This window comes from Undibacterium hunanense, assembly GCF_014284335.1.
Classification (GTDB): domain Bacteria; phylum Pseudomonadota; class Gammaproteobacteria; order Burkholderiales; family Burkholderiaceae_D; genus Undibacterium; species Undibacterium hunanense.
In genome coordinates this window covers 288,358-345,472 of record NZ_JACOGF010000005.1, presented here as the reverse complement: position 1 = coordinate 345,472, position 57,115 = coordinate 288,358, and the positions used below count along the sequence as shown (strand labels likewise).

General features: G+C 51.6%; 55 protein-coding genes (2 of these 55 running past the window's edge). 19 read left to right on the top strand and 36 right to left on the bottom strand.

Features of this window, described 5'->3' with window-relative positions; genetic code table 11:
* From H8L32_RS12695 to H8L32_RS12635, 13 genes are all read right to left on the bottom strand, one after another.
* Positions 1-1,171, bottom strand: partial view of an RsmB/NOP family class I SAM-dependent RNA methyltransferase gene (locus tag H8L32_RS12695; RefSeq protein ID WP_186947585.1) — the 5' portion only. The gene continues 89 nt to the left of window position 1, outside the view; 1,171 of the gene's 1,260 nt are visible here — the first part of the coding sequence; the start codon lies at positions 1,169-1,171; its stop codon lies beyond the left edge, outside the window.
* A 197-nt stretch (positions 1,172-1,368) separates the two neighbouring features.
* Complete coding sequence (purN, locus tag H8L32_RS12690) at positions 1,369-1,974, bottom strand: phosphoribosylglycinamide formyltransferase (protein WP_186947584.1); 606 nt, start codon at positions 1,972-1,974, stop codon at positions 1,369-1,371.
* A gap of 109 nt (positions 1,975-2,083) precedes the next feature.
* On the bottom strand, positions 2,084-2,506 hold the full coding sequence (locus H8L32_RS12685; protein ID WP_186947583.1) for a barstar family protein: 423 nt from the start codon (positions 2,504-2,506) through the stop codon (positions 2,084-2,086).
* Between the two features lie 2 nt (positions 2,507-2,508).
* Positions 2,509-2,895, bottom strand: a complete 387-nt coding sequence (locus H8L32_RS12680; RefSeq protein ID WP_186947638.1) for a ribonuclease domain-containing protein — start codon at positions 2,893-2,895, stop codon at positions 2,509-2,511.
* Positions 2,896-3,225: 330 nt separating this feature from the next.
* Positions 3,226-4,431, bottom strand: a complete 1,206-nt coding sequence (locus tag H8L32_RS12675; RefSeq protein ID WP_186947582.1) for a patatin-like phospholipase family protein — start codon at positions 4,429-4,431, stop codon at positions 3,226-3,228.
* Between the two features lie 495 nt (positions 4,432-4,926).
* Entirely contained in the window at positions 4,927-5,685 is a 759-nt protein-coding gene (locus tag H8L32_RS12670) for a 3-hydroxyacyl-CoA dehydrogenase (protein ID WP_186947581.1), read from the bottom strand.
* Positions 5,686-5,908: 223 nt separating this feature from the next.
* Positions 5,909-8,131 carry a sodium-translocating pyrophosphatase gene (locus H8L32_RS12665; RefSeq protein ID WP_186947580.1) on the bottom strand — a complete coding sequence of 741 codons (2,223 nt, stop codon included), beginning with the start codon at positions 8,129-8,131 and terminating at the stop codon, positions 5,909-5,911.
* A 238-nt stretch (positions 8,132-8,369) separates the two neighbouring features.
* Positions 8,370-9,026 (bottom strand): adenylate kinase, encoded by a 657-nt coding sequence (adk, locus tag H8L32_RS12660; RefSeq protein WP_186947579.1) that lies wholly within the window; start codon positions 9,024-9,026, stop codon positions 8,370-8,372.
* A gap of 195 nt (positions 9,027-9,221) precedes the next feature.
* Positions 9,222-9,980, bottom strand: coding sequence for a 3-deoxy-manno-octulosonate cytidylyltransferase (kdsB, locus tag H8L32_RS12655; protein ID WP_186947578.1), 759 nt, complete (start codon positions 9,978-9,980; stop codon positions 9,222-9,224).
* Between the two features lie 76 nt (positions 9,981-10,056).
* Complete coding sequence (locus H8L32_RS12650; protein WP_186947577.1) at positions 10,057-10,245, bottom strand: Trm112 family protein; 189 nt, start codon at positions 10,243-10,245, stop codon at positions 10,057-10,059.
* Positions 10,226-11,263: a tetraacyldisaccharide 4'-kinase gene (gene lpxK / locus H8L32_RS12645; RefSeq protein ID WP_230412189.1), complete on the bottom strand. Its 1,038-nt coding sequence runs from the start codon at positions 11,261-11,263 to the stop codon at positions 10,226-10,228. Before lpxK ends, H8L32_RS12650 begins: the two co-directional genes overlap by 20 nt.
* 106 nt (positions 11,264-11,369) lie before the next feature.
* A complete protein-coding gene (locus H8L32_RS12640; protein WP_186947575.1) occupies positions 11,370-11,819 on the bottom strand; it encodes an ExbD/TolR family protein in 450 nt (149 codons plus the stop codon).
* Positions 11,820-11,821: 2 nt separating this feature from the next.
* A complete protein-coding gene (locus H8L32_RS12635) occupies positions 11,822-12,427 on the bottom strand; it encodes a MotA/TolQ/ExbB proton channel family protein (RefSeq protein WP_186947574.1) in 606 nt (201 codons plus the stop codon).
* 1,171 nt (positions 12,428-13,598) lie between these two features.
* On the opposite strand from H8L32_RS12635, the gene xseA reads away from it, so the two are divergent.
* The 3 genes from xseA to H8L32_RS12620 all read left to right on the top strand — a co-directional run bounded on the left by xseA (position 13,599) and on the right by H8L32_RS12620 (position 16,791).
* Positions 13,599-14,960, top strand: a complete 1,362-nt coding sequence (gene xseA, locus H8L32_RS12630; RefSeq protein WP_186947573.1) for an exodeoxyribonuclease VII large subunit — start codon at positions 13,599-13,601, stop codon at positions 14,958-14,960.
* 178 nt (positions 14,961-15,138) lie between these two features.
* Positions 15,139-15,717: a superoxide dismutase [Fe] gene (gene sodB, locus H8L32_RS12625; protein WP_186947572.1), complete on the top strand. Its 579-nt coding sequence runs from the start codon at positions 15,139-15,141 to the stop codon at positions 15,715-15,717.
* 201 nt (positions 15,718-15,918) lie between these two features.
* Complete coding sequence (locus H8L32_RS12620; RefSeq protein ID WP_186947571.1) at positions 15,919-16,791, top strand: DMT family transporter; 873 nt, start codon at positions 15,919-15,921, stop codon at positions 16,789-16,791.
* 61 nt (positions 16,792-16,852) lie between these two features.
* On the opposite strand, the gene H8L32_RS12615 is transcribed toward H8L32_RS12620, so the two are convergent.
* Genes H8L32_RS12615 through H8L32_RS12605 form a run of 3 tightly spaced genes read right to left on the bottom strand, consistent with a single transcriptional unit; the run spans position 16,853 to position 19,067 of the window.
* Positions 16,853-17,800, bottom strand: coding sequence for a hypothetical protein (locus H8L32_RS12615; protein ID WP_186947570.1), 948 nt, complete (start codon positions 17,798-17,800; stop codon positions 16,853-16,855).
* Positions 17,797-18,654: an ABC transporter ATP-binding protein gene (locus H8L32_RS12610; RefSeq protein WP_186947637.1), complete on the bottom strand. Its 858-nt coding sequence runs from the start codon at positions 18,652-18,654 to the stop codon at positions 17,797-17,799. The genes H8L32_RS12615 and H8L32_RS12610 overlap by 4 nt, the downstream gene beginning before the upstream one ends.
* Positions 18,655-18,698: 44 nt before the next feature.
* Positions 18,699-19,067, bottom strand: coding sequence for a GntR family transcriptional regulator (locus tag H8L32_RS12605; RefSeq protein ID WP_186947569.1), 369 nt, complete (start codon positions 19,065-19,067; stop codon positions 18,699-18,701).
* 304 nt (positions 19,068-19,371) lie between these two features.
* On the opposite strand from H8L32_RS12605, the gene H8L32_RS12600 reads away from it, so the two are divergent.
* Complete coding sequence (locus tag H8L32_RS12600; protein WP_186947568.1) at positions 19,372-20,265, top strand: DUF2785 domain-containing protein; 894 nt, start codon at positions 19,372-19,374, stop codon at positions 20,263-20,265.
* A 7-nt stretch (positions 20,266-20,272) separates the two neighbouring features.
* On the opposite strand, the gene H8L32_RS12595 is transcribed toward H8L32_RS12600, so the two are convergent.
* Positions 20,273-20,965 carry an aspartate/glutamate racemase family protein gene (locus H8L32_RS12595; RefSeq protein WP_186947567.1) on the bottom strand — a complete coding sequence of 231 codons (693 nt, stop codon included), beginning with the start codon at positions 20,963-20,965 and terminating at the stop codon, positions 20,273-20,275.
* Positions 20,966-21,069: 104 nt separating this feature from the next.
* Here H8L32_RS12595 and H8L32_RS12590 point away from each other — a divergent pair, with 104 nt between their 5' ends.
* The 4 genes from H8L32_RS12590 (at position 21,070) to H8L32_RS12575 (ending at position 25,801) form a co-directional block, all read left to right on the top strand.
* Entirely contained in the window at positions 21,070-21,873 is an 804-nt protein-coding gene (locus tag H8L32_RS12590; RefSeq protein WP_186947566.1) for an AraC family transcriptional regulator, read from the top strand.
* A 200-nt stretch (positions 21,874-22,073) separates the two neighbouring features.
* Positions 22,074-24,773, top strand: coding sequence for a S9 family peptidase (locus H8L32_RS12585; protein ID WP_186947565.1), 2,700 nt, complete (start codon positions 22,074-22,076; stop codon positions 24,771-24,773).
* A gap of 163 nt (positions 24,774-24,936) precedes the next feature.
* On the top strand, positions 24,937-25,344 hold the full coding sequence (locus H8L32_RS12580) for a hypothetical protein (RefSeq protein ID WP_186947564.1): 408 nt from the start codon (positions 24,937-24,939) through the stop codon (positions 25,342-25,344).
* Between the two features lie 145 nt (positions 25,345-25,489).
* Positions 25,490-25,801: a hypothetical protein gene (locus H8L32_RS12575; RefSeq protein WP_186947563.1), complete on the top strand. Its 312-nt coding sequence runs from the start codon at positions 25,490-25,492 to the stop codon at positions 25,799-25,801.
* Positions 25,802-25,819: 18 nt separating this feature from the next.
* Here H8L32_RS12575 and H8L32_RS12570 read toward each other — a convergent pair whose 3' ends face one another.
* Both H8L32_RS12570 and H8L32_RS12565 read right to left on the bottom strand, forming a co-directional pair.
* The gene (locus H8L32_RS12570; RefSeq protein WP_186947562.1) at positions 25,820-26,161 is read right to left on the bottom strand and encodes a metalloregulator ArsR/SmtB family transcription factor; all 342 of its coding nucleotides are present in this window, start codon (positions 26,159-26,161) and stop codon (positions 25,820-25,822) included.
* 82 nt (positions 26,162-26,243) lie between these two features.
* A complete protein-coding gene (locus H8L32_RS12565) occupies positions 26,244-26,636 on the bottom strand; it encodes a hypothetical protein (RefSeq protein ID WP_222619337.1) in 393 nt (130 codons plus the stop codon).
* 239 nt (positions 26,637-26,875) lie between these two features.
* Between H8L32_RS12565 and H8L32_RS12560 the strand changes: the two genes are divergently transcribed.
* Both H8L32_RS12560 and H8L32_RS12555 read left to right on the top strand, forming a co-directional pair.
* The gene (locus H8L32_RS12560) at positions 26,876-28,180 is read left to right on the top strand and encodes a hypothetical protein (protein ID WP_186947561.1); all 1,305 of its coding nucleotides are present in this window, start codon (positions 26,876-26,878) and stop codon (positions 28,178-28,180) included.
* A 670-nt stretch (positions 28,181-28,850) separates the two neighbouring features.
* Positions 28,851-29,687: an HDOD domain-containing protein gene (locus H8L32_RS12555; RefSeq protein WP_186947560.1), complete on the top strand. Its 837-nt coding sequence runs from the start codon at positions 28,851-28,853 to the stop codon at positions 29,685-29,687.
* A 126-nt stretch (positions 29,688-29,813) separates the two neighbouring features.
* Here the strand turns inward: H8L32_RS12555 and H8L32_RS12550 are convergent, their stop codons facing one another.
* The 3 genes from H8L32_RS12550 to H8L32_RS12540 form a co-directional block, all read right to left on the bottom strand.
* Entirely contained in the window at positions 29,814-31,154 is a 1,341-nt protein-coding gene (locus H8L32_RS12550) for an ATP-binding protein (RefSeq protein ID WP_230412188.1), read from the bottom strand.
* Between the two features lie 26 nt (positions 31,155-31,180).
* Positions 31,181-31,846, bottom strand: a complete 666-nt coding sequence (locus H8L32_RS12545; RefSeq protein WP_186947558.1) for a response regulator — start codon at positions 31,844-31,846, stop codon at positions 31,181-31,183.
* Positions 31,847-32,066: 220 nt separating this feature from the next.
* On the bottom strand, positions 32,067-32,546 hold the full coding sequence (locus H8L32_RS12540) for a PepSY domain-containing protein (RefSeq protein ID WP_186947557.1): 480 nt from the start codon (positions 32,544-32,546) through the stop codon (positions 32,067-32,069).
* A 580-nt stretch (positions 32,547-33,126) separates the two neighbouring features.
* Here H8L32_RS12540 and H8L32_RS12535 point away from each other — a divergent pair.
* Together H8L32_RS12535 and H8L32_RS12530 are read left to right on the top strand one after the other, a co-directional pair.
* Positions 33,127-34,443 carry an MFS transporter gene (locus tag H8L32_RS12535; RefSeq protein ID WP_186947556.1) on the top strand — a complete coding sequence of 439 codons (1,317 nt, stop codon included), beginning with the start codon at positions 33,127-33,129 and terminating at the stop codon, positions 34,441-34,443.
* 222 nt (positions 34,444-34,665) lie between these two features.
* Complete coding sequence (locus H8L32_RS12530) at positions 34,666-35,088, top strand: cupin domain-containing protein (protein ID WP_230412187.1); 423 nt, start codon at positions 34,666-34,668, stop codon at positions 35,086-35,088.
* 48 nt (positions 35,089-35,136) lie between these two features.
* Here the strand turns inward: H8L32_RS12530 and H8L32_RS12525 are convergent, their stop codons facing one another.
* Positions 35,137-35,868, bottom strand: coding sequence for a substrate-binding periplasmic protein (locus H8L32_RS12525; RefSeq protein ID WP_186947555.1), 732 nt, complete (start codon positions 35,866-35,868; stop codon positions 35,137-35,139).
* Between the two features lie 262 nt (positions 35,869-36,130).
* Here H8L32_RS12525 and H8L32_RS12520 point away from each other — a divergent pair, with 262 nt between their 5' ends.
* From H8L32_RS12520 to H8L32_RS12510, 3 genes are all read left to right on the top strand, one after another.
* Entirely contained in the window at positions 36,131-37,207 is a 1,077-nt protein-coding gene (locus H8L32_RS12520) for a sensor histidine kinase (protein WP_186947554.1), read from the top strand.
* The gene (locus H8L32_RS12515; protein WP_186947553.1) at positions 37,204-38,010 is read left to right on the top strand and encodes a LytR/AlgR family response regulator transcription factor; all 807 of its coding nucleotides are present in this window, start codon (positions 37,204-37,206) and stop codon (positions 38,008-38,010) included. The genes H8L32_RS12520 and H8L32_RS12515 overlap by 4 nt, the downstream gene beginning before the upstream one ends.
* A gap of 166 nt (positions 38,011-38,176) precedes the next feature.
* Positions 38,177-39,061: a DUF2306 domain-containing protein gene (locus H8L32_RS12510; protein WP_186947552.1), complete on the top strand. Its 885-nt coding sequence runs from the start codon at positions 38,177-38,179 to the stop codon at positions 39,059-39,061.
* Between the two features lie 40 nt (positions 39,062-39,101).
* Here the strand turns inward: H8L32_RS12510 and H8L32_RS12505 are convergent, their stop codons facing one another.
* Together H8L32_RS12505 and H8L32_RS12500 are read right to left on the bottom strand one after the other, a co-directional pair.
* On the bottom strand, positions 39,102-39,545 hold the full coding sequence (locus H8L32_RS12505) for a GlcG/HbpS family heme-binding protein (protein WP_186947551.1): 444 nt from the start codon (positions 39,543-39,545) through the stop codon (positions 39,102-39,104).
* A 149-nt stretch (positions 39,546-39,694) separates the two neighbouring features.
* Positions 39,695-40,408 carry a glutathione S-transferase N-terminal domain-containing protein gene (locus H8L32_RS12500; protein WP_186947550.1) on the bottom strand — a complete coding sequence of 238 codons (714 nt, stop codon included), beginning with the start codon at positions 40,406-40,408 and terminating at the stop codon, positions 39,695-39,697.
* A gap of 117 nt (positions 40,409-40,525) precedes the next feature.
* Here H8L32_RS12500 and H8L32_RS12495 point away from each other — a divergent pair, with 117 nt between their 5' ends.
* Positions 40,526-41,398 (top strand): LysR substrate-binding domain-containing protein, encoded by an 873-nt coding sequence (locus H8L32_RS12495; protein WP_186947549.1) that lies wholly within the window; start codon positions 40,526-40,528, stop codon positions 41,396-41,398.
* 6 nt (positions 41,399-41,404) lie between these two features.
* Here the strand turns inward: H8L32_RS12495 and H8L32_RS12490 are convergent, their stop codons facing one another.
* The 3 genes from H8L32_RS12490 to H8L32_RS12480 all read right to left on the bottom strand — a co-directional run bounded on the left by H8L32_RS12490 (position 41,405) and on the right by H8L32_RS12480 (position 43,529).
* On the bottom strand, positions 41,405-41,881 hold the full coding sequence (locus H8L32_RS12490; RefSeq protein ID WP_186947548.1) for a YybH family protein: 477 nt from the start codon (positions 41,879-41,881) through the stop codon (positions 41,405-41,407).
* A gap of 65 nt (positions 41,882-41,946) precedes the next feature.
* Positions 41,947-42,390 carry a heme-binding protein gene (locus H8L32_RS12485; protein WP_222619336.1) on the bottom strand — a complete coding sequence of 148 codons (444 nt, stop codon included), beginning with the start codon at positions 42,388-42,390 and terminating at the stop codon, positions 41,947-41,949.
* Positions 42,391-42,518: 128 nt separating this feature from the next.
* Positions 42,519-43,529, bottom strand: coding sequence for a zinc-binding alcohol dehydrogenase family protein (locus tag H8L32_RS12480; protein ID WP_186947547.1), 1,011 nt, complete (start codon positions 43,527-43,529; stop codon positions 42,519-42,521).
* Positions 43,530-43,651: 122 nt separating this feature from the next.
* On the opposite strand from H8L32_RS12480, the gene H8L32_RS12475 reads away from it, so the two are divergent.
* The 3 genes from H8L32_RS12475 to H8L32_RS12465 all read left to right on the top strand — a co-directional run bounded on the left by H8L32_RS12475 (position 43,652) and on the right by H8L32_RS12465 (position 48,873).
* A complete protein-coding gene (locus H8L32_RS12475) occupies positions 43,652-44,569 on the top strand; it encodes a LysR family transcriptional regulator (protein WP_186947546.1) in 918 nt (305 codons plus the stop codon).
* Between the two features lie 198 nt (positions 44,570-44,767).
* A complete protein-coding gene (locus tag H8L32_RS12470; RefSeq protein WP_186947545.1) occupies positions 44,768-48,439 on the top strand; it encodes an SIR2 family NAD-dependent protein deacylase in 3,672 nt (1,223 codons plus the stop codon).
* Positions 48,440-48,657: 218 nt separating this feature from the next.
* On the top strand, positions 48,658-48,873 hold the full coding sequence (locus H8L32_RS12465; RefSeq protein WP_186947544.1) for a DUF4287 domain-containing protein: 216 nt from the start codon (positions 48,658-48,660) through the stop codon (positions 48,871-48,873).
* A gap of 22 nt (positions 48,874-48,895) precedes the next feature.
* Here the strand turns inward: H8L32_RS12465 and H8L32_RS12460 are convergent, their stop codons facing one another.
* The 8 genes from H8L32_RS12460 to H8L32_RS12425 all read right to left on the bottom strand — a co-directional run.
* Positions 48,896-49,996, bottom strand: coding sequence for an ABC transporter ATP-binding protein (locus tag H8L32_RS12460; protein WP_186947543.1), 1,101 nt, complete (start codon positions 49,994-49,996; stop codon positions 48,896-48,898).
* A 16-nt stretch (positions 49,997-50,012) separates the two neighbouring features.
* Entirely contained in the window at positions 50,013-51,563 is a 1,551-nt protein-coding gene (gene nagZ, locus H8L32_RS12455) for a beta-N-acetylhexosaminidase (protein WP_230412186.1), read from the bottom strand.
* Positions 51,563-52,384 (bottom strand): carbohydrate ABC transporter permease, encoded by an 822-nt coding sequence (locus H8L32_RS12450; protein WP_186947542.1) that lies wholly within the window; start codon positions 52,382-52,384, stop codon positions 51,563-51,565. The genes nagZ and H8L32_RS12450 overlap by 1 nt, the downstream gene beginning before the upstream one ends.
* Before the next feature lie 2 nt (positions 52,385-52,386).
* Entirely contained in the window at positions 52,387-53,280 is an 894-nt protein-coding gene (locus tag H8L32_RS12445; RefSeq protein ID WP_230412185.1) for a carbohydrate ABC transporter permease, read from the bottom strand.
* Positions 53,277-54,533 carry an ABC transporter substrate-binding protein gene (locus H8L32_RS12440; RefSeq protein ID WP_186947541.1) on the bottom strand — a complete coding sequence of 419 codons (1,257 nt, stop codon included), beginning with the start codon at positions 54,531-54,533 and terminating at the stop codon, positions 53,277-53,279. Before H8L32_RS12440 ends, H8L32_RS12445 begins: the two co-directional genes overlap by 4 nt.
* Before the next feature lie 170 nt (positions 54,534-54,703).
* Positions 54,704-55,714, bottom strand: coding sequence for an SIS domain-containing protein (locus H8L32_RS12435; protein WP_186947631.1), 1,011 nt, complete (start codon positions 55,712-55,714; stop codon positions 54,704-54,706).
* Complete coding sequence (gene nagA, locus H8L32_RS12430) at positions 55,707-56,831, bottom strand: N-acetylglucosamine-6-phosphate deacetylase (protein ID WP_186947540.1); 1,125 nt, start codon at positions 56,829-56,831, stop codon at positions 55,707-55,709. Before nagA ends, H8L32_RS12435 begins: the two co-directional genes overlap by 8 nt.
* On the bottom strand, positions 56,828-57,115 hold the 3' end of the coding sequence (locus tag H8L32_RS12425; protein ID WP_186947539.1) for a GntR family transcriptional regulator. Its footprint extends 447 nt past the window's final position; the window shows 288 of its 735 coding nt (coding positions 448-735); the start codon falls outside the window, past its right edge; its stop codon occupies positions 56,828-56,830. Before H8L32_RS12425 ends, nagA begins: the two co-directional genes overlap by 4 nt.

Sequence of the window (57,115 nt, the reverse complement as noted above, 5' to 3'; positions counted from 1 at the left end):
GTTCGACTTTTTGTTCAGCCAGCACCTGGGACGCAGGCAGCAGCGTAAAGTCAGCGTGTTCAGCCAGGAAAGCCTGGACGATGCCTTCATTTTCTTCATCAAGAATACTGCAGGTAGCATAGACCAGACGGCCACCCGGCTTCACCATGCGTGAAGCACTGGCGAGGATGGATGCCTGCTTGACGTTGAGTTCAGCCACGCCTTCCGGTGTCTGACGCCATTTGACATCGGGATTGCGGCGCAAGGTACCCAGACCACTGCAAGGTGCATCCACCAGCACGCGATCAAGCTTGCCTGCCAGACGTTTGATCTTGGCATCTTTTTCATGCGCGATGACCACCGGATGTACATTCGACAAACCGCTGCGCGCCATGCGCGGTTTCAGCTTGGCCAGACGTTTTTCAGAAATATCAAAGGCATACAGGCGACCGGTGTTGCGCATCAATGCACCCAGTGCCAGGGTTTTGCCACCGGCACCGGCACAAAAATCTGCCACCATTTCACCGCGCTTGGCACCAACCAGTTGAGCCAGCAACTGGCTGCCTTCGTCCTGTACTTCTATCGTGCCATCCTTGAAAAGTGGCAAATTTTGAATAGACGGTTTTTTTATTACACGCAAACCCGTGCTGGAATACGGTGTAGGTTCAGCAATGATGGGCGCCTGCGCCAAAGAGGCGATAACAGTATCGCGGTCACCCTTGATGGTGTTGACCCGCAAGTCCAGCGGAGCCGGGGTATTGAGTGAAATGGCCAGCTTCAGCGCATCTTCTTCACCAAAGCGTTCCAGCAACTTGGTCCATATCCATTCGGGCAGGTTGGCCTTCATGGTCAGCGGCAGATGCGTGCGGTCAATTTCCATCACGCGTTGCAGCCAGGCGGTTTCATCTTCAGTCAGGCCACCCAGGGCATCGACACCGACGGCATCGGCCAGGCCCAGCAGGCTCAGGCGACGCATGGGTGAACCTATGCCAGATTCAGAAAAATTGGTGTACACCGATTTATTGCGCAACAAGCCATAAATAGCCTCCGCAATCACGCCGCGTTCACGTGAACCCAGGCGTGGGTGATCACGAAAATAACGCGACAAGGTGCCATCTGCCGGACCGGTAAAACGCAAAATCTCACGCAATACTTCTTCCGTGTTGACGAGAATGGCTGGAGGTAATCTCATGCTGCTTCCTTCTATATGCTGATATGACCCGGATGGGTCTTGTTACCATTTGGGACTGACACAAAGCAGCCACAGCGGCGTTACCGCCCCTGGTTGTGACAACTTTGCGTAGATCCCACTACTAATATTAACTGGCTAAGTTGACTGACTACGTCGACTGGCTATGTTGACTGACTACGCTGACTGACTGCGATACATCAATCAGTGATGCGGACACGATTGCCTTCTATACGCAATTTGCCTTCGACAAATTGTAGTACGGCACGTGGATAAATCTGATGTTCCTGTTCCAGCACGCGGTGTGACAGGCTGTCTTCGGTGTCATCGTACAGCACAGGCACAGCGGCCTGGGCAACGATGGGGCCATGATCCAGTTCGGCAGTCACAAAATGTACCGTCACACCATGCAGCTTAACCCCGGCATCAATGGCCTGCTGATGGGTTGCCAGACCGATAAAGCTGGGCAACAGGGACGGATGAATATTCAACATCCTGCCGGCATAGTGCTCAACAAAGCCTGCGGTCAGTATGCGCATAAAACCTGCCAGCACCACCAGATCCGGGGCAAATTCATCAATCTTTGCCTGCAAGGCGGCATCAAATGCTTCGCGCGATGGGAATTGCTTGCTGACGACCACGGCAGTTGGTATGCCACGGCTGGCAGCATAATCAAGACCACCGGCATCGGCACGGTTGCTGATGACGGCAGCAATTTGTGCTGGCCATTGCTGTTTTGCGGCTGCTTCAACGATGGCTTGCATATTGCTGCCACGACCAGAAATGAGGATAACAATCTTTTTCATGGCGGCATTGTACCGCTGACAGGGGTCCAGCCCCAAATAAAAATGCCGGATTCAGCCAACCGGCATGATGTCACTTAGCTGCAAAATCTGGCTTTTAGTGCCGATTTACTTACTCAAACGAGTAAAAAACCCGGAAAGCGACCTTTTTCTCCGCCCAAAAATCAGCGGCATCGCGGAAGACATCGAGCAGGGTTTCTCTTGCTTCCCTGTCAAATTTTTGCGTATTTGGCAACTGCTCAATGACAATCACAAAACCTGGTTGCGCACCTGCCTTATAGATCATGTCGGTCAGACAATCGGACAGGGCATCAAAATTCCGGCAAAGTGGTTTGGGAAAACCAAAAGACAAGGCAATCTTGCCCAATACCTGCTGCTTGGTGACGGCGTCCAGGCAATAAGCATACAGAAAGTGCTGGCCCAGATTGGCCGCCTCTGCCTGCAGGTCAGGCACGCGGAATGCCCGTATCGACTGCACGACATTTGGCGCTACCGTTGCCAACAAACTCTCTTCTCCCTCTGTTGCTGAGATCATATTTACTCTTTAATTCGTCGAAAACTTTCGTAGTGGTCTTCTGTGTAATAGTATTCACCCGAAGTCTGCGGGTCTGCACCGGCAATAATGCGGCGCGCACCCCGATTGCGGGCACGTGGCGTTTTTACCGTGTATTCGTGGTAATAACCACGTTTTTGCTTGGGAAGTCTGGTTTCATAATTACCAAATACGACGCCGTCTTTATCGTAGGCGAATGGTCCGCCCTGCTTGATCAGCTTTAATGTCGTCTGCGCTTCTTTTGGCAATTCAGCAACATTGACATAGGCAATATTGGGCAAGCCGCCAGTGTCTTTCGCAAAAGACGTAGCAGCGAGCAAAGCAAGCGCCAGAAGTACCAGCCATTTTCTAAAAAATGTTGGATTTACCATGATTTTCAAATCCGCACATGCTTAAACAGGGCATAGAGTAACGGTTTGTCGATGATGAATCAACCATTGTTGCACTTGTTACAATGTGAAAATTCACCGTTTTGTCATATTTGTGACAGAAATAGGACTTACGCAAAATTGTCCCAGCAAGGCGCAGCGACGAAGACAGTACTTTAGTACGGCTAGGAGCTGCAACACAGCTGGGGCGGTTTTGCGTAAGTCCTAAGAAAAATACCTACAGGAAATGAAGCAGTAAAATGCTTGCAGAAAGTGCTTGTCCTGATGATCACATTCCAGTTTCCCGGCAGCATCAATCAAGCAATCAGCCGATCAGGCAGCTACCCGCCCTGCTGCATCGGCATTAAAAAAGTGCAATACGTCGTCGCTGCGGGCACGGGTATCTCGCCTGCCGAGTTCTATCAGCTCTCGCGTATAGCTGGATTCAAACAGCAGGTAAGATGCCAGTGCCGAACCGCGTGCCTCGGTGGCGCCAATGCCCCCCAGCATGGTACGGACAGGCAAAGGCAGGCTTTGGGTATGACGGCTGGCGATTTCATCCAGCCTTTCGGAAGGGGCAATGACCAGAATATCCACTGGTCGCAGGGGTGTTTTTTCCAGCAATTCCGGCGGCAGCATGGACAGGGTTTTGTTGACCCGCATCAGCCTTTCTATATCTACCGCCAGGCTGTCCAGAAAAATACTGGACAGGGCATGACCAGCGATTTGCGCCAGGCTGGGGTAACGCGCAGTTTCGGTACTGACGCTTGGTGGTTCGGCCAGACGACCGGCACCGACGATCATGATCTTCTTGGCACCCAGATGGATGGCTGGCGAAATCGGTGCCAACTGACGCATGGAGCCGTCACCGCAATATTCCATGCGGCCACTCCAGTTCAGTGGCACGGCAGGAAAGATGAAAGGTATCGCCGATGAGGCCAGCAAATGCTGAACGCCGATAAAATCGCGCTGTGCCAGACGCTGGCTTCTGATCCAGGGTTCAATATCGGCAAGGGTCTGGTAGAACGTCAGATGCTGCCCGGCAGTATAGGACGAAGCGGTAACCGCCAGCGCATGCAGGCTGCCGTTATGAAAGGCGCTGTCAAGGCTGGACAGATCCAGCATACGCGTCAGCAGTGCTTCCAGCGGTGAATTGTCGAGCAGGGAATTGGGCGGCGCCTTGCGCCATTTGTTGAGCAACCAGCCAAACGACCACAGGGTCAGCCAGCGCGCCCCGCTGCGCATCACCCCCAGCGAATCAGCCCGGTAGACTTGTGCTGCTTCAAAGTTTTCCCAGATATGCAGCATGCGCTTGAGCGCATCGCCAAAATCATCCGCACCGCAGGCCAGCGCCGTCGCATTGATGGCACCGGCAGAAGTGCCACAGATAATACCAAACGGGTTTTCCGCCGGATGCCAGCCCGCCTCCGCCAGGATCGCCCCTATTTCATTCAGTACCCCAACCTGGTAAGCAGCACGCGCACCACCCCCGGTCAAGATCAATCCTGTCGCAGCATTCTTGCTATTTGGTGTAGGCATAAAAAAAGGGCAAATCCAGATTTGCCCTAGTGTAGTAGCCCACCAGCAATTTGTCATGCTGCATGGCACAGTGAAAATGTGCCAATTTACAAATACAACAAATGAAACAGCGCACCGATGCCGCATGAAGTGTTGAGAAAGCGTAGCGAGCTGCCTTAGTTTTAGTCAAGAAACGCAACGGCTTTTTCCTATCTTGGCACACTGAAACGCAGTAAGTGCTGAGAAAGCGTAGCGAGCGACGCTAGTTTGAGTTAAGAAGCGCAGTCGTACTAAGGTACGACGACGAATTTACAAAATAGCAGACTCAAAATCGCGCCGCGCAGTAGCTTTATCAACACTTACTATTTGGGCTGCATGCTGGTCGCATGAAGTGTTGAGAAAGCGTAGCGAGCGGCCTTAGTTTTAGTTAAGAAGCGCAACCGTACTTTAGTACGGTGACGAATTTGCAAAAACAGCAGGCTAAAAATAAGGTCGCGCAGTAGCTTTATCAATACTTCATTTGGGCTGCATGCGAATGGCTCCGTCTAACCGGATTGTCTCCCCATTCAACATCACATTTTCAATAATGGACTTGGCAAGGCTTGCATATTCATCCGGTTTACCCAGGCGCGGTGGAAACGGAACCATCTTGCCCAAAGCATCCTGCACTTCTTGCGGCATGCCCAGCAGCATGGGGGTTTCAAAAATGCCTGGGGCGATGGTCATGACGCGGATGCCGCTGCGTGACAGGTCGCGTGCCATGGGCAGGGTCAGGCCGACGACGGCAGCTTTGGAAGAGGCATAGGCTGCCTGGCCGATCTGGCCGTCATAGGCAGCGACAGACGCGGTGTTGATGATGATGCCGCGCTCACCATGTTCTGCGGCTTCGGTCTTGCCCATGGCGTCTGCTGCCAGGCGGCACATATTGAAGGTACCAATGAGGTTGATATTGACTACGCGCTGGAATACATCCAGCGGATGTGGACCATCCTTGCCTACGGTCTTGATGGCAGGGGCGACACCGGCACAATTGATCAGGCCACGCAACGTTCCCATGAACGTGGCTGCATCCACCACGGCTTTGCCATCGGCTTCGGAAGTCACATCACATTTGACGAACTTGCCAGCCAGTTCCGCCGCCAGTTGTTCACCGGCTTCAACCTGCACATCGGCCAGCACGACTTTGCCGCCATTGGCAACAATCATTCTTGCTGTTGCTGCACCCAGGCCGGAAGCACCGCCAGTAATAATAAATACATGGTTTTGAATTTGCATAATGGTCTCTTTCAATGAATGTTTTAATGAAGCGAGTTGATTGGATTATGAAGATAACGTCTCTTTTGTTTACGTTTACGTAAACGTCACATATCCTTATTGTAGCGAATATTCTTCCCAAGGCAAAAAGAAAAATGGCAGCGACTTTCTCGCTGCCATTTTTCATTGTTGATTGCTGTACAGCTAATTGCTTATCTACCTCTAACCTGCCCTCTTACCTGCCCTATTTGCTGGCAGAGGCCGGTTCAACCATGGGCGGTGGTGGTGGCACATCCATCGGGGCCGATGCAGCAGACGCTGCTGCCGGTGACACGACCGGAGCAGTGACTGACGCCGCTGCCGAAGCTGCCGGTGCTGCCATTTGCGCAGGCGGGCTGGCATGGCTGCTGGCCGCAGTGGATGTCGTACCCGTAGCAGGCAACAAAGGCACCAGCAACAGGGCGACAATGTTGATGATCTTGATCAGCGGGTTGACTGCCGGGCCAGCAGTATCCTTGTATGGATCACCGACGGTATCACCCGTCACGGCAGCCTTATGCGCGTCAGAACCCTTGCCACCAAAATGACCATCTTCTATGTATTTCTTGGCATTATCCCAGGCCCCGCCGCCGGTAGTCATGGAAATGGCCACGAACAGGCCAGTGACGATGGTCCCCATCAGCAAGCCGCCCAGTGCTGCCGGCCCTAACAATAAACCAACCAGGATGGGCACGATGACAGGCAACAGTGAAGGAATGATCATTTCCTTGATGGCCGAGGTGGTCAGCATATCAACCGCCTTGTCATACTCGGGTTTGCCGGTACCATCCATGATGCCCTTGATTTCCTTGAACTGGCGGCGCACTTCCACCACCACTGCACCGGCTGCGCGGCCCACTGCTTCCATCGCCATCGCGCCAAACAGGTAAGGAATCAGGCCACCGATAAACAGGCCAACGATGACTTGCGGGTTGGACAGATCAAACGAGGTACTCTTGCCGACTGAATCCAGGGCATGGGTGTAATCGGCAAACAGCACCAGTGCAGCCAGACCGGCAGAGCCAATCGCATATCCCTTGGTGACGGCCTTGGTGGTGTTGCCGACGGCATCCAGCGGGTCGGTAATGGCACGCACGGACGCTGGCATTTCCGACATTTCGGCAATGCCGCCAGCATTGTCGGTAATCGGGCCATAGGCATCCAGCGCAACGATGATGCCAGCCATGGACAGCATGGACGTGGCCGCGATGGCGATGCCATACAGGCCAGCAAGCTGGAAGGACACCAGTATCGCTGCGCACACTGCGAGCACCGGCCAGGCCGTCGATTTCATCGATACACCCAGACCGGCGATGATGTTGGTGCCATGCCCGGTGGTTGAAGCCTGGGCCACATGCTGCACGGGTTTGAAATCGGTGCCGGTGTAATATTCAGTGATGTAGACCATCAGGCCGGTGAGAACGATACCGACCAGAGCCGAGCCCATCATCTTCATGCGCATGGCTTCATCCGGCCAGACTTGCCAGGTGACGACGGCAAAACCGATCAATGACAAGCCGGCAGCCCACCACAGACCAGTGTACAGGGCCGACATGATTTTCTTGCCCGCCTTGGCCTTGACCATGCTGCAACCAACGATGGAAGCCAGGATCGATACAGCCCCCAGCAACAAGGGGTAGACGATGGCTTCAGTCACATTGGTGGTCACCACCAAAGCGCCCAGCAGCATGGTGGCAATCAGGGTCACCACATAGGTTTCAAACAGATCGGCAGCCATACCGGCGCAGTCACCGACGTTGTCACCGACGTTATCGGCAATCACGGCGGGGTTGCGCGGATCATCTTCGGGGATGCCAGCTTCAACCTTGCCGACCAGATCGGCGCCCACGTCGGCGCCCTTGGTGAAGATACCGCCACCCAGACGGGCGAAGATGGATATCAGAGAAGCACCAAAAGCCAGACCAATCAGCGGTTTGATGACGTCATGCTGGGTCAGCGCGCTGCCAGCCGCGTTGGCCACCAGCACCCAGTAAAAAATGGTCACGCCCAGCAAGCCCAGGCCCACCACCAGCATGCCGGTGATGGCACCACCCCTGAATGCGACATCCAGGGCTTCGTTCATGCCTTTGGTAGCAGCCTGTGCGGTCCTGACATTGGCCCGCACGGAAACATTCATGCCGATGAAGCCGCAGGCTCCTGACAGGAAGGCGCCAATAAAAAAACCGATAGCGGTGATCAGGCCCAGACCGGGCATGGCGGCAATGGCAACAAACAGCACCACGCCGACGATGGCAATGGTGCGGTATTGCCTGGCCAGGTAGGCAGCCGCCCCCTGTTGAATAGCAGCGGCAATTTCCTGCATACGCGCGTTGCCGGGGTCCTGCTTCAGGATCCAGCTACGCGATATCAGGCCATACAGTACTGCAATGACTCCACATGCGATGACAAACCACAGACTTGCTGCCATGTTGACTCCTCCTGTTGTTATGGGCATGTCTGCCTGGGGGGCGAGCATGCTTTTTTGACGACAAAGTAAAACAAGGACATTTCTTCATTCTTACGATGCCGGGGCATCAGAACTAATCAGCTCATGGATAAGAATGAAACCTGCACACTGCGAAACTTGTACGTTGCCCATATTTTTGGAGTGACATGGCTTGGACTGGCCAAAAAAAAGCGGACCATTGAGTCCGCTTTTTAAAAACTTATTCTGCCAGCGCAGCAAATGCGCTGTCGCGGATAGTATCTACAGGCCCAACACCAGCGATCTTGCGATATTTAGGTGCACCTGGCGTACCGGATTTAGCCCAGTCACCATAGTAAGACAAGAGCACTTCGGTTTGTTCGTGATATACGGACAGGCGTTTCTTGACGGTTTCTTCTTTATCGTCAGGACGTTGCACCAGGTCTTCACCGGTCACGTCATCTTTGCCTTCCACTTTAGGTGGATTGAATTTGACATGGTAACTACGGCCCGAAGGCAGATGTACGCGACGGCCACTCATACGGTCAATAATGGCTTCATCAGGGACGGCGATTTCCAGTACATAGTCTATATTGACGCCGGCATCCTTCATCGCATCTGCCTGTGGCGTGGTACGTGGAAAGCCGTCGAACAAATAACCATTCGCGCAATCAGACTGTTTCAGCCGGTCTTTGACCAGGCCGATGATGATGTCATCGGACACCAGTCCACCAGCATCCATGACTTTCTTGGCTTCCAGACCCAAAGCTGTGCCTGCAGCGATTGCGGCACGCAACATGTCGCCAGTAGAAATTTGAGGAATATTGAATTTTTCTTTAATGTAATTGGCTTGTGTACCCTTGCCGGCACCCGGCGCTCCCAACAAAATAAGACGCATTTTTGATTTCCTAAGACGAGTTTGAATTTTTTGTGTATGTTGTTATCAGAATCACCATTGCTTCATGGTCGACTCTGCCATTTTGCTTTTTTTCTTATTTAGCAGTGATAACACAGTATCTTTTCACGAAACTTACCACAATTTTCCCGTTTCTTGATGCTTTGCCACGAAATCCGGGGTAAGTTGACCGTTTTTTTATTTCTTATCAATAAAGAATTGCCTGACCCGCTGCAAGTCTTCTGCTGTATCCACCCCTGGTGCGGGGCTGGAAGCGGTCACGTGGACGGCAATTGCATAGCCATGCCACAAGACCCGCAATTGTTCCAGTGCCTCGATTTGTTCCAGTGGGGAAATAGCGAGTTGTGGATATTTTTTTAAAAAATCGTTGCGGTAGGCATACAGACCAATGTGGCGCAAAGGCGCATAGCCTGCCGGAAACTCGGTACGGCTGACGGCGAATGCATCCCTGTGCCAGGGAATGGTGGCGCGCGAAAAATACAGGGCACGGCCATGTTTGTCCAATACCACCTTGACGACATTCGGGTTGAAACCATCGTCCACACCATGAATGGGATGGGCGGCTGTTGCCATCGGTACATCAGCATTCACCAGAGCGGCAGTGGCGGCGATCAGGGCTGGATCTATCAGTGGTTCATCACCCTGCACATTGACGATGACGGCATCATCCGCCAGGTTCATGCCGGCAGCGACTTCAGCAATGCGGTCGGTGCCGGATGGATGGTCGGCGCGCGTCATGCAGACCGGCACACCATGGGCCTGGCAGGCGGCAACGATGTCGGCATGGTCAGTGGCGACCATGATGGCGCTGGCACCGGATTCCAGTGCGCGTTCCGCCGTGCGTACTACCATGGGTTTGCCGCCGATATCGGCCAGCGGTTTGTTCGGCAGGCGGCTGGAAGCCAGCCTGGCCGGTATGATTGCAATAAAACTCATGCGTACATATCCAGACTCAAGTTCAGATCAACTTCAATTCAACTCAGGTTCAACTCAGATTCAAGCCAGGGTGCACTCAGACTCTGGCGGACACTTCTTCCGGCGTCAGTGCGCGGGCCTGGTCGGCCCACATGATGGGAATATCATCCCTGACCTGGAAAGCCAGTCTGTCTCCATAGCAAATCAATTCCTGGCTGGCCTTATGGTAGACCAATGGCCCCTTGCACAAAGGGCAAACCAAGACATCAAGCAGACGTGCGTCCATGCTTTTTCTCCGAAATCATTTGTATCAGCGATGCGGCAAAGCCGGCATCAAGTTCTGCTTCCACCGGCACGACCCAGATACGGGTATCGTCCAGCAAAGCCGCAATTTGCCTACATTTTACTGCATCCTTTTCCGTGATCAGGATGCATTCTGCATCTGCCCGGCTAAAACTCTGTGCGTCATAGGCATGATGATCAGGAAAAGCCAGCTCCTGACAAACCAGCCCCTTGCCCGCCAGCATGTCAAAAAACCGCTGCGGATTACCGATACCCGCGGCGGCTACCAGACGTTTGCCACTAAAGTCGGCCAGCAGCTTTTGCTGCTGCCTGTCATTCAAGCGATAGGCTGCACCAGCCTGCAAGTGCATGCGCACCGCATCTGCCGGTACGCCAGGTACAGATAAACTGCTGCCAGCAGGCAAATTAGATACATTACAAACCGTAAAATCACGGCTGCGCTGCACCGGTTCACGCAAGGGGCCAGCAGGCAGTAGCCAGCCATTACCGACACCGCGCTGGTCAAACAGGATAATTTCGACATCGCGTGCCAGCGCATAGTGCTGCAAGCCATCGTCAGCCACAATCACATCTACCTGTGGATGAGCTGCCAGCAGAGCCTGGCCCGCCATCACCCGGTTGCGCCCTACTGCCACCGGGCACTGGGCACGTTCGGCAATCAGCAAGGGTTCATCGCCCACCGCTAGAGCACTTGAATGCGGGCCAACCAGGCTGACGCTGTCCGCTTCTGCACCATAGCCGCGTGAGATCACGCCCGGATGCCAGCCAGCCTTGCGCAATTCCTGCACCAGCCAGATCACCAGCGGCGTCTTGCCAGTACCGCCAACAAAGATATTGCCCGCCACCACCACCGGCACCGCCAACCGGGTCTGCGGCTTGTAACCCATGACAAACAGGCCGAAGCGAAACGTCACCAGCAACTGGAACAGTTTTGACAGTGGCCACAGCAGACATGCCAGCACACCGCGCTTTTGCCAGGCTTTCAACAACAGGCTTTCCATGCGGGTTCCCATGCCATGTTCAAAAAAAGAAACCGGGGAGCGATACACACTCCCCGGCTAGCTGAATAGTTGAAATAAACGATACAGACGCTGCCGGTACTGTGCCTTATTTGGATCTGGCCGATGCCTGCGCCGCAAAGGTGACCTTGGCCAGACCAGCCAGACGTGCAGCTTCCAGCACATCAATCACGGACTGGTGCGTGGCTGCACGGTCAGCGTTAATGATGACGACCGGGTCAGGCTGGTTGCCAGTTTTGGCCGGATCGAGTGCACCTGCCGCTTTTTTCAAATCTTCTGCCAGCGTCACGGTATCAAGGAAAGACACGGCCTGGTTATTGATTTTGTAGCGGCCCTGAGCATCAATACCGATATCGATCTGGTTAGGCTTATCCTGCGCCTTTTCGGCATCCGCCGTAGGCAGGGTGATCTGCAATTCGGTAAAGCGGCTATAGGTCGTGGTCACCATCAGGAAAATCAGGATGACCAGCAACACGTCAATAAACGGGATCAGGTTGATTTCAGGCTCTTCCCTGCCCTTTCCTTTACGAAAATTCATGACTACTTCCTGGCGCTGTGGACAACGTCAACAAACTTGATGGCCTGTTGCTCCATATCCACCACAATACTGTCCACCAGAGCACGGAAATGACGCCAGAACACCATCGCAGGCATCGCAATCATCAGGCCAAAGCCGGTGTTGTACAGCGCCACGGAAATACCATGCGCCAGTTGCGCCGGGTTGGCACCCGAAGCATTTTGCGAACCGAAAATTTCTATCATACCGACGACAGTACCAAACAGCCCCATCAAAGGTGCCAGCGAAGCGATTGTACCCAGCGTCGTCAGGAAACGTTCCAGATCATGGGCAACGGCGCTGCCGGCTTCTTCTATCGACTCTTTCATGACATCACGTGGCGCATTGACGTTGCGCAAACCGGCTGCCAGTACTTTGCCCAGCGGCGAATTACCCGCCAGTTGCTGTATCACTTCAGGTTTGACCTTGCCGGCCTGGTACACGCGGATGACTTCATCCAGCAATGTCGGTGGCAAGATACGACTACGGCGCAAAGACAGACTGCGTTCGATGATTAATGTCAGCGCAATAACTGAGGCAATCAGCAACAAATAAATTGGCCAGCCTGCGGCTTGAATGATGGCGAACAAATTAACTCCTTGAAGGTTCCTAAATCCAAGCCCGCAATGTAGCGCGTTGTTTGTCTGCGGGCAAGAGCCGTCAGCAAAAAACTCTGTACAAAATTTATCACCTCTTAGCACTGTTTTGCACAAAATCTGTGTGCAAGCTTGTGGATAAGTCTGTGCAATTCAACTAAACCCATGATTTGTATGGATTTTTCATCGGTGCCAAAGAAATAGGCACAGCCATTCTGTGGATATATTGTTATTTTTCCGCCTGTTCCGGGGCGTGATTCTGCACATAATATGTGGACAAGTTTGTGCAAAAGCCGGGTACAGTTTGCCAAGCCCATGATTTCAAAGAAGATTATCGCCATGCTAATAATTTAGGCATAAGGCGTATTTGGGGCTTTTCTGCACAAGTTTTCAGCAAACAAAAACTCCTGTGGAAAACCCCTTTTGTTTTGCACAAAAAATGTGGACAAGATTGTGCATTACCCACGGCAAACCCACTAAGTCCATGATTTATATACAGGATTATCCACTGCCAGAAAAACAGGCAAATCCTTCATTATCGGGTTTTCCACAGCGATTTGCTCACTCAGGGGTGTAAAAGTGTGTAAAACAGCAACGTTAAAAATATACGCTGGGGACAAAACCGATGTTTTGCACAAATTGTGTGGACAAGATTGTGAAAAAGCCGTGGAGATGTGATCAAGTCATTGATTTATAATCAGAAAATTGTCACGCCTAAAAAAGTGGCAAGTAGCATAAACAGTGGAAAATAAATATTTAATTGCCTTATTTGACATTTTTCATGTGTATAAACCCGCTTTCTGCACAAAATGTGTGGACAAGTTTGTGTAAAAGCATAGGGAAACATCGTAAGCCATTGATTTCATTCGACATTACTTCAGTGCCAATATTTTGAGCAAATGCAGGGCTAACTGTTGGCAAAAAGTTTTCAACAGCTTAATCACAATTTCTGTGGATAAGTTTGTGTACAAGCTTGGCAAATCACCGCAAGGTCCTTGATTTGAAAGAGAATTTTCATATTGCCTTATTCTTTTGCAGATCGATTCATATTAAAAATCAATGACTTAGAAGCTAAACTTTCATTTCTTTTGACATTGCAGAGGCAAAATGACATGCTGATGACCAATCCACGCTTCTGTGGACAGAATTTACGCCGCCAAGCTTTATGAATACTGATTCTCGTTTTGCAAACCCAGTAAACACGCCATCTGTAATGACAGTTTCGGCGTTGAACCAAGCTGTGGCGCAGCTTTTGGAACGCAACCTGCCGCTGACATGGGTTTCCGGCGAAATATCCAACTTTACCCGCGCCGCTTCTGGACATTGGTATTTCACGCTGAAAGACAATGCGGCACAGGTCCGGGCGGTGATGTTCCGTGGCCGCGCCCAATATGCCGACTTCCAGCCCAAAGAGGGCGACAAGGTCGAAGTGCGTGCCCTGGTCACCCTGTATGCACCACGCGGTGATTACCAGCTCAGCGTAGAAGCCATACGCCGCGCCGGTGTCGGCAATCTGTATGAAGCCTTCTTGCGCCTGAAAGCGCAACTGACACAGGAAGGCCTGTTTGATGCCGACCGCAAGCGCCCCCTGCCAACATTCGTGCGGACCATAGGTATAGTCACCAGTCCGCAGGCCGCCGCCTTGCGTGACGTACTGACCACCTTGCAGCGACGTGCACCGCATGTCAACGTGATCCTGTACCCGACCCCGGTGCAGGGTGAAGGTGCCGGCTTAAAAATAGCGCAGGCCATTGCCTCTGCCGCTGCGCGTGAAGAATGTGATGTACTGCTGGTCTGCCGTGGTGGCGGTAGCATGGAAGACCTGTGGGCCTTCAATGAGGAGATTGTTGCCCGCACCATCGTCAACTGCCCTATGCCCGTAATTGCCGGCATCGGCCATGAAACCGACTTCACCATTGCCGATTTTGCCGCTGATGTGCGCGCCGCCACCCCAACGGCAGCAGCCGAACTGGCAGCCACACCACGAAGTGAATGGATGCAGCTATTACAGCGCCAGGCCCAGTTGCTCAGCCGCAGCATGCACAGGCGCCTCGATCATCACGCCCAGACCCTGGACTGGCAAAGCCGCCGCTTGCTCAGCCCCAAAGCGGCAATTGCTGCCCGCCGCCTGCATGTTACCCAACTGGCGCGCTCACTCAGCTATACCGCCAGCACCAGCCTGAATCAGGCCAGGCATGAACTGGCACAATTGAAGCAAGCCTGGCAGGCGCAACGCCCCGGCGTTGCCACACCCAGGCTGATACTGGCCGAATGGCAGCGACGCCTGCAAAATGCCGCCAAACGCCATCAGGACACCAATCGCCAGCGATTACAAACCCTGCAAGCCCAACTGGAAATGCTGAACCCCCAGCGCACGCTGGAACGCGGTTATGCCATACTCAGTGATCATAAAGGCAAGGTCTTGCGCAACACCGCTGAACTGAAACCGCAAACCCTGCTACAGGTAAGGCTAGCCGAAGGTACTGCGGATATATGTATCAGCAGCGTACAGGCAAGCCTGGATTGAAGGCGGACTGGCGAATAAATGCGCCAGCCTGGTTGAAACTCATCCACTTGATCATTTTGGAAAGTAGCGGGCCCCTTTGCATCAGTCTGCGTGCAAGCTTTTGTACAAAAGCTTACAATGTTGGTCTGGCTTTTCCGGATTGCCGGAAATGGATAGACTCACTATAAAAGGACGCGATATGGAACATACCTTACCGGCACTGCCCTATGCACTGGACGCTCTGGCTCCACATATTTCCAAAGAAACGCTGGAATATCACTATGGCAAGCATCACCAGACCTATGTGACCAATCTGAACAACCTGATCAAGGGTACAGAATTTGAAAATTCCACACTGGAAGAAATCGTCAAGAAATCTTCTGGCGGCGTGTTCAATAACTCAGCCCAGATCTGGAACCACACTTTCTACTGGAACGGCCTGAAACCTGAAGGCGGCGGCGCACCAAGCGGCAAACTGGCTGATGCCATCAATGCCAAATGGGGTTCTTTCGATGCGTTCAAAGATGCATTCACCAAGTCTTGCGTAGGCAACTTCGGTTCTTCCTGGACATGGCTGGTCAAAAAAGCCGATGGCACACTGGATATCGTCAACACATCCAATGCAGCCACACCACTGACAACAGCCGACACACCGCTGCTGACTTGCGATCTGTGGGAACACGCTTACTACATCGACTACCGCAATGCACGTCCAAAATACCTGGAAGCATTCTGGGCACTGGTTAACTGGGATTTTGCGACAGCAAACCTGGGCTGAGCCAGCTTGTCATGATGCCAGCATCGTGACATACAGGTAACATACGCGTGAAATACGCGTGACAGATGAAAAAAACCTGCGCTTGCACAAGCATCGCAGGTTTTTTTTCACCCATCGTTTCATGTGTCTGTGCGAAGATCATGCCTCTTCACGAGTTGACGGATAATCATTCTGGACAACTCTTTGCCACTACTTACATCCATGCATACCAAAGCCTCACCCCTGTTACGCTTCCTCCCCGCCATTTTCATTTTCATCTGGGCATCTGGTTACGTGGTTGCCAAATATGGCCTGCCCTATGCCGAACCGCTGACGTTTTTATGCCTGCGTTATCTGGGCGTGATCATCTTCATGCTGGTGCTGGCACTGGCCATGCGCGCCCCCTGGCCAGAACGCCGTGTGTGGCTACCCATCGCGATTGCCGGCGTCATGATGCAGGCCATGTATCTGGGCGGCATCTGGTGCGCCGTCAAACTCGGCATGCCGGCAGGTGTAGCCGCATTGATCGCCAATACCCAGCCCATTTTCACGGCATTGCTGGGCCCCGCCATTGGTGAACGCATTTACGGCAAACAATGGGCCGGGCTGGCATTGGGCATTTGTGGCGTGGCACTGGTGGTGGCAAATAAAATATCGGTCATCGGCTTGTCAGGCAGCAGCGTGGCACTGGCTGTGATGGCACTGACTGCCATGACCATAGGCACGCTGTATCAGAAAAAAACCTGCCCCAGCTTTGATGTCAGGACCGGGCAAGTCATACAGTTTGCCGCTTCCCTCATCGTCACTCTGCCGTTTGCGCTGATGCTGGAAACCCAGACCATCATCTGGACACCGCAATTTTTTGCTGCCATGGCCTGGTCGGTATTTGTCCTGTCCGGTGTTGGTATCTCGGTGCTGTTCATAATGATACGGCATGGCGAAGCCACCAAGGTCACCAGCTACATGTACCTGGTGCCAGCAGTCACCGCCGCCATGGCCTGGTTGATGTTTGGTGAAAAGCTGACAATGACAGCGATACTTGGCATGGTCGTGGCACTGGCCGGTGTAGCGCTGGTGGTGAGGCCGGCAAAATAAAAAAACAAAAAAAGACAAGGAAAGACGCGCAACAACCGCTTGCTGCGCGTCTGTTTCATATTTAGCTCACGTCCCTTTTTTGCCGCAAGAAGACGGCAACTGCCAGCATGGCGATACCGATGATGGCACCTACCCATAGCTCGGATTTTCCCAGCATCTCCAACGACGGCCCATACATATCCCCTGACCAGGCAGTGAGGGAGTGAGCATAGTCAATTTGCGGGCTGTCGACTTTCTGATAAGCGATCCACGACGCAGGAAGAATGCTCATCAAACCACGACCGATAATATTGAAGTTCAACCAACGAATATTCAAACCCAAATCCAGGTTCTTGCTAACTATGTAGATCAACCATACTGTCAGCATCGGTATGCATATTGCCCAAAGGATGGGTTTGGTTTTGGCCCAGGCTGACACCATCATCAACCAGCCTACCGTAGGCAAAGCCCACAGCATATAAACTGGCAAAAGCGAGATCATTTTCAAAGGCGTCAGTAACATATCACTGTCCTGGAAAGCTGCGCTGAATACATTCGTCTGGATACCACTCGTTTGCAAGCGTATGCCAAAACTCAAAAAGATCGGTATGCCAGCGATCAGGGAAAACACCAAAGTCGCGAGCGGAAACAACAACAAGGCAAACAGCACTTTGGACAGAACAGTGGTAGTTCCCGAGACCGGCATCGACTTCCAGAACAGCACACTTCTGTCATCCCGCTCATTATATAAAGAGCCCAGGCAATACACGCCAATCAGTATGGGCAAAAGTACCCCCAGCAGCGACAATGGCAGATAAAAAGATTCGTTAAGCCCCTTGATCACATAACTGATCTGCGCTGCAGTCATGACCGCAGGCTCCACAACCTGCCCTTCAAATTGATAGCTGGGCCTGCCCCTGAGTGAGGCAAACACGATCACCAGCAGCGCAGCCACCGCTGCATTTGACCAGAGGAGCATTGCCTTGTTTTCCCAATACTCACGGCGTATCAGCCACATCAGTTTTTTCATGCTTGCGCTCCTTTCATGGTGGCGAGATAAATTTCTGCAATGCCCGGCTGGCGAATGTCACCCAGGGCACGCAATATGTCTGTACCTACGTTTTCAAACAGCATGGCTGATTTGCCGAAAACCGTACGCTGGCTCAAGGGTTTAAGGGCCGTTGCCTGCGCCATCTGATCCGGGTTGATGAGGACTTCAACAAAGCGTTCTGCCAGTTGTTCCATGCTGGTATCAAGCACGATTTTTCCTTCATCGATGAAGATCACATCGCTGAGGATATGCTCCACCTCTTCCACCTGATGGGTGGTGATGACGATGCTCTTGTTTTCATCAAAATAATCTTCCAGCAGATTTTGATAAAACTGCTTGCGATACAAAATATCCAGACCTAAAGTCGGTTCGTCCAGCACCAGCAATTTCGCATCGATGGCCATGATGAGGGCAAGGTGCAATTGCGCCACCATGCCTTTGGACATGGCCTTGACCTTCATGTTTGGCTTCAACTTGGTCTTGGCAATATATTGCTCGGCCCTGGCACGGTTGAATTTGGGGTGTACACCTTCGACAAAAGCAATCGCGTCCTTGACCTTGAGCCAGCGCGGCAAAATAGCCACATCGGCGATGAAGCAGACATCATTCATCAGCGCATCACGCTGGGTACGCGGGTCCAGGCCCAACACCTGCATGTCGCCATCAAAATCACCCAGGCCCAGTATCGCCTTGAGTGTCGTGGTCTTGCCTGAACCATTCGGCCCTATCAGGCCGACGATGCGACCGGGTGCAATCTCAAAGTTCAGGTTATCGAGCACACGCTGTTTTCCATATTGCTTGCTGATGTTGCGGGCTGAAATGACGCCAGGCATTAAGCTGTTCTGTGAGCTGTCCTGTTTGATATCCGCTACGCTGGTCATTTCGCTTCCCCCTTATCCTGCAAGCCCGGCAATTGCTGCACATCCAGCCCCAGCCTGCGTATGCGTTCCAGCATGGCTGGCCATTCTTCATCAATGAAACGCTGGCGTTCATTCGCCAGTAATTTATCGAGCGCTGTTGCTGTCATATACATGCCCACCCCTCTTCGTTTTTCGACCAATTCTTCATCCACCAATTCCTGATACGCCTTCAGGACGGTGATAGGATTGAGCTGATACTCTGCCGCAACCTGTCTGACCGAAGGCAAGGCATCCCCCGGCTTCAACAAGCCATCCAGCATCATGCCCAGCACGCGCTGTTTCAATTGCCGGTAAATCGGCGTCTGATCGTTCCAGTTAACACTCATGCTTGCACCTTCCTTTATGGACCATATGAGGCAACACGAATCCCGCTTATCTCGTGCCTCACCATTTGTCGATTAGTGTTGTAGTTAACTATAACACCAACTCAATACTTTATGCACAAGTTTTTTGTGGGCTATGACAAGACTTACCCGGCGTGGCAAACTTAGAGGCTGTTGCAAAATTAAGCTGGCTAGGCGTCGTTGCCGCAGACAGTACTTTAGTACGCCAAGGCAACGCAACAACGCCAGCTTAATTTTGCAACAGCCTCTAGCTCACTTTCCTGCCTCTTTGATACGGACATTCACCATGCATCACCTGAAGTCACTGCTCTGCCTGTGCTTACTATTTGCAGTAACGGCAACTGCCCATGCCGATTGCCAGCCAAACTCAGCTCTACACAATGAGTTGAAGGCCGCGAAAGCGGATGGCTGGAAACTGGCCGACGATGACAAGCGCCAGCAACTGGCACTGTCAGCAGCAGATTGCCTGGGTGTGAGCAACCCGGAACTGCGGGACGAACTGGCCTTTGATGCGCTGTCCGCCTGGATGCGCGCCGAGAAACTGACAGTGCCTACCCTGACCGCCCTGCGTATCAGGATGCTGAATGCGGTACAGGCGCCCGCCGCAGAAGAAACCAGTTTCCTGCGTCCGTTTGCCATCCTGACACTGGCCGAGCTGGTACGCGTGGACAGACGCAAACCCTATCTGTCGGCGGAAGAACGTATAGACATCGTCAATGCAGGCAGCCATTACCTGACTAATCTGCGTGACTATCGTGGCTTTGATGAAAAAGAAGGCTGGCGCCATGGCATTGCCCACAGTGCCGACCTGATGCTGCAACTGGCGATGAATCCTGCGATAGAAAAACCGCAGCATGAAACCATGCTGGCAGCCATCACTACCCAAATTGCGCCATCCACGCATTTTTACCAGTATGGTGAAGGCGTCCGCCTGATGACGGCCGTGTTTTTTCTGGCAAAAACACCCAGCTTCGGCATGCGTGACTGGAATATGTGGTTCAATAAACTGATGGAAAACAGCATACAGCCTGGGCCTTATACAATGGCAAGGCTGGCACAAAGACATAATGTCAGCGCCTTTTTGCTGCCACTGTATTTTTCTGTCAGAGAAAACACCGATCCGGCAATGAAGGAAAATTTCTTGCCGGCGTTGCGGGAAGCATTGCGCAAGGTGAACTAGCGTACATTCACAGCAATGCCCATTCGGCAGCACCGCGTGCATGAATGGCCGTCGTATCAAACAGTGGCACGCTGGCATCCTCCTGGCTGACCAGCAGGGATATCTCGGTGCAGCCAAGGATGATGGCTTCGGCCCCGTTTTCTATCAGCCCCGCCATGATGCGACGGTAATGCTCACGCGATGTCGCATTGATTTTACCCAGGCACAGTTCTTCGTAAATAATCTGATGCACGATGCCACGGTCTGCAAGTGCTGGAACCAGCACGTCCAGACCATGCTGGCTGCGCAGACGTTCACGATAAAAATCCTGTTCCATGGTAAAGCGCGTGCCCAGCAACCCAATCTTGCCAAAGCCAGCCTGCCTGATGGCTTGCGCAGTCGGGTCAGCAATATGAAATAGCGGAATAGCCACCGCAGATTCAATACTCGCTGCCAGCTTGTGCATGGTATTGGTACACAGCACCAGAAAATCTGCCCCCGCCAGTTCCAGCGAACGAGAAACCTGCGCCAGGATGACGCCAGCGGCATCCCAGTCACCCGCATATTGCAGTCTTTCTATTTCATGAAAATCCACGCTGTACAGGATGATCCTGGCCGAATGCAGGCCACCCAGTTTTTCTTTGATGGTTTCATTGATCAGGCGGTAATATGGAATGGTGGATTCCCAGCTCATGCCACCGATCAGGCCTATGGTTTTCATTGCAACTCCTGTAGTTTGATTTAGCTTTTATGGTTGATTTCGCCCCTATAATAAGCAGACCGCTTTTTCTACGCTATCAGGAAATTTCAGCAGGAAGCTTTACCATGAAGATGGACATACCCTGGGCCACGCTGGAACTATTGCCCGCCTCACCCTATTCAGTGAATGGCATATCGTCCTGTCCCAGCCTGGGCCTGGCATTTGCACGCCAGACCGGTGTGCACGCCATAGACAGCGATGTGCGCCAGGACTTTGATGCCTGGCCGGGTGACCTGGCCCTTGCTGCGGCTGGTTTGCCGGTGTTTTCAGAATCATCTCATGGGGGTGAATATCTGCTGATGCATGCCACCAAACCAGATTTGCAACCTGACTTGCATACAAGCTTGCCGCGCCAGATCTTCCATGGCGACAAACAGGCTGTAACGCTGGCCTGGCAATTACGTTATCTGCTACACCAGACAAATTGTGACCCACTGCTTCTGGAAGAAAAAGCAGGATTGTTTTTACAACGCGGCCTTAAGCTTGCATCATTGGCAAGCCAGCACAGTGCCACTGCCAGTGACTACGCGGCTGATCGCACATTACATGGACGCATACTCGACTACATCGAAGATAACCTCGATACCCAGATTCATCTGGAAGAATTGGCATCATTGGCAGGCATGCCCTTGCTGCGTTTCTTGCGCAGTTTCAGTCATGCCACGGGCAGCACACCCCATGCCTACATCACCGAACGCAGATTGCAAAAAGCCAGGCGCTTGCTGAAGAATAGCAATGCAAGCATCGCCGATATCGCTGCGGATTGTGGTTTTGCGCATCAATCCCATCTCGGCAGTCACTTCAAATCCATGCTGGGTGCTAGCCCCCGGCAATACCGCAAATCAGCGCTGATTCAAGCAAAAAACTGAACCGATCCGCGTTCAGACAATGCAAAAGCAAATTTTCTACCGATTTTCATCGAAAACATTTTCCCGAGGAACTGTTTCCACAGACATTTGTCTATGGAAAATGCGTTAATTTCGTCTATTGCTTGATAACATCGCTATTTGCGCATCACCTCTTTATCTACCCCATACCTGCTAATTAAACTAAAACCAAGGTTCTTACTATGTCTCCGAAAATTCTCACCGTCAGTATTGCGCTTGCTTTCAGCGGCGCGGCCAGTCTGCTGTTTCCGCAAGAAACGGCACAAGCTGCACCGGCAGTATCCGCTGTTGCCAATGTTGCCAAAATCAAGCCAGTCGACCTGACGTTGGAACAGGTATACCGCGCCAAAGGCTATGCAGGCCAGCCAGCACGCGTGATTCAGTTCAGTAAGGATGGTCGTTACCTGGCCTACACCTGGAATCCTTTCGGTGAAAATGGTTTTGATTTATATGTGCATGACACCCAGACCGGTGAAACCAAACGCATTACCTCACCCGCCCTGATGAAAACCTACGATGCGCCAGAAGACTGGGAACGCTTCGACAAAAAAGCCGCACAAAAAGAAAAAGAAGAAGCCGAACGCCAGGCAAAGGCCGAAGCCCAGGCCGCTTATCTGCGTGGTGAAAAAGTTAACCTGATGCAGTGGGAAGAAGCTGCGCTGGAAGAAGTCAAGCGTGAACTGGCCGAGAAAAAAGCCAAAGACGCCGCTAAAAAAGCAGAAACAGATGCCGAAGCGGCAAGGGAAAAAGCCGCGGCAGCAGCAGCTAAAACCGGTACCGCCAGCGTAGCCAAAGCCGACGGCGACAAGAAAGACGAAAAGAAGGATGAAAAGAAGGATGAAAAGAAAGACGACAACAAGGTAAAAGAAGTCTGGGAACTGCGTGACGAACTGAAAAAGAAACTGGAAAAAGAAAAACTCAAACCAAGTGACCTCTACCCTGGCGTCGATGCCCTGGCCTGGGCAAATAAAAAGAATGAACTGATCTTCCAGTACCGTGGCGACCTGTTCCGCCTGAACGCGGCTGATGGCAAGATAGAACGCCTGACCCAGACCGACAAACCAGAACGCATCGTCGCGTATCAGGCAGATGACAATGGCTATATCTACATGGATGAAAAACGCCTGTTCAACGCCAGCTTTGACAAGAGCGCCATCCGCCAGTTGAATCGTGAACTGATACACCCTGACGATGCCGACAAAAAATACCGCATCGCCAATACCGTGCTGAGCGAAGACAAGCAATGGATGGCCATCTCTGCCGAAGCACCGGATGCAAAACCAGAAAACGGCAAACCGGCACCACCGTCTGAACGCCAGGTCGAAATCATGAACTACAGCGAACGCTTCGCCACTGCAAAAAAAGTGTCGCGCGAAGTGTCGGATGACAAACGCAAGATACCGGCAACCGCCCTGTACATACGTCGCGTGGGTGATGCCTCTGCACGCCAGCCACAACCCGTCTTCACCAATGATGGTGGCGATGTCTGGTTTGAAATGAGCCCGGTCAGTTGGGCCAAGGACGGCAGCCGCTACACCTTCTCTACCTGGGAACGCGAAAAAGACTTGCTGCGCATCTATGTCGGCAAGGCAGAAGAAGGCGTCAAGCCACAAATGGTACTGGAAAGACGCGGCAATGTCGGCCATGAAGTCGTCAACGTGCTGGCCCCCCGCTTTACACCAGACAGCCAGCAATTGATCGCCGTACTGGATGACCAGGGCTATCGTCAGCCATATGTGATTGACGTTACCAATGGCAGCGCCAAGCCAGTACTGAAAGGCGATTTCGAAGCGCACAACATCATCGGTTTCAGCGCAGACAGCAAATCCATGTTCATACTTGCCAACAAGGATGATTTTGCAGCAATGAATGCCTACAAGGTTGACCTGGCAACAGGCGACATGAAGGCCGTCGGCCAGACCGGTGATTTCCACCGTACCAGCACCGTCACCGACAGCGGCGACAAGCTGGCCAGCATGGCAGGGCAATGGGCCAGCCGTCCTGAATTGAAACTGGTGGACATCAGCAAGGCCAAGTCCACCACGCTGACACAAAGCCATGACCCGCAATGGAACGCGATAGACCTGCAACGCCCTGAACGTTTCAGCTTCACCAATCGCCATGGCGACAAGATCCAGGCCTATGTTTTTAAACCGGCCGGACTCAGTTCATCCGACCACCGCCCTGCCATCGTCTACACCTATGGCGGCCCGCTGAATGACAGACATATCGTCGAGACTGACAGCTTCCAGCAAACCGCCTATATGTTCGGCATGTATATGGCAGCCAAGCATGGTTATGTGACGGTAGCCGTGGACCCGCGCGGTCATTCCAATTATGGCCGCAAGTTCAGCGACGCCAACTGGGAACAGGCTGGCAAACCGCAGACCGAAGACCTGGAAGACCTGGCCAAGTACATGCAAAAGAACCTGGGCGTCGATGGTAAACGCATAGGCCTGACAGGCTGGAGCTTTGGCGGCTTCCAGACCCAGTACGCGATGTACACCAGCCCTGACACCTTCGCTGCCGGTATCGCCGGTGCCGGCCCGACAGAATGGGAAAACTACAATAGCTGGTACAGTGGCCGCACCATAGGCAAGACCGAACGCAGCAAGCCTAACCTGCGCAAATACTCCCTGCTGCCTTTGACAGCCGGCCTGAAAAAACCACTGATGCTGGTACACGGCATGCAGGATCCGAATGTACTGTATCAGGACACCGTCAATGTCTATCGCGCCCTGCTGGAAAACGGCAAGGAAACCCTGGTCGACCTGTTCCTTGATCCGGATGGCGAACATGGCCTGGGTGGCACCGTCAAGCCCAAGGCTTTGCACAAGAAATATGAAGCCTTCTTTTTGCAGCATCTGGGCAAGGCCAAATAAGTAAACAGCAGGTCAATAAACAAAAAGCGGCTGAGTGAAATAACTCAGCCGCTTTTTTGTCTTTGTTGGCTATGGTAATGTTTTGCAAAGATTACCGTAGATCAAATCTGCCTGAATTCAGATAATACGGTCTGCCCTCATTGACCATACTGACTGCTCCAACATGAAACCCTATCTGATATCAAGCGTTGTATTAATGATGAGCATCAGCCTGCATGGTAATGTCTATGCGATGACCGTCAATGAAGCGTACAACAATCTGATATTTTTTCAGGCGGCAGCGAATGAGGGCGATTACTGCGAAAACAAACTCAACATCCAGGCTCTGCCTGCACTGAAAAAATGGCAGCGCCAGAATGACCCTGTACTCAAACGAACCGTCAACACCATCGAGCAGCACCTGATGACAGACAAGGGTTTGTCTAAACCGGAAGTCAAACTGGCCATGGTTGAGGTATGGAAGAAAATGGATGACATAGACAAACGCAGGCTGGCAGAAAGGCGCACGCATAAAACCTGCATGCAATTTACACAGTCACTCAAGTTTTATGAATCCAGGCTCACACAATAACTATTTGTACTTGCGCTATCAGCATCAGCTATCGGCACCAGTTATCGGCAATTTCTCTTGAAAATTACCGTAGACTATTCGCGGCAGTCTACTGATAATGGCAACACCGCTTCATTGCAAGCAAGCACCATCTCAGGAGTACCTTATGAAAAGTAGCACCCGCCAATACCTGTATTCAGTTTTTAGACAAGTAGCACAGGAATTTCGTCAGATTGGACAAAAAGTAGGCGAGCGCCTGTTGCGTACGCCTTTGCCAAAAGTACTGATGGTCTGCGTGGGCATCGCCCTGCTGATCGCCATCATTCCGCTGATCATTACCCTGTTTATCGTCTTTGTGTTGCTGAAACTCTTGCTGGCCGTGGTACTCATGAGCATGGGCCAGAATCAGGCCAGGGCAAAGCCAAAGAGCAGACCGGTACATACCGTGTATGTTGAACAAAATACGGACAGGCAATAAACCCAAGAAATTACAGAATCAGATCTTGTTCACGGCCTTGGTTTTAGCCGTGTCAGCCTGCGCGCCTTTCTTGCTTTCGCGTTTGAGAGGCGCACCAACAGGGCAGATGGAAAAAGCGAACTGCGTCAGGGTATTGACCAGACTATCGCCATTTAATTTGTACATCACAAACTGCCCCTGACGTTCACCAGTGATCAACCCAGCATTTTCCAACACCGACAAATGGCGGGAAATTGCTGGCGCACTCATTTTAAAGCGTGCGGCAATATCCCCGGCCGTCAGTTCCTGCTCAGATAAATAAGCAAGTATCTGCCTGCGGGGTGATGATGCCAAAGCTTCAAAAATCTTATCAGAAGACATTATTCATTCTCAAAAGACCATTGCCGCGCTAAGCGCGGCAAGTGGTTTTACTTCAAACATTCAGCGCAATGGCTGCAACACATTATGCAGGCGCAGAAAACTTTTCAGGCTCACGTAATTCATTGACTCTCACCCAGCCGGTAATCGTTCTGCCAAACTTCGCGATCATGACCATGTTAAAGAAATGCATGGCCCCCAGGCTGAGTACGGACACACCTATTTTACTACCAACATAGGGGATCAATCCGTCGCCAGGCGCGATATGCCAGCCATCCAGACGAATGGCAATCAAGCCGACATTGATCAGATAAAACCCGACAACCAGTAAGTGATTCGTGGATTTTGCCAAAACTTCATCCTGACCAAAACATTTTACCAAGAATACCTCACCGTTTTTAGACAGTGTTCTTGCCACCCATATTGTCATGACGACAGAAACAATTAAATAGATCAGATAACTAAGCTCCATACTCATTTCATACTCCTTCAAGGTTGAACAACAATTCAGTAATTAACTAATATGTTAATTGCTTAATTGATTAATGTCAATAATATTTATTGATGAAATGAGTTCCACGCAAACAAGCAGAAAGCAAATTCAATCGCCAATCACCCTCGCTACAAATTGATGACAATTTGCAGACATTTTGGGCAGTATTTTTTCCCCGGCAGCTTCTATGATGATGTCAATTCATCACAGAAAGCGGGAAAACAATGAAACCTCATAATCTACTGGGCCTGTGCACCATGGCAGCGATGCTGGCGGCATGTGGTGGCAATGGCAGCGTCGGTGCAGGCATTAGCACACCTGGTGCCAGCCTGGCCTTGCGTGGCACTGCGGCAACCGGCATGGCCATTTCAGGCGCCACCGTCAGCGCCAAATGTCGCGCCGGCAACGGCACGGCAAAAACCGCTGCCGACGGCAGTTTTGAGATGACTGTCAGCACCGGCAGCAGCACAGCGGCAGCCCTGCCTTGTGTGCTGGAGGTCACCAATGCTGCCGACAGCAGAAAACTGCATGCCATCAGCATCAATGGCGGCGTCATCAACCTCACGCCTTTGACAGAAATGTTGTCCACCAGATTGATGCGCACCAGCATGAGCACGGTGTTCAGCACCCCTGATGTTGACGCCATTGCCAGAACCGTCACCGTCAACAGCAGCAGGGCTGCCCAGATCGAGATCACGCAGGCAATCAGCATGATGGCAGACACCAGCAAGATCGACGATTTCTTCACCACGCCATTGAAGGCAGCAGTACCCGGCAGTGCAGGCACTGGCGATGCGCAAGACAAGGCTTTGGACAATCTGAAGCTGAACATGGATGGCAAATTGTTTGACCCTTTCCTGCTGATGCTGACCAAGGCCGCAAGCAGCAAAGACATCGTCACCCTGGGCCAACCAGGTTGCGTGCTGACAGGTCTGAATGGCTTGCCGCTGCCATGCAGCGGGCCTGGCATCTGGGTCAATGCACCGAAAATCAATATTACTCCTGGTGCCGTTTTGATGGCCCCTGGCGGCAAACTGACTTTCAGCGCAGAAATGAATTATCCGCCGAACGTCAACTATGTGCGCCAGCCCGTGAAATGGGTAGTGCTGGAACCAGAAGGCGGCAGCATCACCATCAATGGTGAATACAGCGCCCCAGCCAAGGCAGGCACCTACCACGTGCAGGCACAAAGGGAAGATTATCCTACCGTCGCAGTCAATGCCACAGTGGTGGTGGATAACAGCTCACCCAATTTTGTGCCGGTATTAAGCGTGCCTGGTCGCCTGATTACGCTGATGCCAGGCAGCAGCATAGGCTTGACAGCAGACAACAATTACCCGCCGAATGTCACCTACATCAGGCAACCGGTGACCTGGAGCGTGGTCGAAGCTGATGGCGGTAGCATCACCCCGCTGGGCCTGTACACTGCACCGCAAAAATCCGGCGTGTTCCATGTCGTGGTGAAACGGGATGACTATCCTAACCTGTTCATCACGCTGGATATCAATGTTATCTATCTTGAGAACTGAGCTTGAGAACTAAGCTTGAAAACTGAGCTTGAAGAATGCGCTTGAAGACTGAATTGAAGACTGATCCTGCAATTTGAATTTGTGATTGCTTGCCAGAATTGGCTGCAGAATTGCTTACCAGAACGGACTCATTTCATCCCTCAGGCTGAGATGAGTCACAGTTAATCCTTGTTCACAATTGATGCGAATTGATGCCAATAGCGGGCGGGTATAATTGCCGCCTGTGTGATCTGGAATGAATTGCAAAAATAACTAGATTTAAGTACGACGCCTGCTAAACTGATCAGAATGAAATAGCAGGCTGACAAGGATTTTTATCCGATCTTGGTTTTGTAATAAGCTCTTGGCCTAATTATTAAAAAAAGTTAAATTAAAAGTTGCTTTTGAGAATTTTTTGACTAAGATACAGATTGCAGATGATTCCGTACGGCAACTTCTTAGAATTCATAACAGATACACAAGCAGGACTTACGCAAAATTGCTCCCCCAAGGCACGAGGAAGTCAATACAAATTGACAGTACAAAAGTACGGCTGGCGTTGCAAAGTAGTTGGGTGGTTTTGCATAGGTTTTGATCAGTATGCTGTGGCTTGAACAGAATGTCGGGTGTTGCTGGCTTCAACCCCTACAAGCCCATAGAGGAATCACCATATCAATATTGGGAGATATTCATGGACAAGCTAGAAATATTTAAAACCATCGCCGCCGAGGTTAACCGGGGTGACCTGGTCTTCCCGACCAGCGTTGATTCATCACTGCGTCTGCAAAAGGCGCTGGATGACCCTGACTGCCATGTTGACGCAGCAGCAAAAATGATCGCAGCAGACCCCTTGTTGTCAGCCCGTACCGTGGCGCTGGCCAATTCTGTTGCCTACAACCGTTCCGGCAATGAAGTCACCAACGTGCGCCTGGCAGTGAATCGCCTGGGTTTTCGTACACTGAAAGCCATGCTGGCATCCGTCATCGTGCGCCAGTTGAACAGCCAGGTCAAAGACCCGGCACTGAAGGCAAAAGCAGCACAGTTGTGGGAACACTCGGCCCATGTTTCCTCGCTGGCGCAGGTAATTGCCAAGCAGGTTACCAAGGTTGATCCTGAAACCGCGATTTTTGCCGGTATCGTGCATGAAGTCGGCGGTTTTTACCTGATTTCACGTGCAGAAGAATTCCCCGGTCTGCTCGATGGTGAACCAGCTACCTGGATAGAATATGGCGAACGCCTGATCGGCCGTGGCATCATGCGTCGGCTGGGCATACCCGAAAGTGTCATGCAGGCCGTCGAAGCCCTGTGGCATGGCGTTTGCGCCTTCCCGCCGGAATCCCTGGGTGACACCCTGATTCTGGCAAACGACATCGCACCGGTACTGTCCCCCCTGCATAATAATGAAGGCGACAAGATCGCGCGCTTTTCACGTCGCATCAATTTTGAATTTGAAGACGGCAACTTTCAGGATGTGATGTCTGATTCGGAAGAACAGATCGATTCCCTGACCGCAGCACTGATGCTGTAAGCAGCAGATACAACTTCACCCCGGCATCGTCGGATCCAAAACGTCAGCAGGCATCAGCTTGCTGACGTTTTTTATTGTGCGCGTGCCATGTTTTCCTATGTCGCTTGAAGCAATATGCTGGCCGCTTTACCGTACCGCAAACGTCACGCTGACACGCAAGCCTGATGCCGGTCTTTCATTCGAAAAATCAAGTTGCACTCCTGCCCCGACACGTGTGGAAATAGCTTGCACGATAGCCAGACCGAGACCGGATCCTGGCTGATCATTTCCCAGCACGCGATAAAAAGGATCAAATACTCTCTTTCTGTCAGTGACAGCAATGCCAGGGCCATTATCTTCAACGGTCAGAGTGATCATCGTTTCAGTGCTTGCCACTGACAAATCGACACGCCCTCCTTCCGGTGTATAACGAATGGCGTTGTCCACCAGATTTCTGATGAGAATGATCAGATCAAGTTCGTTGACCATGACGGTGGCATCCTCGTCACCGACCACGCCGATGTCAAGCTGTTTCGCATCAGCCAGCGGCATCATATCTTCCAGCACACGTCGATAGATTTTTTGCACAGATACGCCGCTTTCGGATGATACGGCGGTAGTTTGGACACGCGCCAAAGTCAACAACTGCGCCAGCATTGTTTTAGCCCGATCAATACCCTGGCGTAATAGCTGCAAATGCTCGCGCGCATTGGCCGACATGTCAGTATTGTCCAACAATTCAGCCTGAAGCGACAATGCAGTCAATGGGGAGCGCAGTTCGTGCGCAGCATCAGCGACAAAACGTCGCTGTGCTCCCATGAATTGTTCCACACGCATCAGGAGGTGGTTGATGGCGGCCACAAACGGGCGGATTTCACGGGGCAATGCCTCACAAGAAATCGGATGCAAGGCCTGCTCGTCGCGCCTGTCTATTTCGGCAGAAAGGCTTGCCACCGGCTTGAAGATGCTACGCACGATATTGGCGACCATCAACAGTAATATCGGCATCAGTATCAGGAAAGGCATCAACGTGCGCAATGCGCTATTGTTAGCAATTTCATCCCTGACAGACATTTTTTGAGCGACAGCCAGGTGCTTGCCAGTACCCAGTGTATGTACCAATACACGATAAATTTCTTGCCCAGTATTGAAAGTCTGCATGCCATCCTGCAAGCTTCCTGGTAGCGGCAAAGACGTTTTAGCTGTAGTGGCCAGGATGGCTGAAGTGGCTGGCATGGCTGTAATGCCACCACCGGGTGCTGCCATCGGTAGCAGTTGCACAAAAACCCGGGATTCCTCATCAATACCGTCATTCGTGCTTTTGTTTTTCTCTGCATCTGTAAGCTCAGCCCAGTTCTGGCGTTCGGACAAGGTAGCAATCTGGCGCAACATATCGTCCTGAAGCTCGTTAACCTCGTCAAGCGCCGAGAAAAATGCAAACACTCCGGCAATCAGTGCCACACTGCATATCATCACAGACAAGTACATGGACAACCTGATCTGGATAGAATTTTCTATTCGTTTTTTGATACCATCCATCCAACACCTCTTACATTCTTGATCACCGTATTGCCGAGCTTCTTGCGTAATCCATGAATCAAAAATTCGACTGCGTTACTCTCCACCTCATCCCCCCAGCCGTACACCCGGTCTTCGAGTTCACTACGAGACAAAATAGCGCCTGGACGAACCATCAGGGATTGCAAAACCGCGAATTCACGGTTCGATAATTGAACGCCTTTGCCTTGTTGCACACGCGCCTCGCGGGTGGCCTGATCAAGTGTAATGATGCCGTTGCTCAACTCAGAATTGGCAACACCGCCTTTCCTTCTGATGGCGACCCGCATACGGGCCAGCAATTCGCGCATTTCGAATGGTTTGAGGATGTAGTCATCCGCGCCACCATCAAGACCAAGTATCCTGTCATCCACGCCGTCACGCGCTGTAACGATCAGCAAGGGTACCGGATTGTCTCGCATTCGAATGCAACGAAGTACATCCAATCCGTCTTTGCCGGGCAAGCCCAAATCAAGCAAGACCAGATCATAGTGCTGGCACGATAACACCTGGACAGCAGACAAGCCGTTGCGCATCCAGTCTACGGCATAGGACTCCTCTTTCAGTGCCGAACACAGGGCGTTTCCTATCATCACATCGTCTTCGACCAATAACACGCGCATCTATTCGCCTTCGGGTCTTTGTCAGATTTAATCCATACATCAATATGGATTAATACGGATCAATATGGATCGCTACGGTTGTAATGGGTATCGTCATCATCACAAGCATGTGACGATGACGAAAACTTGAAGTCTGCATGAGTACAACAATGAGTACAGCCCCAGTCAGGTCTTCTGCTTTATGTATTTGCGTTCATTTTCTGTTGATCATACAAGAACTTTACTTCTTGTTTACATCGCCCTTTTTTTCCACTTCTTTTTCTTGCGCTTCCTGCTCTGGCGTTTCGTGTTTTTGCGAAATGACCTGGCCGGAAACTGCATCAATCATGATTTCTTCACTGCCTTCGGCAGACCTCAGTTGCAAGTCAAAGGAATATACCAGGCAGTTTTCTTCCACTTCCAATTCACGGCTCACTACTTTCTTCAAATCTGCTTTAGCAATCAGTTTAAGGGCCGTTGCCTGCGCACTAGCCATACTGACCTTGGCCATTTTCTTCATTTCCTTGTCTGTCATGCTTCCGCTTACTTTTGCGCTGCATTCCCCCTGGGCTGCACTGGCGAACAGTGGAAAGACTGCAATAAGGGCGAATGCAACAAGGCGGACAGGACGGCTAAATACATTGAGTTCAGACATGAGTATCTCCATTTGATAGCGTGAAAGAAGCAGGCAATTTAATTGCAGGGATTTACGCCAGACCATTCCATTAAGTTTTGTGGAACAATTTTGCGTAAGTCCCAAGCCTATACGGAGACAATTAGCTCAAGCTTAGAGACCTTAAATCATGATTGGGCAAAACCGCATTGACAACATGATTCGAAACGTATGCTCAATGGGCGGCGAACAGGAGTGGCGAGCAAATGAAACAGATGGAAGATAATTCCAGTAAAGGGAGCTCGCCCCATCAAGACCACTCACAAAATACCAATTTCACTTTCCCTGCAGGCTTTACGGTAGAAAAACCCTTGTCCCGTAAAACGTTTGCGATAATACCAGTGCCAAAATAAAACAAAGTGGTATTGGCTGTGAGTTCAAATACTGCGGGTTTTCGTTACCATCATATGACATCTGCATGGCTTAAAAAAGTCTGCGAAAAATGCCTTGTTTACTGCATTCAAACAACACTGGAACGGCGTTAACAAGGATGTACTGGCACTTAAGTGGCATTATAAGTATAAAACCAGTTGACCAGTTTTTTTGTGCCTAGTATGTTGTGGCTGCACGCTGCAAGAAGGCAGCCAGAAACGATTTCAGAAAACATCATTCAGCAGAGACACCCACCATGAGCACAGAAAAAGACCTGCCCCAGCACCCCATGCGCTGGGTACCCAGCCTGTATCTGGCATCCGGCATGCCGTTTTATGCCGTCGCCCTGATCGCTGGCCTGATGTACAAAAGCATGGGTGTGCCGAATGACCAGATTGCCCACTGGACAGGTCTGGTAGGGCTGGCCTGGGTATTCAAGTCTTTGTGGAGCCCTTTCCTGGAAGCCGCAGGCAGCAAGAAAATGCTGGTGGTGCTGTTTCAGATGGTAGGTGGTGGTGCGCTGGGCCTGCTGGCACTGTCTTTGCAATTACCGGCCTATTTTGCCATCAGCATCGCCCTGCTTGGCGTGGTGGCAATCGCATCAGCAACGCATGACATTGCAGCCGACGGTTTATACATGGCCAGCCTCAGCAACACCCAGCAAGCCAGCTATGCCGGCTGGCAAGGGGCGTTTTTCAATGCAGCAAAATTTATTACCCTTGGCCCTCTGGTGTATCTGGCTGGTTACCTGGAAAAAAGCCTGGCACCGGCGCAGGCCTGGACCATCATTTTTGCCATCATGGGTGTGCTCCTGTTCAGCCTGGGTTTGTATAACAGCTGGTCACTGCCCGGTACTAAAAATACAGAAACCAAAGCTTCCATGCATAGCATTTTTGTGACCTTGCAGGATGTGATTGTTGAATTCTTTAAAAAGCCTGGTATCTGGCTGGCTATCGTTTTCATTATCCTGTTCCGCGCTGCGGAAGGGCAAATACAAACCATAGGCCCGCTGTTCTTGCGCGAAGCAAAAAATCTGGGTGGTCTGGGGCTGACGACTGACCAGGTGGGTACGGCGTATGGCGTTGCCGGCACGATAGCATTTTTGGGTGGCAGCATACTCGGCGGTTATTTCGCATCATGGCTGGGTTTGAAGCGTGCACTGCCGTGGCTGATACTGGCGATGAATACCCCTAACCTGGCCTTTTTCTTTTTGAGCAGCAGCCTGCCGGAAAACATGGCCGTCATCACCGCTGCGCTGGCATTCGAAATGTTTGGCTATGGCTTTGGCTTCGTTGGCCTGATCCTGTTCATCATGCAGGTGGTGGCCCCCGGTAAATACCAGACTGCCCACTATGCGCTGGGAACGGGCGTCATGCAACTGGGCTTCGTATTGTTCAAGACCATCAGCGGCGATATCCAGGTATCACTGGGCTACAAGAATTTCTTTATCTGGGTCATGCTCAGCGCCATCCCGGTATTGATCATGACACGCTTCGTGTCGTATGGTGACGCTCCGCCAGGTGCCAGCAAATCAGGCGCAACTGAAGGTTTGGGCAAGACTGCTGATGCATAAGCATTAGAAATAAGCATTAAAAATAAACGTTCAAAATAAGCATTCCACCTAAGTAGTTTCATTCTCATTCAATTCGATGGCGCAATGTAAAAATTGCGCCATTTCTTTTGCCCTTGAGCAAGAAATAGTTAATTAAAAAATAATACTTGACGCACTCAGCAAATGGGCGTGCAATGGGTACCATGCGCAATGACGCATGCCAACCCACACCGGAGACCCATCTTGCAATCTACGACAAAGAAATCATGGCACTACGCCGGTGCCATCGGCATCCTGCTGGTCAGCGCAGGCCTGCTGGCGCAAAACATCGGTGTGACCCGTACCCCGATTACCCAGGCAGATTCATCCATTCCCGGAAAAGAAGATTACATAACCCGCATTGATGTAGCCGCTGGCGGCAAGGTTGACTGGCACACTCATCCGGGTGACGAAATCAGTTATGTGATGGACGGTGAAATAGAGTTACTGGTCGCCAACCAAACCCCGCGCAAGATCAAAGCCGGCGAAGGTTTTGTCGTACCTGGCGGCACGGTTCACAGTGCAAAAAATCACGGCAACACAACGATCAAGCTGGTCGGCGTGTATGTGCTGGACAAAGGCAAACCCTTGGCTTCGCCAGCCTCAGCACCGGCAGCATCGTATTAAAATCAAAGAGAGCTTAATTGGATTAATTGCTTAATTGGATTAATTGAATTAATTGGTATGGCGCCTGAATATGGCATCCAGTTCACCACTCTTTTTCAGCGTGGCGATGGCAGCATTCAGCCTGGGTAGCGCAGCTGCCCGGGATGGATGTATGCGCAGCATCATTTCGCTTTCGTCGATCATGCGGCCTTCATCGCAGGCATAGCGCTTGGCATCGACTTTGGTCCAGTACTGCCGGACGTAGCTGCTGATGATGATCTGGTCAAAGCGCTTGGCTTTCAGGGTCAGCAACAGATTGGGGGAGTTGAAAATGTCTGCGCGCTGTATCTGCTCAGTCGCAAAGGCAGCTTCAAATTCAGGATAAGAATAGCCGGAAATCACACCGATTTTCTGTCCATAAAAATCGCTGACTGCCTGCTTTTTAGGGACTTCGCCCGGTCGGAAACATAGCACGGCTTTGGGCAGGCCAAAAGCCATGCTGTACACACCAGGCACCGTTGAATTAGCACGCCACTTGGGATTGGCCCCCACTTCAATATCCAGTTGGCCATCTTCAAAAGACTTCAGCAAACGGCGCATGGGCAGGTATTGCTGATCCAGCTTGTCGCCACTCAGTCGGACAATGGCAACCATCAGGTCGGGAAAGATACCACCAGGCCCTTTGGGGCCCACCAGGACAAAAGGTGCATCACCGCCTTCATAATAGGCAATGCGGAAGGTGTCTGCCATTGCTGGCGATGCCATCAGCACCGACACTGCAAACATCCATTTCCTGATCATTGCGCCCTCATTCCTAGATTTTCTTCCAGCTACAAGCTGAAATATGATTATGACCGTTTAGAGCATGTTGACCTAGTGTAATGTAGAAATATTACAGAATGCTTGCAGAAAAACAATCGTATTTGCAAACGATGGTTGCAAACGATGCTGCACGCAGTTCAGATCCACATTCCATCGTCGTTCAACCCCAGAAAACCGTCACTGGTCACATATCCGGGCTGGCTGGCTTGTCGAAAATATCAGTTGCAGCTATCTTGGCTTCATGAAAACCGCTCCTACATCCTTTCCACGCTGGCCTGCACTGCCAGGCCTCCGGCAAATCGTCGTGGTCTTCTTGATCAGTCTGTTGATAGCCTGGGTAACCACGCCTGTCTTCCAGTCACCTTTCTGGCTGGTGCTCAGGCGCACGACTTTCATCGCAATGGTGATGCTGCTGGCCTTCACTGTCTCGGGTACCTGGCGTTTGCAGTGGCTGCCACGCTGGATACCACACTGGCTGGTGCGGGTAGCGGCGGTCTGCCTGCTGGCACCTTTTGCCAGCCTGGCTGCCTATGTGGCGATAGCAGGCGATTTCATGAGTTTCATCAAGGCGAATAATCTCTTGTCCGGTTTTGCCACCAGCACGATTTTTGCACTGTTTTTTGGTCCCCTGGTCGCCGTCGCTGCCATCAAACGCGAAGACAAACAACGTGAACGTGCAGACCGCCTGCAACTGGAACTGGAGAAGAGCGCCCTCGAACGCGAAGTGCTGGATGCCCGCCTGCGCCTGCTACAGGCGCAGATAGAACCGCATTTTCTGTTCAATACCCTGGCCAATGTACAGGCCCTGGTTGAATCCGGTTCAGACAATGCAGCGCCGGTCTTGCGCCACCTGATCGCCTATCTGCGGGCAGCCATGCCGCGCCTGAATGATGCCGACGCAACGCTGGAAAACGAAATGCAACTGGTCAGCGCCTATCTGGAAATCATGCATATGCGCATGCCAGACCGGCTGCAGTTTGAACTTCAGCTTGCGCCTGAACTGAAAGACTTGCGCTTTCCCGCGATGGCCTTGCTGACCTTGGTGGAAAATGCCGTACGCCATGGCATAGACCCCGGCACTGAAGTTGGCCGCATAGAAGTCGGCGGCAAGCGAGATGCCCGTAGCGGCATGGTGACATTGTGGGTAGCAGATACTGGCATAGGCATGGCAGAAACCGCTGTACCCGGCACAGGCCTGACCAATGTCAGGGCAAGGCTGCAAGCCTGCTTTGGAAAAGATGCACGTGTCGATTTGCATGAACAGACACCACATGGTTTGCGTGTTGAATTAATTTTTCACTCTGGGGCTAAGACATGAAGCAGATCAACGCACAAATCACCCGGCAGATCAACAGGCCAATCACTGCGCTGATCGCCGATGATGAACCTTTGCTGAGAGAGCATTTGCGTTTCAACCTGTCGCGCCTGTGGCCAGAACTGCATATCGTCGATGAAGCCCGCAATGGTCACGAAGCAATAGAGATGTTCGATATCCATCAGCCCGACATTGTCTTTCTGGATGTGCATATGCCCGGCTTGAATGGCATAGAAGCCGCCAGGTCTATCGCCCGCAGGGCACATATCGTCTTTTTTACCGCCTATGAGCAATATGCAGTGCAGGCGTTTGAACAGGGTGCCATTGATTACCTCATCAAGCCCATCATGGAAGCGCGTCTGAACGACACCATCACGCGCCTGCAACAGCGCATGGTACAAGCGAATGAACCTGGCGCCGGTTATGATGCCCTGCTGGACCGCATGGCAAATGATTTACGGCAGCGCAATCCACCACGACATCACCTGCAATGGATCAAGGCATCCGTCGGCAACAGCGTGCGCCTGATCCCGGTAGAACAGGTTGCCTTTCTGCGCGCTGACGATAAATACACTCTGGTCGCCTGGGATGGCGGCGATGCCCTGATACGCAAGAGCATACGTGAACTCAGTGACGAACTGGACCCGGATCGTTTTGCACAAACCCATCGCTCCGTCATCGTCAATCTGCACTATGTCGCCGGCGTGACACGCGGTATGAATGAAACCGCCGAATTACAACTGCGTGGCCGCCCCGAAGTCTTGCCTGTCAGCCGCAGCTACCTGCATCTGTTCAGGCAGATGTAAGCACCGCAGAAGCAGGCTCAAGCTGTAGCCACCCAAAACAGTCAACTGCAATCTTTACGAACACCGGACACGCAAAAAGCAAATCAGACTTTGCAGGCACCGTCACGCCTGTACATAACCAGACACAACCAGACACAACCTCAACACTCAACCAAGGAGCTATCCCATGAGCACAGGCAGCATAGACACCATACCTGATTCAGCCAGCATGCATGAACCGGCCAACAAGAATACCCCGCCGCATACGCTGTCACGTGCGCTGAACAAACCTGCCAGCATGGCCCTGAGCCATGCTGCAAGACTATGGTTTTCTGTTGCGATAATAGGCCAGCTATTATTCGTCTATTACATCCTCGGCTTCTACGTCGCATCTGCCTTGCGGGGCGACCTGGCGGCGTGGAGCAAGGTACTGCCGCATGGTTACATCAAAGGCGACAACATCGGCAATGCCGCCATCATTACGCATATTTTTCTGGCGGCCTGCATCACCCTGGCTGGCATACTGCAACTGATACCGCAGCTACGCACACGTGCACCGGTCTTCCATCGCTGGAACGGGCGCATCTATCTGGGCAGCCTGGTCATCGCTGCAGGCAGTGGCCTGTACATGGTGTGGCTTCGTGATGGCGTGGGTGACTTTGTGCAGCATCTGGGTGTCAGCCTGAATGCCGTGCTGATACTATTCTGCGCAGCCATGGCCTTGCGCCATGCACTGGCACGCCAGTTCGCCCTGCACCGCCGTTGGGCGCTGCGCCTGTTCTTGCTGGCCAACGGCGTCTGGTTCTTTCGCATAGGCCTGATGTTCTGGATAGCGGTCAACCAGGGTCCGGCCGGTTTTAATCCCAAGACTTTTGAAGGCCCATTCCTGAGCTTTCTGTCGTTTGCGAATTCACTGATCCCCCTGCTGGTGCTGGAACTGTACCTGCGCACCCAGGACAGCAAGAGCACCCTTGCCCGCTACAGCATGGCAGGCGGATTGCTGGTGCTGAGCGTGGCAAGCGGCATAGGCATTGCCGTCGCTTTCATGGGTATGTGGCGGCCGCATCTTTGACACTTGCCGCAGATCGGCCCGGCACATGGATGGGCCTTTCTCAGGCTTTTATCTCAAAACCCAGTGCCCGCAAGGCAATTTCAGCGGCCTGCTGATCTTGCAACGCATTCCCGCCGGATATGCCTATGCCACCGATCACTTTGCCATTGTCGATAATGGGGCAACCGCCACCAACAGCAACCAGGCGCGGCCTGTGAGCGAGCTGGGCCACGACATCATTGCTGATGATTGCGGTCCAGGTATGTGTAGGCAAACCAAAGGACGCTGCTGTCCAGGCCTTGTCTATGGCCACATCCACCGTCAGGAAAGCCGCGCTGTCAGCACGTTCAAAGGCTTTCAGATGCCCGGCATTATCGCTGACGGCGATTGTCACTGCGATACCAAGATCACGCGCAGCTGCACTGGCTGCGGCGATCAAGGTTGTTGCAGCACTGGCAGTAATACTGGCGGCGGGAAATGACCGGCTGATTTGTGTTGTTTGCATATGTTCTTACAAAAGTTCTTACAAAATAAGTTTTTACATAATGAGAAGAAAAGCATGGCCCGGCATCTGCATGCCATGAAACCATTACGGTCAGGAATATTGGCTGATTCTAATCACCCGGATCATTCAGATCATTCGTACAAATCAGATCAATCAGGTCGTTGCGTCACAGGTACCTCCAAGCCTTTTATCACCGCAGGCCTTTGCACAAAATTCGCCAGTACCCGTGCAACATGGGGATAATTGCCAATACCAATCAATTCGCCGGCTTCAAAAAAACCGCTCAATATACGCACCCACGGAAAAATCGCGATATCGGCAATCGTATAGTCATCACCCATGATCCAGGCACGGTCAGTCAGCCTTTTTTCCAGCACTGCCATCAGTCTCTTTGTTTCTGTGACGTAGCGTGTCAGCGGTCGTTTATCTTCATATTCTCTTCCTGCAAAGCGATGGAAGAAACCAAGCTGACCAAACATCGGCCCTATGCCTGCCATCTGGAACATCAGCCACTGTATGGTTTCATAGCGCGCTGCTGCAGATGTGGGCAAAAGCTGCCCGGTTTTTTCGGCCAGATACAGCAAGATCGCCCCCGATTCGAACAATGCCAGGGAATTTCCATCCGGACCAGCTGGGTCTATAATGGCCGGGATCTTGTTGTTGGGATTGACCGACAGAAAATGCGGCGACCATACCCCGTCCTGATCCAGCGTAACGCGATGGGCATCGTAGGCCAGGCCTGTCTCTTCAAGCATGATGGAAACCTTGACGCCATTTGGCGTAGCCAGGGAATAAAGCTGTATCCTGTCCGCATGGACTGGATGCCACTTTTTGGTGATATAAAATTCTGAAAGCTTTGTCATGTTTGATCTCCACAAATGAATGCTCTTGCAACTTGCCTCAAGGCTTCGAATTGTCCATGGATGACAACTGCCGGTGAAGCAGGCAGCGGGAAGTAGTGTTCTAACTAATGGTTAGCAATGGATAAATTGAAATGCATGGAAGTGTTTGTCACCGTGGTCGAAACGGGCAATTTCACGCTGGCCTCTGTCAAACTCGACATCACCTCCGTCATGGTTGGCAAGCAGATTCGCCAGTTGGAAGAATTGCTGGGATCGCGTCTGCTAAAGCGCAATACGCGCCACCAAAGCCTGACTGATGCGGGTGCCATCTACTATCGCCGCGCCAAAACGATACTCAACGACATCAACGAAGCGCAAGACGCAGTCCTTGAACTGGAAACCGGGCTTGGCGGAAAACTGCGTATCAGCGCCCCGGTGTCCATGGGTAGCTGCGTCATTGCACCGCTGCTGGCAAGCTATTTTCATCGTTTTCCAACGGTAGAAATCGAACTGGTGCTGAGCAATGCCAAAGTGGATTTGATCGACGAAGGGTTTGACCTGACCATACGCGTGGGTGTCTTGCCAGATTCTGGCCTGGTCGCCCGCCCGCTGCGCCCTTACCGTAACCTGATTTGCGGCTCACCTGCTTATTTTCAGCGCGAAGGCGTGCCCAGGAAATGGTCGGATCTCGACAAGCATCGTTGCCTTGCACATCAATTATGGCAACCGGTATGGCAACAAGATGACGGGGCAGAATTAAGCTGGCCCACCCGGCATGTGTTTTCTTCAAATGACGGCTATGCCTTGCGCGCCGCCGCCATCGGTGGTGTCGGCCTGATCATGCAACCAGAAGCATTGCTGGAAGAAGCCATTCAGAACGGTCAACTGGTTTCCGTCCTGACTGATTTTCTGCCACCACCGCTTCCGGTACATCTGATCTATCTGCAAGATCCCTACCCCCGACGCAAGCTCACCAGTCTGGTGGATTTTCTTGTTGACGCGCTCAGATAGGTAATATCATTTCTGTACTGCTGACAGGTGAACATGTTCAAGCTGCCAGCCGTTGTCGTGCCGGAACCATATCATCGTAACCAGTGATTTTCCTTCAACTGGTGTTGCTCCTGGTTTGGTGATTGCACCTACACGGGTGCCGGTGACTATCGCCGTGCCCCCATTGGTCCTGACCTGAATGTCGGTGAGACGTACATCAATTTGCGCGCCAGATTTGAATAAAGCAGAAAATGCACCGGCATTCAGTTGCAAGAGTTTATCTGATTCAGGAATGAACTCAGTAAACCCTTCAGAACCCAGATAGCTGGTCACTGATGTGAGATTTCGGCTACTGATGCTGGCAAAAAAATCGACGGACGCGGCTTTGACCACATCCATCTCATTGAGTTTGCCTGCATGTGCCATGGACATGAATATTGACAGGGCCAGAAAAATAACTGCGCCAGGTTTTACTGACAGCAAACGAATAACACCAGATTTCATGGTGATTGATTTCCTTAAAAAGAGAAAATGCATTGCATGCATTTTTTCAACACAGCTGGTTTGACTTACGCCTTCACTTCAAAACCCAGTGCAACCAATGCAATTTCTGCTGCCTGCTGGTCTTGCAACGCATTGCCGCCTGATATGCCTATGCCGCCTATGACTTTGCCATTTTCAACAATGGGGCAACCACCACCAACTGCCACCAGGCGCGGCCTGTGGGCAAGCTGGGCCACCACATCATTGCTGATGATGGCGGTCCATGTATGAGTAGGCAGGCCAAACGAGGCAGCCGTCCAGGCTTTATCGATCGCCACATCCACCGTCAAAAATGCGGCGCTGTCTGCACGTTCAAATGCTTTCAGGTGACCGGCATTGTCAGTGACGGCTATCGTGACATCGATACCGATATCGCGGGCAGCAGCACTGGCTGCGGTGATCAGGGCATGCGCAGCATCGCGGGTGATGCTGGCCGCCGCAAATGATTTATTGATGATCGTCGTTTTCATAAAAACTTTCTGATGAACTTAAGAACTTACGCAAAATTGCCCCAGCAAGGCGTCGGCGACGAAGACAGTACTTTAGTACGGCTAGGAGCTGCAACGCAGTTGGGGCGGTTTTTCGTAAGTTCTTTTAATTAAAAACCTTGCAGTACAACTTTACCTTGCGCCTTGCCACTTTCTATCAGGGCATGCGCCTTGCGCAAGTTTGCCGCATTGATCTTGCCAAAATTCGCATTCACAGTTGTGCGTACCTTGCCCGCATCCACCAGAGCCGCGACTTCTGCCAGCAACTTGCCTTGTTCATCCATATCGACAGTCTTGAACATCGAACGGGTGAACATCATTTCCCAATGCAGGGAGATGGATTTGCCTTTCAACTGCATCAAGTCCAGCGCCACCATGTCGTCAATCACGGCCAGCTTGCCTTGTGGCTTCAGGCTGGCGATGATTTCTGCATAGTGCTGGGCCGTTTGCGTCAGGCCAGCGACGATATCGACTTCATTGATGCCTATGGCTTTCAATTCAGCGCTCAGTGGTTTGGAGTGATCAATCACTGCATGCGCACCCAGATCGAGGCACCACTGACGTGTCTCTGCACGTGAAGCGGTAGCAATCACACGTAATTGCGTCAATTGGCGCGCCAGTTGTATGAGAATGGACCCAACACCACCGGCACCACCTATCACCAGCAAGGTCTGGCCTGCGCCACCATTCTTGGCAACACCCAGGCGTTCAAACAGCAATTCATAGGCAGTGATCGTGGTCAGTGGCAAGGCGGCGGCCTGCGCATCATCCAGTGTGGTTGGAGCCTTGGCGACTATGCGTTCATCCACCGCATGCAATTCACTGTTTGCGCCGGGGCGGTCTATCGCACCAGCATAATAAACGCGGTCGCCCGCTTTGAAATTGCTGACTGCAGTGCCAACTTCTTCAACGATGCCCACAGCATCCCAGCCCAGCACATTCAACTGGCCTTCTGCAGGTGCGCGGCCCAGCCTGACCTTGGTATCGACAGGGTTGACAGAGATGGCGTTCACACGCACCAGCAAATCCCGCGCTTCCAGCGCTGGTTTTGGCAATTCCACATCTTCCAGTGATGCAGCGTTATCGACAGGTAAAGAATGGCGGTAAGCAATGGCTTTCATGTTGAGTCCTTGAGTGTGTTCAGTATTGATAATCGGTATCCAGAAACATTTCCAGATCAGTGCAGGCATTGTAGAATCTGAAGCATGGATTGATAAGCCCGATAAATAACTATCACTTTCAAATGAAAATTGAAAATATAAGTGACCTGCATGTACTCGTGCAGACGGCGCGCTGTGGTTCACTGTCTGGTGCTGCCAGTGTGCTGGGCATGACCCCGGCAGCCGCCAGCGCCGCCATGAAACGGCTGGAAACCCAGCTGGGCACACGCCTGTTTGAACGTTCAACCCGCGCCCTGCGCATCACCTCCCAGGGGCAAATCCTGCTCGACTATGCGCAAAGGGCGTTTGATTTACTCGATGAAGGCGAATCGCAGGTATCAGAGGCCCGCACCGCTCTGGTCGGCACCATACGGGTCGCCGCCCCGTCCGACCTGACGCGCACTACCCTGCTGCCCTGGCTGGATGAATTTTTGGCTCTGCACCCCGGCGTGCAACTGGCACTGAATGTGGGTGACAGACCGCTGGATGTCGTACGGGATGAAGTCGATGTGGCACTGCGCTATGGCACCCTGACAGATTCACGCCTGGTGGCACGCCTGCTATGCGACAACCGTCCGGTACTCTGCGCCGCACCATCTTACCTGGCCCGCCACCCTGCCCCCACAAGCCCGCAAGACCTGATCCAGCACAACTGCCTGATTTTCGAGCGCAATGGCCGCCTGCACAAAACCTGGCGCTTTGCCCAGCAAGGAAAATGGAAAGAAGTCAGAGTAAGCGGCGACCGCAGCGCCGACGACGCCTCACTGGCCCGCATGTGGGCAGTCGCCGGTGCCGGTGTCATTTTTAAATCATTGATCGATGTCCGGCAAGAACTGGAAGATGGCAAGCTGGTGGCGCTGCTGACGGACTGGGAGACAGATCCCTATCCACTACATGCGCTGTTGCCTAGCGGGCGATTTGTACCGAATCGGGTAAGGGCGTTGGTGGAGTTTTTGGGAAGGAAGTTTGGCGATTCATGTAAGAAAAGTCAGTTGAAGTAACAAATACTTCATGGCGTCAGCCTAGACATTAAAGAACGGTAAACGAACTCTCGTCACATAAACATTGATGCGTGCAATCACAAAAGATAACAAAAAATTATCAATCCGTAGGGTATGATAATGTAACTTCACAAGCTTCAAAAAAATATAGTCTATTGGAGAAATACAGTGCAAAGTATAAATTCTACCGTCGAGAAAATGACTAAATTAAACGACCTCTCCGATTACCCAGCCATCAAAAAATTAGCCGCAGCATTACATAAGTTTGACGCAAGTCAACGTGGTGCAGCCATTATAATTGGAGCAGGATTCAGTCGAAGTTCAGCAACACACATTGGCGGAGAAAAGAAAATACCTCTATGGTTTGAGTTCACAAAGAAATTAGTTGCTGAACTCAGTCCAAATAGCGAAAGTCTCGACTTTTCTGATCCAATGAGAGTTGCAGAAGAGTACCGCGCATATTTTGGGCAAACAGCACTAAATGACAAAATTCGTGCAGAAATCGACGATGAAGCATGGATAGCAGGCGTACTTTACGATTCACTTTTGAAACTGCCATGGTCTGAAATAATGACCACAAATTGGGACACGCTTTTAGAGCGCGCATCTGAAAAGATTCACGGCCCTTACTACACCTCTGTAACCAAAGCTGCTGATTTAGCATGGGCTCCATCTCCGCGCATTGTAAAACTGCATGGCACAATTGGTGTTACGGATACATTTATAGCTGCTCAGGAAGACTATCGTACTTACCCAACAAAATTTGCTCCCTTCGTAAATTTTGCACGACAGGTCTTTATCGAAAATGAGCTTTGTTTACTGGGTTTCTCAGGTGACGATCCCAATTTTTTACAATGGGCAGGTTGGGTACGTGATCAATTAGCAGGACATGCACGAAAAATATTTCTTGTAGGTGCATTCAATCTTAGTGCGGCTCGACGTAAGCATTTAGAATCCATAAATATATCCCCAATTGACCTGTGGGATGCAGTGAAAGAGCATAGTAATGATCGCGACCTGATGCACAAGGTCGCGACTGAATTATTTTTATCCGCTATGAAAAATGAGGGTGATTGCAAGGCGAAGCCACACGAGTGGAAGCCACATAATTTGAATCTTGAGCCATTTATCCAAGAGCTTAAAAATCATAAAACGGAAGAAACGGAATTCATACCTGTACCAAAAGAGTTATTAGAAACATTAAAAACCGATCGCGAGTCCTATCCCGGATGGCTAGTTTGCCCACCAAAGTTACTTTGGAGGGTAAAAGATCAACTACTTGCTCAGTTTCTTAATCAAAAAAATTTAATCGCATTTTCACCCAATGACGGCGCAAAATTACTTTATGAAGTCGCCTGGAGGTATGGCATAACATTTGAATACATAGCTCCCTGGCTTGAAAAAGCTTTATTTAGAGTTACCGATTCTCATGAGCAATTTGGACTTAGTAAACAACAGCAATATGAGATTATTTTAGTTTTATTAAAAAACAGCCGCTGGCATGACTCAGAAAGTGAAGAAGAAAAAACAGAGTTTCAGCAATATGTTCAAACTCTAATTAACCGTTTGAAACAACGCGCTCAATATTATCCAGATGTAATCGCCGAAATTGCCTATAACAGGGCAATTACCGCACGCGATGCATTGAATTATTCGGTAATGAGCTTAGAAGTTGAGAAAATCGCTGGAGAAGATCCTGTCTGGAAACTCAGGAAAGCAGCCATATTGATGGAATTAGGAAGGTTTGAAGAGGGTACTCAATTAATCGCCAAGTCCTATGGGGAATTACGAGAAACTTACCGTCGTGATCGCCACTCTATTCCTGTCCTTTCTCGCTTATTATGGGCCCACTGGTTGATGAGGTGGCCTCAAGAAAATAGCACAATCAAATTCGAAGAAGAATTACCTGCGTTTGCTGAAAGCACATATCGAAAATGGAATTGTGATCCATGGGTGTGGATCGATCACGTTAAAGAAAGAGTGCTGAAGCGGCAAGAGAACTACTTGGAAAAGAAAAATCCGATAACGCCCTCTTTTCAGCAAGGGCACTACAGAGATAATTCAAACCAAATAACACTTAGCAACGAAACATCAGAGATTCTTTTACTGGAAGGTTTAAAAGCAGCCGTGGGCATCCCCTTGCGCTCTGGCAGCAGTTCTGGATCGATCAATTTGCTTACGGATACAGTTGACAAACTTTTGCAGTCTGGCGAGATTCATACACAACTATGGGATTACATTTTAGCGATTCATTCTGCAAGCAATGAAGACTCCCCATCAATCAAAAGTACGTTTACTCGTATGGGCATAGCATGCGCGCCAAAAAATGTCGTGGATGAATTAGTTATATATATCCTTAAAGCAGTTGAATTTTGGAACAAACAGCGAATCAAAGAGATCGATGAACTAAATCGTCATTCATTATCTGTCCTTCGAGTATTAATGGAAGTTTTAGCTCGCTTAGTTATTCGTGTGACACCAGAAAAAGCCAAAGAATTATTCAATCTTTCAATTCGCCTTAGAAAAACTACCCAATTACAGCATTTTTACCTAATTGACATTATCAATTCAATAACAGTACATTCATTAAATAGCATCCCGAATTCCGAACGATGGGAATTATTAGCAGACACTTTAGAAATTCCATTAAAGAATGAGTTTTTTTCGGATTGGCCAAATATTGCTATTAATCACCTTAAAGAGCGCAATACATATATTGGACTGGAAAAACATATTGACGAACTAATCGAGGCAGTTGCAGAAAAAAATCCAACGAGAACTGCCGCTATATTAAGACTTTTTCCTTTAGTAAAGAAGGATGGATTTCTTACGGAAGATGAGCATACCAAGTTAGCAAACGCTATTTGGGGTGATGCCCCCGACTATACGAATCTACCAGATGTGAATCTATTCCCTCATGCCTTTTTAATCTTACCCTCGCCTGATAAAGAGAAAGTCAAAGCACTGGTGTACAACTTTCTGTATAAGCATGAGGATGAAATTTTAAGTGACACTCAGAAAGATATACGCAGATATCCATCTCCAGAAATTACTCTTGCGGTCAAAACTTATTTTGGCATCGCCCATGCAGCGAACAAAAATACTAATTTATATCCGATGCCTGAAGATGCTCAAAAATTGTTCGATCGTCTAGTAATCTGGCGTCCCCAAAAAGTCGAAAGCACTTTATTTAATTTCATAGGTAACAGTCAAAGTCAATTGATCGACAGCATCAGTAATGCACTTTCATACGGGATTGTTCCAGCATTAACTGATGAGCAAAAATGTATCAATCGATTCGAAAGCCTTTTGAAATTTTATCAAGAAGTAGAAGATGTGTTTTATGTCTTGCCGGCCTTTGCTTATTTTGCGTCAAAAGATCAGGCAATGGCAACGGTTACCGAGAAGACAATTCGAAAAGCATTGCGAGGACAGAATGTTCGCGAAGTTGGTAATGCAGCATCAACTTTGATGGAATGGGCAAAATTACCAATGGCGCAAAATTCCTCACAACTGAAGAGCTTGATTTCAATATTAATCGATATTATTGAATCAGGCCGCATCATTGGATTGCAGCGATTAATATGGGTTGCTGGTGAACTATTCAAAAGAAAGTTTCTTTTTGAAGAACAAATAACAACACTTATTGAAGCTATATCAAATATCTTTTACGCGACAGACTATGCAGATATTGAACCCCACAGCAAGGAAGCTATTGGAGCATCTACTATTCGTGAATCATGCGTAAACGTCGCAAATATTTTGGTTAAGGAATATCCGGATGAGCTGCCGCTACAAAATTTACTGAAAGATTCTCACGGAGATGCATTACCAGAGGTGCGTTTTGCTACTGACTCTTATGAGTCTTAAATTGTGCCTTAAGGGATTCTGTCTGAACTATCTTTTTGAGAATACAACTAATTGACGAAGATGAATCAATCTTTGTGAGCTAAGTTTTATTTGCGATAAAATTTGTCCGAATCACAGTAGCAGGCAAAATTAGCTTTAACAGGGATGCAACAAAATTGTCTTTATTTTAGTGATGCATCCGTTGATCTTAAAGCTCCCCTAGAAAAAGGAAATATCACATGTCTGAAGAAGAAAAAATCAAAGGCCCCGCATCTTATTTCCCATCAATAGAAAAGAAATATGGCAAGCCCATCCAGCACTGGCTGGATCTGGTTCAGCAAAACAAGGGATTGAAGCACATGGAGATTGTCAACAAGCTCAAAGCTGAACATGAAATGGGGCATGGACATGCCAATGCGATTGTCGCCTATGCCTTGAGTGAAGACAAAAAATAGACTGGTCGTTGTGGTGGCTAACTTATCGACCTAAAGCCACACCATTGGCATCAAACACATGACACCGCCCCACCGGCAATTGAATCCGCAAATCCGCCCCCGGGAATAAATCTGAAGTATCCGCAGGCAGTTTGATGGCGAACAGGTTTTCTTCGCCGGGCAGTGTGGCGTAGACGATGGCAGCGTCGCCCAGGTGTTCGATGAAGCTGATGCAGGCGGTGAGTTGGTTGTTGCGGTCTGGTGTTTGTGCTGCTGGTACCACGTGTTCTGCGCGTATGCCTATGCTGACTTCTTGTCCTTCTGTGAGTGCGCTGGAGGGGATGTTGACCTCCAGTTGTGCTCCACCGACCAGGCTTACTGTTGCCTGATTGTCGGCGCAGCGGCTGACTTTGCCTTGCAGGAAATTCATTTTGGGGGAACCCAGAAAACCGGCGACGAAGCGGTTGGCGGGTCTGTCGTAGAGTTCCAGCGGTGCGCCTATCTGTTCTATCTTACCGCCATTGAAGACGGCGATGCGCTGGCCCAGGGTCATGGCTTCGACCTGATCGTGCGTCACGTAGATCATGGTGGCGGCCAGTTCCCGGTGCAGCTTGCTGAGTTCTATACGCATTTGCACGCGCAGGCTGGCGTCGAGATTGGATAGCGGTTCATCAAACAAAAACAGGCCGGGTTTGCGGACAATGGCGCGACCGATGGCGACGCGCTGGCGCTGGCCACCGGACAGATCACGCGGCTTGCGTTGCAGCAGGTGGGTCATTTGCAAAATGCCGGCGGCGTGCTGCACCGCTGCATCGATGTCTTGCTTGCTCATGTTGCTGAGGCTAAGGCTGAAAGCCATGTTGTCATACACGGTCATGTGCGGATACAGGGCATATGACTGAAACACCATGGCCAGGCCACGCTTGGCGGGTGGAATGTCGTTGGCCAGGGCGTCACCGATGTACAGTTCACCGGTGCTGATATCTTCAAGGCCGGCGATCATGCGCAGCAGGGTCGATTTGCCGCAGCCCGATGGGCCGACGAAGACCATGAATTCACCATTGCGCACGTGCAGGTCTATGTCTTGCAAGACCTGGTTATTGCCATAGGATTTGCTGATCTGCTGCAGTCTGACTTCGGCCATGCCCTGCCCCTTTTCCTTATATTTGTACCGTTGCAGCGCTTGAAAACCCGGCGACCGGGATCTGGCCGCTGGCGACTACTTCAGCGGCAAACCAGGCGCGTGCGGCATCGATGGCAGGTGGTGCGAAGCCATAGGTGATCAGGGCCGGGGCCTGGATGTCTAGCATCTGGAACGGGTTCCACAAGACCAGGTGCAGGTCTGGCTTCCAGCTGTCGCGTACCTGTTTGCTGTAGCGTATGCGCACGGTGGATGCGAGTATGACGAAGCGGCCATCGTCGGGCAAGGCGCTCCAGTCAAAGGTGTCGGCCTTGTCAAAGGTAACGGTGTCGACATCATACAAGCTGGACAGCATGGCACTGACCCTGGCTGCAGGAATACCGGCTTCTGACACACCATCGCTGACAACATCGGCGCTGATGATCAGGCGCACCTTGCTGCCCCTGGCTGGCGGTACGGGATTGCCCTGCGTGGTCAGGCCACGTTTCCAGGCGCTGGACATGAGGATGCGGTCGGCCATGTCGGTCTGGTAGGCGGTGTCCATGCAGGGATAGGTTTTTGTCAGTGCCGTCATGCGCTGCAGTTTTTGCTGTACTTCCGCCAAAGTAATGCCGCCAGACAAAATGACTTCGGTCAGTGCGTTCAGGGTTTCAAGCTGGGTTTCTGTGGTGCCCAATGCCATGACCATGTCGGCCCCGGCCAGCAAGGCACGCACTGCCGCATTGCCAACGCCGTAGCGCCCGGCGATGGCGTGCATGTCCATGCCGTCGGTGATGACCACGCCCTGGTAATTCCATTGGTCACGCAGCAGGCCAGTCAAGATAGGTTTGGACATGGTGGCGGGATTGTCTGCATCCAGCGCCGGGTAGACGATATGCGCAGTCATCATGGCTGGGGCATTGCGGCTGACTGCGGTCTGGAAAGGCGCCAGTTCCAATGCCTGCAATTCGGCCAGGCTTTTGTTCACGGTGGGCAAATCACGGTGGGAATCGACATTGGTGTCACCATGACCGGGGAAGTGCTTGACGCAGCAGGCCACGCCTTCAGACAGGCTGCCATCCATCCAGGCCAGCGCCAGTTCACTGGCGCGCTTTGGGTCAGAGCCGAATGAACGTTCAGAGATGACAGGGTTATCGACGTTATTGTTCAAATCCAGCACCGGTGCAAAGTTCCAGTTGAAGCCCAGAGCCTTGACGCCACGGGCAACTGCGGCCCCCACCTGCCGGCATAGTTCCGGGTCATCGCTGGCCCCCAGCGACATTGCCGCCGGGGGCTGCGGTACCCAGGTGGAACGCACGACTGCGCCCCCTTCCTGATCGATACCGATCAGCGCTTCCTCCCCCAAGGCAACGCGCAGATCAGCCGTCAGTTTCTTCAGCTGGATTTCGTCCACCATGTTTTGCCTGAACAGGCAAATACCACGGATGTAATTGTCTTTTAAAAATTGTGCCGCCGCGTCATCAAGACTGGTAATGGGCATGCGTATCATTACCAGTTGCCCGGCCAGGCGGCGTGCTGCTTCACGTGTCAGGGTTTGCTGATTATTGTTGTCTTGCTTATTGTCTAGCATCATTTCACTGCTCCATCCATGCCGCGCATAAAAAAGCGCTGGGTAAATAAAAAGGCGACCAATATAGGCGCGACTGTCAAAATGGTTCCTGCCGCGATCACGCGAGTGCTGCTGCCGTAGGTGCCACGCAAATACAGTACACCTGCTGACAGCGGAAAATCTTCCGGCTTGCTGATGACTATCGATGGCCAGATGTATTCATTCCAGGCCTCGACTGCGGTCAGTATGCCCACTGTTGCCAGCCAGGGGGTAATCAGCGGCAAGACAATGCGATAAAAGATGACCCATTCACCGGCACCATCCACCCTTGCGGCATCCAGCAAGTCTTGCGGTACTTCATCGAAAGCCTGTTTCAGCAAGAGTATGGACACTGCTGTCACGATATTCGGCAACACCACGGCGGTATAGGTATTCACCAGTGATATCTTGGTGATGGTAATAAAATTGACCAGAAAGTTAACTTCTGACGGCAAGATCATGGTTGCCAGTATCACGCCCATGATGAGCTTGCTGCCACTGAACCGCATACGTGATAAAGGATACGCCGCCAGTGAACACACCACCAGTTTGCCCAGCACTGTCGCCAAAGTGATCAGCAATGAATTTTTGTAAAAAGCGACGATGGGGATGACGCGGAATGCCTCGATAAAATTGTCCAGCGACATACCACGCGGCCAGAACGTGGGCGGGAATTCAAACAGATTGCCCTCAGTCGACATTGCCACCACCAGCGTCCACCAGAATGGAAAAATACAGATGACAGCAATCAGGCTCAGCAAGCCATATTGCGATGCCGTACGCAGGAATTTTTTGATGTTCATGCTCATTCCCTGTGCCCGGGTTTAAGCCAGCGCAGGCAGACAAAGGCAATCGCCATGCAACACACAGACACCACGAAACTAGCAGCCAGACCACGCGGCAGCTTCAGGTGTTTTAGCCCCTGGTCATACGCATAATACAGGGCCGTGAAAGTGGAATTCATGGGGCCGCCCTGGGTCAGCACATCGACTTCCTGATATGCCTTCAAAGCCGCCAGAACCGACATGATGCTGCATACCAGAATGGTTGGTTTCAGCATCGGCACGGTAATGCGCCAAAACCGTTGCCAGCGATTGGCACCGTCGAGTATGGCGGCTTCCTGCATCTCGGATGGCAGCGATTGCAGGGCCGCGAGGTACATGATCATATACCAGCCCAGGCCACGCCAGAAAGAGACGAACATGACAGCGAACAGGGCCAGGGTATCGTCCGACAGCCAGCCCAGCGGCGCAGCAATCACATGCAGTTGCAGCAGTACATAATTGAGCGTGCCCTGTTCATGGAACATGAAACCCCACATGATACCCACCACAGAAACAGTGGTCACCACCGGCACATAATAGGCAGCACGAAACCAACGTATGCCGGGTAACTGATTATTCACCAGCACCGCCAGCGAGATAGCACCTAGCTGGGTGAACGGTACGACCAGCAAAAACAGCAACGAGTTCTTCAGCCCGGTCAAAAACATGTCATTCGCAAACAGGGCACGGTAGTTGGCAAAGCCCACCCAGTGCACTTCGCGTATCAGGCTAAAATCGGTAAAGCTGAGGTAAGAGCCATACATCACGGGCCAGAAAGAAAACATCAGCAGCAAGAACAGGGCCGGCGCCAGGAAGGCATAGGCCAGCAGATTACGCCGTCTTGTCATGGAAGAGGATGCAGTTTGCCTGTTCATGGCTGCTTTGCCCCCTGCAATTTACGGTTCCAGATGGCGACGGCTTCATCCAGGGCTTGCTGTATATCGCGGCGACCGGTAACACCAGCCTCCACTGCCTTGACCAGGAAACGACGTAATTCATCATAATCATCAATGCCGCTGACATACAGGCTGCGCGACGCGTTCATGGAATTGGCGGCGACTGCCAGTGCCTGTTCTGATGCACCGGCGTTCGCCGCTACTTTCTTGAAGTAAGGATTGGACAAAGCCTGCCTGGTGGTCGGCATGACACCGGCCAGCCGTGCAAACGTCAGTTGGTTGGCGTCGCTGGTCAGGTAGCGGGCAAAGGCGGCAATCTCGGGCAACTGCTGTTTTTTGACGCCCCTGGGTATAGCGAAGTGGAACAACCAGCCACCGTCATTGATGCCTGTCGGCCCCGGTGGTACCGGGAAAATGCCGGTCTGCGCATACACTTCTGGCGCGTCTGTCTGTATGCGTTTGATGGCAGTGGGTGCGCTGACCATGACACCCAGCCGCCCGCCCAGATAGGCATCCACCACCGCCGGGAAATTGTCTTCGGCAAATAATTTGTCTTTCAAAAAACCGTTTGCCTTGTAGGTCGCCGCCAGTTTTTTGATCAGTGCCACATGGGCTGGTGAATTGAAGACGGCCTTGCCATCACGCAGCAAATCCAGCCCCTGCTGCATGAAGAAACCATCGATCTTGCCCAGTGCAGGTGCATAACCGGGCTTGCCGGTTTTGGCGGAAATCAGCACCGCCTGTGCCAGCAATTCATCCATGCTTCTGGGTGCCTGGGTGATGCCGGCGGCTGCCAGTATTTTGCGGTTATAGGCGATGACATTGACGTTGCTGTAATGCGGGAAGCCATACACCTTGCCATTGAAACGCAAATCGGCTAGCGCCGCATCGGTGTAATCAACTGTCGCGCCCGGTGCTACCAGCCAGGCATCGACTGGTTCCAGCAAACCGTCACGCGCCATTTCTTCTGCCCATGGCACACTCAGATTCACCAGCGCCGGTGGGGTACCGGCTGCAATGGCAGTGATCAGTTTCAACTGCAATATGTCCCACGGAAAATCCACCCATTCGAGCTTGATGCCGGGGTGTTGCGCTTCGTAGTTGCTAACCAGTTGCTGGAAGTAAGGGATGAATTTTGGCTTGAGGCTCATGGTCCAGAATTCGATTTTCTGGACAGCGAAGGCATTGCCATGCAGTGCCGTACACAGCAGCAAAGTAGCCAGCAAAGCCATGCGTCTGCGCCAGCAGGTTTTGCCGGGGCTATCGCCCGTTGTTATACTCCCCCTTATTTTTAACAAATTTCGCATTTTTTCTACATCTGCATTGCTGTTAGTAAAAATACTAGGGGGAGTATCTATTTTTTAAGTTTTTAAAAAATAGCGTGGCGGCGTAGTGCTACAGTCTAATTGGTTTTTGTCACTTTACTGAGATGACGTGGTTTGTCCGGGTCCAGGCCACGGGCAATCGACAGATTGGCGGCCATGACATAAAACGCCTGTATCGCCACGATGGGGTCAAGATCAGGTGTGGCAGCTACTGGCAGGGTCAGGTTACGTTCCTTGACATCATCAGGTGCAGCCAGCAAGACATTGGCACCGCGACCACGCATTTCTTCGGCAAGGGCGATCTGGCCAGCCTGTGATGGGCCACGGGTTGCGAAGATCAGCAGCGGGTAACCATCATGTATCAGTGCCATGGGACCATGCTTGATTTCTGCACCGCTGAAGGCTTCTGCCTGGATGACCGAGGTTTCCTTGAACTTGAGAGCAGATTCCAGCGCCACCGGAAAACTGATACCACGGCCGACAACCATAATGCGTGATGCAGGTGTCAATACATCCAGTGCTGGTGACCAGTCAAATTGTGTCGCGGCGCGCAAGGCATCCGGCAATTGTTCTATGGCCTGCAACAATGCAGCGTCATCCTGCCAGTGACCGACCAGACGTGCAGCGGCAACCAGCGAAGTAATAAAGCTCTTGGTGGCAGCGACGCTCAGTTCTGGTCCGGCATGCAGGGGCATGGTCCATTCTGCGCTTTGCCCGAGCGGCGACGCAGCATCGTTCACCAGCGCCACGGTGGTGGCACCACCTTCACGGAAATAACGGATAGGCTCGACCACGTCCGGGCTTTGCCCAGATTGCGACACTGCAATCGCCAGCGCATCTTTGGCCAGCAAAGGTGCATTATTGAGCGTCACCAGCGACATGGGCAGAGATGCGACGATGCGCCCCAACCTGGCCATGATGAGGTAGGCCGCATAATTGGCAGCATGATCAGAACTGCCACGTGCCACCGTCACGACCGAACCCGGTGGGTGGGCGCGCAGGTGGGCACCCAGCGCGCTGTAACGATCATTATCCTGCGTGAGTTGTGCGGCTACAAAATCGGCGGAAGAACATGCTTCCTTAAGCATCTGCGAGGTCAATCTTTTCTCCTTCTACATAAACAGCGATGAGGTTGAGCTGGCGATCCAGCACGACCAGGTCTGCGTAGCTGCCAGCCTGCAGGCGGCCACGCTCATTCAATCCCAGATAATCGGCTGCGTAGGTAGAAACACGCTTCGATGCATCTTCCAGATCCAGGCCTATACTGACCAGATTGCGCAGGGCCTGATCCATGGTCAGGGTGCTCCCTGCCAGCGTGCCATCTTCCAGACGCACACCACCCAGGCATTTATGCACTACCTGACGGCCCAGCATGTACTGGCCGTCTGGCATGCCGGATGCAGCAGTGGAATCAGTCACACAATACAGATGCGGAATGGCGCGCATGGCGGCCCTGATCGCCCCCGGATGCACATGCACCAGGTCGGGAATAATTTCAGAAAATTGTGCGTGTGCCAGTGCAGCGCCCACCATGCCAGGAGCGCGGTGATCCAGGCGCGACATGGCGTTGTACAGATGGGTAAAGCCGGTGGCACCGTTTTCCAGCGCTGCCTTGCCTTCTTCGTAGGTACCCAGGGTATGCCCTATCTGTACCTGCATGCCGATGTCTGTCAGCTCGCGCACCAGTTGCAGATGGCCATCCATTTCTGGTGCCACGGTAATCAGTTTGATCGGTGCTATTGCGTTCAGGTACCGTACCTGATCCAGCGAGCCTGCATGTGCAAAATCTGGTTGCGCACCCAGCTTGCCGGGATTGATATACGGGCCTTCCAGATGCACGCCCAGCACACGGGCAGCACCACTGCTGCGTTTTTCTACTGATGGCCGGATCGCCTGCAAGGCTTGTTCCAGATCCGCCAGCGGTGCCGTCATGGTGGTGGCCAACATGCTGGTCGTGCCATGTTGCGCATGCTTGCGCGCGATCACTTCAACGGCATCACCGGCTTCCATGGTGTCTTTGCCACCGGCACCGTGCACATGCAAATCGACAAATCCCGGCAGTATGTAATAACTGTTTTCTGCATCTGCCGCTGTCGTACCAGCGGAGGCAGTAATCGCCTGTATTTTTTCAGAGAAGGCCAGTGATCCGTGGACCCAGCCTTGTGGCGTCAGTATTTGACCCTGCAATTGTTGATCCACACTCATCTGAACAACTCCGCCACAAAGTCATAATAATCACTGCGGCAATACGAATGGGAAAGCTCAATCGCTGCGCCAGTGGGAAGGTAGGCCACGCGGGTGATAAACAACATCGCCGCCCCCTGTTTGATATCTGCCAGTCTTGCCTGTTCAGCCGTTGCGTTGACAGCACGTATGTGTTGCAGCGCACGGGTGGGCGACAGATTCTGTGTTTCAAGATAGCCATACAGACTGTCGCTGACCAGTTTCGGATTCGGTATATACATCGCCGGGATGGTGGTGCTTTCTAT

Excerpts from the sequence above, each read along its gene's own strand:
- purN (WP_186947584.1), bottom strand. The coding sequence starts at position 1,974 with ATGAAAAAGATTGTTATCCTCATTTCTGGTCGTGGCAGCAATATGCAA.
- H8L32_RS12685 (WP_186947583.1), bottom strand. The coding sequence starts at position 2,506 with ATGATCTCAGCAACAGAGGGAGAAGAGAGTTTGTTGGCAACGGTAGCG.
- H8L32_RS12680 (WP_186947638.1), bottom strand. The coding sequence starts at position 2,895 with ATGGTAAATCCAACATTTTTTAGAAAATGGCTGGTACTTCTGGCGCTT.
- H8L32_RS12675 (WP_186947582.1), bottom strand. The coding sequence starts at position 4,431 with ATGCCTACACCAAATAGCAAGAATGCTGCGACAGGATTGATCTTGACC.
- H8L32_RS12670 (WP_186947581.1), bottom strand. The coding sequence starts at position 5,685 with ATGCAAATTCAAAACCATGTATTTATTATTACTGGCGGTGCTTCCGGC.
- H8L32_RS12665 (WP_186947580.1), bottom strand. The coding sequence starts at position 8,131 with ATGGCAGCAAGTCTGTGGTTTGTCATCGCATGTGGAGTCATTGCAGTA.
- adk (WP_186947579.1), bottom strand. The coding sequence starts at position 9,026 with ATGCGTCTTATTTTGTTGGGAGCGCCGGGTGCCGGCAAGGGTACACAA.
- kdsB (WP_186947578.1), bottom strand. The coding sequence starts at position 9,980 with ATGAGTTTTATTGCAATCATACCGGCCAGGCTGGCTTCCAGCCGCCTG.
- H8L32_RS12650 (WP_186947577.1), bottom strand. The coding sequence starts at position 10,245 with ATGGACGCACGTCTGCTTGATGTCTTGGTTTGCCCTTTGTGCAAGGGG.
- lpxK (WP_230412189.1), bottom strand. The coding sequence starts at position 11,263 with ATGGAAAGCCTGTTGTTGAAAGCCTGGCAAAAGCGCGGTGTGCTGGCA.
- H8L32_RS12640 (WP_186947575.1), bottom strand. The coding sequence starts at position 11,819 with ATGAATTTTCGTAAAGGAAAGGGCAGGGAAGAGCCTGAAATCAACCTG.
- xseA (WP_186947573.1), top strand. The coding sequence starts at position 13,599 with ATGAATACTGATTCTCGTTTTGCAAACCCAGTAAACACGCCATCTGTA.
- sodB (WP_186947572.1), top strand. The coding sequence starts at position 15,139 with ATGGAACATACCTTACCGGCACTGCCCTATGCACTGGACGCTCTGGCT.
- H8L32_RS12620 (WP_186947571.1), top strand. The coding sequence starts at position 15,919 with ATGCATACCAAAGCCTCACCCCTGTTACGCTTCCTCCCCGCCATTTTC.
- H8L32_RS12615 (WP_186947570.1), bottom strand. The coding sequence starts at position 17,800 with ATGAAAAAACTGATGTGGCTGATACGCCGTGAGTATTGGGAAAACAAG.
- H8L32_RS12610 (WP_186947637.1), bottom strand. The coding sequence starts at position 18,654 with ATGCCTGGCGTCATTTCAGCCCGCAACATCAGCAAGCAATATGGAAAA.
- H8L32_RS12605 (WP_186947569.1), bottom strand. The coding sequence starts at position 19,067 with ATGAGTGTTAACTGGAACGATCAGACGCCGATTTACCGGCAATTGAAA.
- H8L32_RS12600 (WP_186947568.1), top strand. The coding sequence starts at position 19,372 with ATGCATCACCTGAAGTCACTGCTCTGCCTGTGCTTACTATTTGCAGTA.
- H8L32_RS12595 (WP_186947567.1), bottom strand. The coding sequence starts at position 20,965 with ATGAAAACCATAGGCCTGATCGGTGGCATGAGCTGGGAATCCACCATT.
- H8L32_RS12590 (WP_186947566.1), top strand. The coding sequence starts at position 21,070 with ATGAAGATGGACATACCCTGGGCCACGCTGGAACTATTGCCCGCCTCA.
- H8L32_RS12585 (WP_186947565.1), top strand. The coding sequence starts at position 22,074 with ATGTCTCCGAAAATTCTCACCGTCAGTATTGCGCTTGCTTTCAGCGGC.
- H8L32_RS12580 (WP_186947564.1), top strand. The coding sequence starts at position 24,937 with ATGAAACCCTATCTGATATCAAGCGTTGTATTAATGATGAGCATCAGC.
- H8L32_RS12575 (WP_186947563.1), top strand. The coding sequence starts at position 25,490 with ATGAAAAGTAGCACCCGCCAATACCTGTATTCAGTTTTTAGACAAGTA.
- H8L32_RS12570 (WP_186947562.1), bottom strand. The coding sequence starts at position 26,161 with ATGTCTTCTGATAAGATTTTTGAAGCTTTGGCATCATCACCCCGCAGG.
- H8L32_RS12565 (WP_222619337.1), bottom strand. The coding sequence starts at position 26,636 with ATGAGTATGGAGCTTAGTTATCTGATCTATTTAATTGTTTCTGTCGTC.
- H8L32_RS12560 (WP_186947561.1), top strand. The coding sequence starts at position 26,876 with ATGAAACCTCATAATCTACTGGGCCTGTGCACCATGGCAGCGATGCTG.
- H8L32_RS12555 (WP_186947560.1), top strand. The coding sequence starts at position 28,851 with ATGGACAAGCTAGAAATATTTAAAACCATCGCCGCCGAGGTTAACCGG.
- H8L32_RS12550 (WP_230412188.1), bottom strand. The coding sequence starts at position 31,154 with ATGTACTTGTCTGTGATGATATGCAGTGTGGCACTGATTGCCGGAGTG.
- H8L32_RS12545 (WP_186947558.1), bottom strand. The coding sequence starts at position 31,846 with ATGCGCGTGTTATTGGTCGAAGACGATGTGATGATAGGAAACGCCCTG.
- H8L32_RS12540 (WP_186947557.1), bottom strand. The coding sequence starts at position 32,546 with ATGGTCTGGCGTAAATCCCTGCAATTAAATTGCCTGCTTCTTTCACGC.
- H8L32_RS12535 (WP_186947556.1), top strand. The coding sequence starts at position 33,127 with ATGAGCACAGAAAAAGACCTGCCCCAGCACCCCATGCGCTGGGTACCC.
- H8L32_RS12525 (WP_186947555.1), bottom strand. The coding sequence starts at position 35,868 with ATGATCAGGAAATGGATGTTTGCAGTGTCGGTGCTGATGGCATCGCCA.
- H8L32_RS12520 (WP_186947554.1), top strand. The coding sequence starts at position 36,131 with ATGAAAACCGCTCCTACATCCTTTCCACGCTGGCCTGCACTGCCAGGC.
- H8L32_RS12515 (WP_186947553.1), top strand. The coding sequence starts at position 37,204 with ATGAAGCAGATCAACGCACAAATCACCCGGCAGATCAACAGGCCAATC.
- H8L32_RS12510 (WP_186947552.1), top strand. The coding sequence starts at position 38,177 with ATGAGCACAGGCAGCATAGACACCATACCTGATTCAGCCAGCATGCAT.
- H8L32_RS12505 (WP_186947551.1), bottom strand. The coding sequence starts at position 39,545 with ATGCAAACAACACAAATCAGCCGGTCATTTCCCGCCGCCAGTATTACT.
- H8L32_RS12500 (WP_186947550.1), bottom strand. The coding sequence starts at position 40,408 with ATGACAAAGCTTTCAGAATTTTATATCACCAAAAAGTGGCATCCAGTC.
- H8L32_RS12495 (WP_186947549.1), top strand. The coding sequence starts at position 40,526 with ATGGATAAATTGAAATGCATGGAAGTGTTTGTCACCGTGGTCGAAACG.
- H8L32_RS12490 (WP_186947548.1), bottom strand. The coding sequence starts at position 41,881 with ATGAAATCTGGTGTTATTCGTTTGCTGTCAGTAAAACCTGGCGCAGTT.
- H8L32_RS12485 (WP_222619336.1), bottom strand. The coding sequence starts at position 42,390 with ATGAAAACGACGATCATCAATAAATCATTTGCGGCGGCCAGCATCACC.
- H8L32_RS12480 (WP_186947547.1), bottom strand. The coding sequence starts at position 43,529 with ATGAAAGCCATTGCTTACCGCCATTCTTTACCTGTCGATAACGCTGCA.
- H8L32_RS12475 (WP_186947546.1), top strand. The coding sequence starts at position 43,652 with ATGAAAATTGAAAATATAAGTGACCTGCATGTACTCGTGCAGACGGCG.
- H8L32_RS12470 (WP_186947545.1), top strand. The coding sequence starts at position 44,768 with ATGACTAAATTAAACGACCTCTCCGATTACCCAGCCATCAAAAAATTA.
- H8L32_RS12465 (WP_186947544.1), top strand. The coding sequence starts at position 48,658 with ATGTCTGAAGAAGAAAAAATCAAAGGCCCCGCATCTTATTTCCCATCA.
- H8L32_RS12460 (WP_186947543.1), bottom strand. The coding sequence starts at position 49,996 with ATGGCCGAAGTCAGACTGCAGCAGATCAGCAAATCCTATGGCAATAAC.
- nagZ (WP_230412186.1), bottom strand. The coding sequence starts at position 51,563 with ATGCTAGACAATAAGCAAGACAACAATAATCAGCAAACCCTGACACGT.
- H8L32_RS12450 (WP_186947542.1), bottom strand. The coding sequence starts at position 52,384 with ATGAACATCAAAAAATTCCTGCGTACGGCATCGCAATATGGCTTGCTG.
- H8L32_RS12445 (WP_230412185.1), bottom strand. The coding sequence starts at position 53,280 with ATGAACAGGCAAACTGCATCCTCTTCCATGACAAGACGGCGTAATCTG.
- H8L32_RS12440 (WP_186947541.1), bottom strand. The coding sequence starts at position 54,533 with ATGGCTTTGCTGGCTACTTTGCTGCTGTGTACGGCACTGCATGGCAAT.
- H8L32_RS12435 (WP_186947631.1), bottom strand. The coding sequence starts at position 55,714 with ATGCTTAAGGAAGCATGTTCTTCCGCCGATTTTGTAGCCGCACAACTC.
- nagA (WP_186947540.1), bottom strand. The coding sequence starts at position 56,831 with ATGAGTGTGGATCAACAATTGCAGGGTCAAATACTGACGCCACAAGGC.